The sequence below is a fragment of the Nitrincola alkalilacustris genome (genome assembly GCF_008973755.1).
In the GTDB taxonomy this organism is placed as follows: Bacteria; Pseudomonadota; Gammaproteobacteria; order Pseudomonadales; family Balneatricaceae; genus Nitrincola; species Nitrincola alkalilacustris.
Genome location: NZ_WBOM01000010.1, coordinates 1 through 57671, shown reverse-complemented (window position 1 = coordinate 57671; position 57671 = coordinate 1). Strand labels below are relative to the sequence as shown.

The following is a 57671-nucleotide window of genomic DNA, read 5'->3' as shown; positions in this document are numbered from 1 at the left end:
CCTGACACTGTTGTGCATGGTTCTTGGCCAGGGACGGGGGGATGGAGCTCATATCAATCAGGAGCGTGCCCGCTTCAAGCTGATCCAGCATGCCGCTCTGGTATATCAGGCTATCCACTATCTGGCCTGTTTCCAGCATTGTAATGATAACTTGAACACCTGCGACTGCATCCTCAGGATGATCAAAAACCAGACCGCCGTCAGCAGCAAGATTCTCGGCTTTGTGGCGTGTACGGTTCCACAAATGAACTGTAAAACCGGCCTTCAGCAGGTTCCTGGCCATCGGTGTACCCATCAGGCCGATGCCCAGAAATGCTACTATCGGTTTGGACATGTTGGTTCTCCTTAAGGGGTTCTCATAGACAGTTATCAGGTCTTGGCAGACCTGCAATACGTGCAGCACGTTTGGCCGGGCTTCCGGGGAACAGTTGCATCAGGTAGATGCTTTTCCCTTTATCAGGACCCAATGCCAGGCTTACTGCTTTGCAGAGGGGGCGCATGGCGGGAGAATGCTCATACACTTGATAGAACTGCCTCAATACATCCAGAACTTCATAATGCTCCGGGGTCAGTGTGATCGACTCCTGTGTCGCAATCGCTTGCGCCACGTCTAGTGTCCAGGCTGCGGCATCGACCAGATAGCCATCGCTGTCCAGCTCATGTAAAACGCCCTGAACCTCGATATATGGCATGCTCAAAACCAGCTCACAACTCTATCGTGTTGAGTGCACAGTCCAACAAAGCCATCATCATCCACCAGCTCAGTGCCGCTCAGTTGGTGAAGGCCACGGGCAAGTACATCAGCTTTGAGGGCTCGAATATGAGACACATCATTCAGCACACTGATATGACTGGGCAAAGCCCAGTAAACACCATCCTCTATCAGCAGAAGCGTGTCATCATTGGCCATGGTCGAGAGACATTCCTCCAGACAACTGGCATGTGAGGGGCCGCGGTTGAGTGTATGTAATGTAGGCATCAGATGGTAATCACTATGTCATGCTCCGCGATCAGAGCCGGGAGTTGTTCTGCATTGATCAGCTCAATAGGAATGCTGAGTTGATCAGTCGAGAGCCCGTGTTTCTGCAGTGCGGTTTCAGGGATAAGAATTCGATCGATATCATACATCGCCAATGAGGCCTGCAATGCATTGAGGTTTTTTTGTGAGACTTCATCAGGTCTATGGTCGCGGATCAGTTGCAGCACGGCATCACCCAGCAGCAGCAGGGTCACGGGTTGTTCGAATACCGAGCAGGTGAGGGCAATATCCAGCATCTCTCTGGCGGCAGAAGTGCCATAGGGGGCTGAGCGGCTGATCAGTAAAAAACGCTTATTAATGCTCATATCAGCCTCCAAAGGTGATGACGCGATCAGAGGCCAGGCTGGCTTCAACCAGTTGTCCGAGTCCTGACAGTTCAAAGGCTGAATGAAGGTTGTCGCCGCGGCGTTCGTAACGTTTTGCCTCGGTGGCATCCAGCACACCGCGACGGATTGCGGCAGCGATGCAAACTACGATATCCAAGTCATGCTCTTCGGCGAGCGCCTGCCATTGCTCAGGCAGGTTCTGCTCATCCCGTGGAGATGATACCAGTGCACTGCCGTTGTGTACCCCGTCGCGATAGAAAAAAATACGGTGGAGAGTATGCCCCTGACGAAGCAGGGCTTTGGCGAAGCGCAGGGCTGTTTCAGGTGCCTGATGCTGATAGGGTGACGCCTGAACGATAAGGGTGAAGATCATCAACTGAATCCCGTTAAAGCAAAAACCCCGCCATTCTTGCGAAGTGGCGGGGTTTTGTAAATAGACAGATCCTGATCAGTCGTTGCTGAAAACACCTACCAGGTGCAGCAGGTGGACGAACAGGTTGTAGATGCTCAGGTACAGGCTGGCAGTTGCCATGATGTAGTTGGTGTAATGCCCGTTGACAATGTTGCTGGTGTCATACAGAACAAAACCGGCCATCAGCAGAACTACAGCGGCAGAGAATGCCAGATGCAGACCGGCAATCTGAACTCCGAACATCGGCAACACAAAGAGCGCTACCATGGCGATCAGCAACACGATGGCACCGGCAGCCAGGAAGCCACCCATAAAGCTGAAATCTTTCTTGGAAGTCAGTACATAAGCAGACAGGCCGAGAAAGGTGAACGCCGTCATGCCCAGAGCAGTCATGACAACCTGACCACCATTGCTCATTGCCAGGTAATGGTTAAGCAGTGGCCCGAGTCCAAAGCCCAGCATACCTGTGAAAGCAAAGATCAGTGGCAGTGCAGCAGCAGTGTTCTGCTTCTTGTGCAGAATGAACAGCATCACGAAACTACCAATGATACTTCCCAGGTACACAAAGAACGATGGGTTGAGTGCCATCGAGATGCCAGCTGTTATAGCACTGAACACCATTGTCATGCCGAGCAGCGTATAGGTGTTGCGTATCATCTTGTTGGTTTGCAGTACCGCCAGATCCGAGCGGTGTGCTGTATGTTGTACGTTTTCCATGGTGCCCCTCATTCTTGTATATCGCAGAAGTTACTATCATCGTTATCTGGATGACGATTTCAAGCTATTTGAACCATTTGACAACGAAAAGTTTCTCCGTAGAATCTCTTTTTCTTGTGGAGGGATGGCTGAGTGGTTGAAAGCACCGGTCTTGAAAACCGACGAGTCGCGAGGCTCCCAGGGTTCGAATCCCTGTCCCTCCGCCACTTTTCACCCTGCCTCCGTTAATCTGGTCTGCCTTGTGACTCAATCCTGCGAACAGTATACGCTTGAAATCCTCCATCTGGATGATTATCTGATATTTGTTCATAAACCCGCTGGCTTGCTGGTTCATCCGAGTTGGATTACTCCGCCAGGTGAGGTCACTCTGGTTGGACTGTTGAAAACACAATTTCCTGAGGAAACGATTCATACTGTACACCGTCTGGACAGGGCTACATCCGGCGTCATGGTGTTCGCGCGCAACAAAGAGGTGGCACAGTCGCTGCAACAGATGTTTCGTGACAGGCTGGTATGCAAAACCTATCTTTGCGTCACTCGTGGCTGGACGGAGCCTCGGGGAGTCATAGATTACGCACTCAAGCCAGAGTATGACAAGTTCGCAGACCCGCTGGCCAATCCGGATAAGGCTCCCAAGGAGGCTGTGACGCATTTCCGTCAGTTGGCTTGTGTTGAGCTTCCGATAGCGGTGGGAAGGTATCCGGTTGCGCGCTATTCGCTGGTAGAGGTGAAGCCTTTAACAGGGCGCAAACATCAGATACGCCGTCATATGAAGCATATATTCCACCCACTTGTCGGTGACACCAAGCATGGAGAAGGGCGACACAACCGGCTGTTTCGTGAACACTTCGGCTGCAACCGACTTCTGCTGATGGCGATCCGGCTGGAGTTGGCGCACCCGGTAACCGGGCAGCACCTGTCAATCACTGCCCATCCAGGCCATGAGATCGATGCTTTGTTTGCGGAACTTGGCTGGCCAGAAGTGGTCGAGCGGGAATATGGCGAAAAACGGCAATAAATACGGCTAACAATTGCGTATTGCAGCCTACATGGTAGCATGTGCCGCTATATCCCATTAAATCGTTTCCGAAGCCAGATGACAGATAATCAATCACTCTCGACCCGCCTGAAAAACCTTGATCGTCGCCCCAGAATTGCACTGATCGGTGCCATGGATCAGGAAATTGATCTGTTGAAATCCTCACTTGAAAACTGCCAGGCATCGAACATTGCCGGTTATGACTTTTATCATGGTACGCTGCATGGCGCTGAAGTCGGGCTACTGAAGTCGGGTATCGGAAAGGTGAATGCAGCAATCGGTACAACTTTGCTGTTGAATAGTTTTAATCCTGATTGCGTCATCAATACCGGTTCTGCCGGTGGTCTTGATCCTGACCTGGCAGTGGGTGATGTCGTCATCTCCTCAGAAGTTCGCCATCACGATGTTGATGTCACCAGTTTTGGTTACGAAATGGGGCAGATGCCTGGTTTTCCGCCCGCATTTCTTCCTGATCCGTTACTGGTTGAAGTGGCAACAGACAGCATCAGAAACGTTGATGGTGTGCAGACGGTTCATGGCCTGATCGCCACAGGCGACAGCTTCATGAGCTGTGAAGAACGCGTTGCAGAGATACGTCGACACTTTCCTGAGCTTAAAGCGGTTGAGATGGAAGCGGCAGCGATCGCTCAGACCTGCTACCAGTTTGGTGTTCCATTCATCATCATTCGTGCACTGTCGGATATTGCCGGCAAGGAATCCAACCTGTCTTTCAAGTCTTTCCTGGAGATTGCGGCAACCCACTCTGCCAAAATGGTCTCAGACATGGTTGAAACACTGGTAAACAAAGCGTCTACCACATCGTAATTTTTATTATCAAGGGGTGTTCAGATGGCAAAGGTTGCATTCATAGGTCTTGGCACCATGGGTTATCCTATGGCTGGCCACCTGGCGCGGAAGGGGCATGAAGTATGTGTCTATAACCGTACCGCTGATAAGGCCGCACACTGGGTGGAAGAGTACAAGGGCGCCTCTGGCCGTACGCCTGGTGAAGCAGCCAAGGGTGCAGCGTTTGTATTTACCTGTGTTGGAAATGATGATGATCTGCGTCAGGTGGTACTGGGTGATGAGGGCGTTTTGAGCACCATGCAACCCGGCACGCTTTTGATTGATCACACGACTGCTTCAGCGGAAGTTGCCCGTGAGCTTTACGCGCTGACGGCCGAGAAAGGGGTCGGCTTTCTTGATGCGCCAGTTTCCGGTGGGCAGGCAGGTGCCAGTAATGGTGTGTTGAGTGTCATGATCGGCGGAGATCAGGAGCAGTTCGAAAAGGCAGAGCCTGTGATGCAGGCTTATGCACTTTCCCAGAAGCTGATTGGCGATGCCGGTGCCGGTCAGTTAGCGAAAATGGTCAATCAGATCTGTATCGCTGGCCTGCTGCAGGGGTTGTCTGAGGCGACACATTTTATCAAGCAGGCTGGGCTTGATGGCGAGAAGGTTTTCGATGTGATTCAACACGGTGCTGCCGGGTCCTGGCAGATGGTGAACCGTAACCGCACCATGCTCAAGGGCGAGTTCGATTTTGGATTTGCTGTTGACTGGATGCGTAAAGATCTCGGCATCGCCTTGAATGAAGCCAGATCCAATGGCGCACAGCTTCCTGTAACAGCACTGGTGGATCAGTTTTATGCGGACATTCAGGCTCAGGGCGGCGGTCGCTGGGATACATCGAGTCTGGTCAAACGCTTGTCAAAGGACTAACTTATAATCAGTTTTGAGCGTTTCTCGGTTTTTAAATGGTCGGAAATTCTATATAATGCGCGCCAAAAAACAGGCATGCATCAGTCTGAAACCGATTTTATTTTAAAAATCAAAGAAAGAGAGACGTTCTATGACTCCCATCGACAAATACAGCATGATTTCCTTCGCACCCAGCATCATGGTTATTCTGGGTGTTGTTGCCATCACTATTGGCGGCATCATCTTCCTGAAGAAGCAGATAGCCAAGGATGCAGAAGCTGCCGGCGAATAAGTTGGTATGAAAGATAAAAAACCACCTCCGGGTGGTTTTTTTATGTCCAAGGATGGGCAGTATGCTGGCAACGCAGGAGCAGTTGCCAGTTATGGCTGCTGTTCTGTGCGTTCCGATAAAGCCTGTTTTATTTTCTGGGCCAGCATCTGTTTTTTATATGGCTTGTTTAGCAGTTGAATGCCGGGCCTTAAGCTGCCGTCATGCAGCATGGTTTCTTCGGTGTAACCCGAGGTGAACAGTATGGGCATTTCCGGGTAGAGCTTTTGAGCCTCAACTGCCAACTGCCTGCCATCAAGCCCTCCCGGCATGACAATGTCGGTGAACAGGAGATCAAACCGGTCGCCCTGCATCAGTATACTCATGGCTTCTACGCCATTTGATGCGCTGACGACCTGGTAGCCCATGATTTTAAGCAGATTGCTCGCATGTGATCTGACCAGGTCATCATCCTCCACCAGCAATATTTTTTCACCACCTCCGGATGTGTTGCTCTGTACAGTTTCTGCTGCTGACTCAGAGCTCTCATGCTGAGCCCTTGGAAGATAAAGCTTGATACGACTTCCTTTCCCCGGTTCAGAGAAAAGCTGCACATGGCCACTTGATTGTCTGGTAAAGCCATACACCATGCTTAAACCCAGGCCACTGCCTTTGCCGGGGTCTTTGGTGGTAAAAAATGGTTCGAACGCCCGCTTGGCAATATCTGCCGACATGCCCCAGCCCGAATCAGATACAGTCAGTTGAATGTACTCACCAGGCATGACCTCTTCGTTCCACGCCGTCACCATCTCACTCAGCACTACATTGGCGAGCTCTATCGTTAATCGACCACCTTCCGGCATGGCATCACGGGCATTGATGCACAGATTCAAGACAGCACTTTCCAACTGGGGTGGGTCAATAAGAACGGCCCATAGATCCTGCTCGGATTTGATCTCTATATCGATATGCGTGCCCAGTGTCCGGCGGATGAGCCCCTCCATGCCTTCAATCAGTTGCCGGATGTCTGTCATTTCAGGAGTCAGTGCCTGCTGGCGGGCAAAGGCCAGCAAACGATGAGTCAGCTCAGCGCCTTTTTCAGCCGCCATTCTGGTCGTCTTGGCCAGTGAATAAAGGTCAGGGTGGCTGGTAAGCTTCTCTGACAGCAGTTCGGCATTGCCCAGGATGACAGTCAGCAGATTATTGAAGTCATGGGCTACACCGCCAGTCAGCTGTCCGATAGCCTTAAGTCGCTCCGACTGCGTCAGTTTGATTGCCATGTGTCGGTTTTCTAGCATTCTGCTGATATGAGCGCTGACTGCCTCCAGCATTTTTTTCTCTTCTCTCAGAAAGAGGGTATCTACAGGTTGGGTTGGATCGAGGCCTGTATAACCAATCTCTATGAATCCAACCTCTTTATTGTCATTAATAATTGGGGATTTGATAGAGGTCACTGGTTCTGACCAGTGTTTACAATGATATGAGACGCCATCCAGTGCTATTCGAGCAACGGCGAGGTCGCCATACTGCATGCTGGGCGGAAGAATATCGATCAGTTCAGCACAGATATCGGCCACAGGCCGATTGTGATCAGCGGTCAGGTTGAGCACCTGATACAGACATTTCAACTCTTTCAGTCTCTCTTGCAACTGCTTAGAGTGCGTCTGTATCATGACATGCCCCAGTCATCAGGCACGATAAAGCCACGTGATGAGGCACCGTCCTCTGTCAGTACAGCAGCCATGACAGGATGCTGCAACCCTTCGAGCTGGACATCAGATAACGCCTGCTGATGATGGCTGCAGGGAATCTCGATAGGAATGAGCCAGTCTTGCTTACTGATCAGTTGTATGTTGTTTACTCCGTAGTGCTCTTTCATGCATGCCAGCTCTGATTGCCTGACCCACCAGCCTCTGTCATGACAGGGGTTCACCAGTATTGGTATAGCAGGCAAAGCCTCCTGCCGCCAGTGGTAGAAGAGGGCACCCTTGATCCATACCGCCTGAGTGAACTGTTCTATTCCCAATGAGGAAAGGGTACTTATACCTTCTGCAGAGCGAGCGATCGGCAGTTGATGGTGCATCATATGCTGCCATTTAGCACCAAGTCTGTCGGCGCGTCCTGGCCCTATGAAGTGATCCATCTGATTGCCGAGGCCATCCAGCAAGTAAAATTTAACGGCAACCTCCAGATGTATCCAGCTATCTGGCATCTGGATCATGAAATCCAGTTCGCCCAGCGTGATATTATCTTTTTTTATCTGTATATTTCTTTTTATATCAGCAACATGCTTATTTAATCTAAAGTAAAGACTGGCTAACTCTTCAAACTGTTTCCCGATACGCCCCTGGCCGAGCACTCCTGTGCCGCTCTTGCCCGGAGCCTGTTCCTCAAATTTTTCCTGTGCATCGCTCAGATCAAGCGTAAGAACAGCAGGTAAGCTGAGTGGCACAGGCGGAAGGATAAGGTCCGGTGCCTGGATCAACCATTGCAGTTGTGCGTTGGCAAGTTCAATATCGGTCATGACAAGGTTCACTTCAGCGGCAAAACAGCCTAAAGTATGCCGCATCAACGCAAAGCCTGACAGAGGTATGATCATGGCGCTGAAAGGCCAGCAAAAAACTGCACAGAAAACAACAAGTGAACTGGATCGTCATCCCATGATGTCCGATTCCGACATTAACACGATTCTCGTCAATGGCGCGCAGATCGCTCTGAGCAAGCTCAAACGAGCAAAATCGTTCGATGCCCGTATCTACTATTACGCCGAAATCGGTGTGTATTTCGAGGTGGGCCTGTCCCGCGGTGCCGGAATCACAGATGATGCAAGAGACCAGCTGCGCTCGATTCATCAGGAGGCAACGCATCTGCACATGGATGCGAATAAAATTCTGAATGCCGTCAAAAGCTGATTATTGGCCATTTATACTGGTTGTCGTGTGAGTAAAACCGAAGAGAACAGTGCTGAAGAGAGCAAGCCGAAATTTGATAGTCAGGCCTTTCTGGCAACCCTGAACACACGCCCCGGTGTGTATCAGATGTATGACGAAGCAGGGCAGATACTTTACGTCGGCAAGGCGCGAAACCTTAAGAATCGGGTCAGCAGTTATTTTCGCGCCAGTGCTGTCGGTACCAAGACTCTGGCACTGGTTGCACGCATACAGCGAATAGAAGTTACCGTCACCAACAGTGAAACCGAAGCGCTGCTGCTGGAGCAGAGCCTGATCAAGCAGCAGCGTCCTCCGTACAATATTCTGTTGCGTGATGATAAATCCTATCCCTATATTTTCATTTCAGACAAAGATACCTATCCGGCTGTGCGTTTTCATCGTGGTGCCAAACGCGCCAAAGGGCGCTACTTCGGTCCCTTCCCAAGCAGTGGAGCCGTGCGGGAAAGTCTTAATCTGCTGCAGAAACTGTTTCGAACCCGGCAGTGTGAAGACAGCTTTTTCAGCAACCGCTCACGACCTTGCCTGCAGTATCAGATCAAACGCTGTACGGCGCCTTGCGTCGGGCTGATCGATCCAGAGCAGTATCAGCGTGATATCCGCCATACGCAGATGTTTCTTGAGGGGCGCAATAAAACCATCATGAGTGAGCTGGCTCAGCAGATGGATGAAGCGGCTTCTGCACTTGATTTCGAGCAGGCAGCAGAGCTGAGGGATCAGATCACCGCCCTGAGAAAAGTGCAGGAACAGCAGTATGTTGATGGTCAGGGTGGGGATGCGGACATTCTTGGATGTTCGATGGGTTCGGGTGCTGTCTGCGTACACGCATTATTTGTTCGTGGCGGGCGCATTATCGGCAGTAAGGTTTATCACCCCAAGGTCAGCGTTGAAGAGAGCGTTGATGAGATACTGTCGGCCTTTATTGCTCAGTTTTATCTGTCATCCGTGCGCGAAATACCTCAGGAGCTGATCACTACGGTTGAGCTTCAGGATGCAGACTGCCTTGAGCAGGCGCTGTCCGAGAAATCCACGCGTAAAGTATCGATCAAACATCGAGTGCGTGGTGATCGTGCTGGCTGGCTGAGGTTGGCGCAGACTAATGCCGAGCAGCAGCTATCGAGTCATCTGGCCAGTAAGCAGAATATCTATAATCGTTTTATCGCGCTGCAGGAGCTGCTGGAGCTTGATACACCCATCCAGCGCATGGAGTGCTTTGATATCAGTCATAGCTCGGGTGAAGCTACAGTGGCGTCCTGCGTTGTGTTTGATGGCAACGGCCCGTTGACCGCCGACTATCGCCATTTCAATATCGAAGATATAACCGGCGGCGATGATTATGCAGCAATGCATCAGGCACTGCACAGGCGCTATACGCGCTTGAAAAAGGGTGAGGGCAAGTTGCCTGATCTGCTGGTGATTGATGGGGGCAAGGGACAGGTGACACAAGCGATGGAAGTGCTTGAAGAGCTTCAGATCACCGAGGTGCTGGTTGTCGGGATCGCAAAAGGGCCGACACGCAAGGCAGGGTTCGAAGTCTTGGTAGCAGGCGACACAGGCAAGGAAACGGTTATCAAGTCTGATTCGCCCGCGCTGCATCTGCTGCAGCATATCCGTGATGAAGCACATCGCTTTGCGATCACGGGGCATCGGGCACGCAGGGGGAAAGCACGCAAGAAATCGCTACTCGAAGATATTCCCGGTGTTGGAGCCAAGCGCAGAAGGGAGTTGCTGAAATATTTCGGCAGCGCCAAGGAGATAGAGAACGCAAGTGTTGAAGAAATTGCAAAAGTCTCTACCATAAGTCGAACCCTTGCGCAGACTATCTACGCAACACTTCATCCCGATAGCTGATCCGCGGAGTCAGAAACATACATGATCCTGTCAATGAAACTACCTAACCTGCTGACACTGATGCGGATTGTGCTGATTCCCGTTTTTGTGCTGGTCTATTATCTGCCATACACCTATTCAGCCTTAGTGGCGGCAGCTATTTTCGGCATTGCAGCACTCACTGATTGGTTGGATGGTTATCTGGCACGTCGTCTTGATCAGTCATCACCTTTCGGCGCCTTTCTGGACCCGGTTGCCGATAAGCTGATGGTAGCCGCAGCATTGGTTATTCTGGTGGAAACCTTTGCCGACCCTTTGATCACCATACCCGCTGTGATCATAGTTGGTAGAGAGATTGTGATATCGGCCCTGCGTGAATGGATGTCTGAAATTGGCGAGCGCGCCAATGTGGCGGTATCCGCGATCGGTAAGGTCAAAACCACATTGCAGATGATATCGCTTCTGGCACTGATTGCAGCACCACCATGGAGCTCAATCTCATGGATCGGTATCTTTGCGCTTTACGGTGCAGCTCTGCTGACCCTCTGGTCTATGCTGCTGTATTTAAGGGCTTCCTGGCCTCATATGAGCAACGATATCTAAGTGGTTAATCTTTAAGCAATTTTATTTCGATTTTACTGTTGACACTGGCGCTGGGTTCTCTATAATACGCCCCACTGTTTGCAACGCGGGAATAGCTCAGTTGGTAGAGCACGACCTTGCCAAGGTCGGGGTCGCGAGTTCGAGTCTCGTTTCCCGCTCCAAACATAGATCAAGAGTTGAAAAAGGCTGGATGGCAGAGTGGTCATGCAGCGGACTGCAACTCCGTGTACGCCGGTTCGATTCCGACTCCAGCCTCCATTTAACACTTGATCGAAACACCTGCAACGCTTTCAAGGCTCTCAAGCCATATCAGAAAGCAGCACTCCCAGCCTGGGTGGTGAAATCGGTAGACACAGGAGACTTAAAATCTCCCGGGCGTTAGCCCGTGCCGGTTCGAGTCCGGCCCTAGGCACCACATCAAGTTTTATTTCAGCTTCTGCTTCAGTTTATCTGCAACTTCGGTAACAAAATGATTTCTACTCTCATCCTGAGAGTCAAAGCGTTTACTGAGTCGTGACCACTGCGGGTTACCATGCAGCTGTTTGATCCAGTCTTGGAACTCTTTCGGCAGATCCTCACCGCTCAGTGACTCAACCGAGAGTGCATCCGTAGCTGCATGACCGCGGCGCTGTAGCTTGTTCAGTAGATCCAGTTGTCGCAGCAACAATACACGCAGAGTTGGTTCAGAGGCACAAACTGAGCGATAGCCTTTGATTCTGGCGTTCAACTCATGCCTGTAGCGCTGGCCGGTTTGCAGCAGAGCGCCTGCCAGGGCGCCTGTAGCGGTTCCTGCCCCCAGCGACATGCCGGCGGTAAACAGATCGAAACCGGCGCCAAGCAGGGCTCCTTTGGCTGCTCCTGAGCCGACGGCGATGCCAAAGCGCTGTATATTGCTGTCGTCAAACAGATCAAGCTTCCACTCGCCCTGATCAATACTCAGTTCGGTACTGCTGATAGACGCCAATTGAAAACGGTATAGCTGCAACACGCTTTGCATGCAGCGGGTATCGGCATCACGTATTTTTTCTTGCAGAGCAGATTGCGCTGCGTCGATGGATGCCGTGTTATTGGCGCAGTCGATATATAAACCACCAGCATCCACCATCAGTTCAGAGATCATCAGACAGGCGCTTTCAACCAGCTCTGATCGCTGCTGTTCGTGCTGATCGATAATAGACTCCAGCAGCTCATAGCGATCGGATAGAATGGTCTGCATCTGTTTCAGCAGGCGCTTCTCGTCATCCGCCTTGAAGGCAACTGTATCGAAGACAACCTGGGTGTGGAAATTAAGTTGGGCGAGATGCTCTTTCCAGATTTTGGTTTGTGCCGATGCTGATGCTGTGAAGTTAAGGACCGGAATGACGGGCCTGGCCGCATAGGCAAGAATATCCAGCTCATTGATATACTTTCCCAGCACCGGTTCACGCACATCCACCACATAGAAAAACAGCTCATTGCTGAGTAGCTGTCTGATCACTTTGATCTCCTGATCAAAATCAGGGTACAGGTGTGCAATCTGGCAGATTGCCCGCAAAGACTCCAGGCGATCTATCCCCTCTGTTTTCTGCAACTCCTCAAGCGTTGTCAGCAATCCGATCGAGTCTTCAAAGCCGGGTGTATCAACAAAGTCGATAGCTGGCTTGCCATCAAGCAGCAGGCTTGCAGCCTCTACGTGGCGGGTTGTGCCGGCATGGTTAGATACTTCGCCAAAGGCTTCATCACGCAGCAAGGTGCGTAGCAACGATGTTTTTCCGGCATTGGTGTGACCAACAACCGCAACCTTGATAGGGTTGGTGAGTGTCATCTATTCTGATCCTTATCAATCACGAATATCTGGTGTGAGGGGATGTGGCAGCGAGCAGAGAGTTGAATCCAATCATCCAGTCGTTCAGGGTGATTGGCCATATCAGCGCTTGAGGCACTAAGACCAATCCATACCACTGTCTGGCTGGATGATTTCTGAATCTGCCTGAGAAAGCGCTCTATCCCCCGATCTGGCGTGCGCAGCAATGAAGTGGCAATTACCAGTGCGTGCCCTTCGTAGCTTTTCAACAGGTCGAACAGCTGTTGTTGTGTCTGGCGATCATTAACCAGATGAAGGACCTTGCCCTGTTTGATCGCTACGGGAGGCCAGTCTGATGAGTTGTCCAGCTCAAATCCGATCCAGTCGGCTGCTTCGGGCCCTTGAGCGGCAAGAGGGCCAACAAGGTCTGATGACGGAGAGGTTGGAGGAAGCGCATCAGGATCCAGAATGCCTGCCTGGCGGGATGGTGGATCAAGGTGTCTGATCAGTTGCTGGTAAAAAGGCTCGGAAAGATCCAGACGAAATGCTTCGCGGCGGGATCTGTAAAGGTGATAACTGACGCCTGCAAGTAAAAGGCGAGGGAGTAGCCCATATACGACGATGCAAAGGATCAGAAAAGTAGCCCACTGAGTGCGAACATCAGCCAACTGGCCTTCCGGTGCACCAAGGCGGCTCTGGGCAACGGTTGTTGCATTTGGCATATCTAGCCCAGTCAGCGAAGGTAGGTAGCTCAGCATGAGTGTCAGATGTGTAAAGGCATCAGCGTCGAGCAATGTTGTCTCCCAGACAAAATTTACCTGCCTGGCCAACAGGATCAAAAGGACACAGGCCAAACCGCCTAGCATGAAACCGGCCCAGCCAAGGTGGCTGATCAGGCTGAAAAGCCAGCGCCCATGTAATGGTTTATAAAGTGTCTTTAATATGTTGATTTGTAATGCTTTTTGATCATTTTTGGTGCCATAAATTGCTGCAACAAATTGCCTGATGATATAGCCAGGCAGAGATGTCAATGAGCTGCTGGATGAGGGGTTGTGATTAAATAGCATCATGGCAACCCAGATAATCAGCATGAGCAGATTCGGGCCAAGCAGCAGTAGAAGCAGCCAGAAAACATTAACGCCACTGATAGAGGGTTGTGCAAATGATTGCAGCGCGGCAAGGGTGCCCAGGGAAAACATCAATACCAAGAACAGTGTCGATAAAACAGATATTTTTCTGGTAGTTGAGTTGATAATCTCTTCCGAGGAGTCATCATGAAAGCGGTTGCAGGCTTTAATGATCCGTGCTTCTTTGGAGGATTTGGCTTCTGGTGATTCAGAAGGGGTGTCGATCAGCTTTGAATTTTCAGACGAAATGGCTGTAAAAATATCAATTAAGCCATTGTTATACCTGGCTTTTACCAGCTCAGCTATCTGACGATCTCGAAAAGTCACAAAGAGTTATCCTTGGCAGTCAGGGCTTGTTCAAAGAGCGATCGAGAAGAGCGTGCAACCCTCATCCATGAGGGTATTGATAGATGGATATCAAATCAGTTCAGCCCACAAGTCATACTCATCTGCATCAACAACGCGAGCGCGCACAATGGTGCCAGGCTGCAGGTGGGTCGCATTATCAATGAAGACCTGACCGTCGATCTCAGGAGCATCGGCCTTGCTTCTGCCGACAGCGCCTTCCTCAACTACTTCATCAATAATGACATCTATCTCTTTCCCGATACGCGCCTGCATTTTGGCAGCGCTGATACGCGCCTGTACGGCCATGAATCTGTCCCAGCGGTCCTGCTTCACATCATCGGGTACAGGCTCGTTGAGTTCATTCGCTGTGGCGCCGTCAACCGGGGAGTACTGGAAGCACCCGACTCGATCAAGCTGAGCCTCTTCCAGAAAATCAAGAAGCAGTTGGAAGTCCTCTTCCGTTTCGCCGGGGAAGCCAACAATAAACGTACTGCGAATCACCAGATCAGGACAGATCTCGCGCCATGCCTTGATGCGTTCGAGATTGTTTTCAGCTGCAGCAGGGCGCTTCATAGCCTTCAATACTCGAGGGCTGGCGTGCTGGAGTGGGATATCAAGATAGGGCAGAATCTTGCCAGCCGCCATCAGTGGAATCACCTTATCAACTGATGGGTAGGGGTAAACATAATGCAGGCGCACCCATACACCAAGATCACCAAGTGCTTCGCACAACTCAAGCATTCGAGTCTTGACCGGGCGCCCATTCCAAAAGCTTAATTTGTACTTGAGGTCTACGCCGTAAGCGCTTGTATCCTGAGATACAATCAAGAGTTCTTTAACGCCCGCTTTAACCAGGCGCTCTGCCTCATTCAGAACGTCGTCCGCTTCACGAGAAACAAGATCGCCACGCATGGAAGGGATGATGCAGAAAGTGCAGCGGTGATTACACCCTTCACTTATTTTTACATAGGCGTAGTGACGAGGTGTCAGCTTTATACCTTGAGGCGGAACCAGGCTGGTAAAGGGGTCGTGAGTCGCTTCGTAAGGCGCGTGCTCATGTACTGCAGAGACGACAGCCTCATAGGCCTGCGGACCTGTGACGGTTAATACCTGCGGGTGCAGTTCCAGAATTTCATCGGCATTAACGCCCATGCAGCCGGTGACAATAACGCGGCCATTTTCCTTGATCGCTTCACCAATTGCATCCAGCGACTCTGCCTTGGCGCTGTCGATAAAGCCACAGGTATTTACCACTACAACATCGGCACCGTCGTAAGAGGGGGATATCTCATAACCTTCAGTACGCAGCTGGGTCAGAATTCTTTCAGAATCCACCAGCGCTTTGGGACACCCCAGACTTACGAAGCCTACCCTTGGTGCGCTCATCTATTACAAACCTCATAAAATACGAAAACGCAATTTTACAGAAAAGTTCAGATCCGTGCGAGATGAGACGTGCCGCAGCTTCAATATAGGCAAAAATAGATCTATAATACATACCAAACAATATGTACTGTGTATTATTAATATGGCAAAACCAAATAGAACGCGTGAACTGGTCCATCAGGCGGCAGATCAGTTGTTGCAACAGGGTACGCGCCCCACGCAGCAGAATGTCAGAGACCTGATTGGTACTGGCAGCCTGACCACCATTAACAAAGCTCTGGGAGAGTGGTGGCAACAGCTGTCACAGCGCATGTCGCGCCAGGAGCAGCATCCTGAACTGCCTGAGCCCGTGTTGACGCTGGCTGCGCAGACATGGGACAGGGCGCTCGCTTATGCCGAAGACAGATTCAGGTCTGAACGTCAGGAGCTGGCGTCAAGGCAGCAGTCGCTTGAGGAGGCTCTCAGGCAGGCGGAGGCGGGTGGTGGTCAGGCAGCGCGAGGTCTCCAGGCGCAAAATGGGAGGTTGCTGGAAAAATGCGAAGTCCTCCATGATGAGAAGCGTGAGCTTGAGCGCCATAACATGCAGCTTGAGGAGCGTACATTTCGCCTGACGGCCGAGAATGAATCCCTGGCCAGGCAGGTGAAAATCGGGGGCGGAGCAGGGCAAGGTGGTAAGGCAGATCTGCTGATAGAGACGCAGGTCAAGGTCAGAATTCAGGAGGAGGAGATTGATCGACTTAAGCGCAAGAACGATGAGCTGCTGAATGAAAACGCACAGCTCAGAAAGCAACTGATGGCGCGATAAACCGTTTTATGCGATCCTCTTCATCAGATTAAGCCGAATTAAACAACACTTCACATAATCTATTTAAGATATTGATATATGGAAAGATACATTGGCGATGAGCTGTCCATCTCTGAAATAAGGGAGATGATAAGAGAGTGTCAGCAGGGCGATGTTCTGTGCTGTTATCAGGAAAGGATTTTCGAGTCAGGAAAGGCTGCGCTGGTGGCTGAGAAAGCCATTGGAATCACTGTTCAGCTTCTGGATTCCGATCAATATGTTATTCGACAAGCCTCAAGCCGCAAGCGAAGTGATCAGGCTACTGATAAGCAGTTCAGCGACCGTCAGTTGACGGTGATCAAGGCGCTTGAAAAAGTTTTAAGACACTGCAAGAAAGAGGGTATCCAACTTATTGGTTTCAGTGATGAATTGGTCGCCCAACCTTCAGGGCTTGATCCGCAAGAGCTCATGTCTGCCTATGCGCTTGAAGTGGATACGTCGGATGCCTACAAGGGAGCGGATAGTCTTCAAGGCAGGTGATTTCAGCCAGTTAAGTACTGATTATTTTGCTTCTTTGAGCTAGCATGTAGCTGAAATTACTTCGTACACACTGTCTTGTGGTGATTTAGTTGAAAAAAGAGATACGACTACTGCTGGTTGACGACCACTCCATCATCCGCGCCGGTTATCAGCAGATCCTGCAAAGAGATCCTGAGATCCAGGTTGTGGCAGAGGCTGAAAGCAGTCATTGTGCTCTTGAGGCATATCGTCGGCACAAGCCGGATGTCGTAATGCTGGACCTTGCTATTCCGCAGAAAAAGGACTCCCAGGACATTTCGACTGCGCATGGACTGGAAACCATCCGCAGGATCCTTCTAGCAGAGCCTGAGGCAAAAGTGCTGGTGCTGACTGCCATGAACACTGAGCCTTATCCATCGCAGGTGATGCAAACGGGTGCTTGTGGTTACTTGACCAAGCACTGTGCACCTGATGAGCTCCTGAAGGCATTACATGCGGTCTTTGATGGTCGTAAGTACCTGTCCAAATCAATTTCCGCCGAGATTGAGAGCAGCGTAGTTAATGAGCAGCTTGTCGGCAAGCTGAGCCATCGCGAGCTGGAAATATTCACCATGCTGGCTGAAAGCTACTCGGTTTCCGATATTGCCAATACCATTACCATCAGTCCGAAGACGGTGCATGCGCACAGGGCCAATATTCTGCGTAAGCTCTGCCTCAAGTCTAATGCAGAAATTGTCCGCCTTGCTATTCGCCAGGGCATCATTGAGTCTTGATAGACTCGGCGTACACGAAGTTGCAGCCCGCTGCATGAAGCCACCATGCGAAGGCTTCAAAAAATACACTTTCCAAAAAATCCTTCTACATAAGAGCGTCTTTGTCAGCCAGGCAAGGGCGCCGCTATTTCGCTAAGCAATCACCAGGAGCCATTCCGGCAGATCCAGTTCATCTGTACTGCTTGTATTTTGCTGCGTGGGAGTCTGGTATCGGGTTATGAAGTAGTTACTGGCTATTGCTGCAGTGCCTGTTTTATTTGAATATCTTACTTCGCATAATCTATATTATGTTAAATTAATTATTTAGATAACACTTCGATGATCCGTATCCGACTTACACTCCTATAAGATATGTGTTGTGTGATAAAACCGGCTTTTATTAGTTGTTTTTGTACTCCATAAAAGCAGCCTCCAGGTAGGCACACTTGTTTTTAACAAAATAATACAGTGTATGTATTGTGTATTATTTGAGGTATTATCGGATGCGCCCTATTAATCCTAATAAACTGCTTCATAGCAAATGGACTGCAGTAACACCCCGTAATCGTGAGAAACATTTTCTGGTGATTGATCTTGTCCGCAATGAACATGAGACTGTTGTTGAGTGTATTATCGAGGCGGTTATGTCCAAACGCGCCGTCACACTGCCCTGGCGGGAGCTGAAGAATGTTGAAGTCTGGCATCAAGGTTGGCATTAGCCAGATAGGTGATATCGCCCGCTTTATCAATTTCCTGTAAGATTGGCGGCTAATTCAAGCGTAATCTGGAATATCCATGTCATCCTTCAGCAGCCTCCAACTTTGCCCTGAGCTTCAATATACCCTGGAGTCACTGGGCTATGTTGAGCCGACAAGAATTCAGTCACTGGCAATTCCTCATGCTCTGGATGGCAAGGATCTGCTGGCAGAGGCTCAGACAGGTTCTGGAAAAACTGCGGCATTTGCCCTGCCATTGATCGAACAGCTCAGCCGGTCGCCTCTTGCATCGGGAGAGCGCCCTGTTCGTGGGCTCATCTTGACCCCTACTCGAGAACTGGCTATCCAGGTGGCAGACAATACACTGGCTTATGGGCGTGAATTGGGTATCAGAGTTGTTTCCATCTACGGCGGCGTCCGTTATGAAGATCAGATACGCAGGCTCAAGCGTGGTGCCGATATACTGGTGGCCACCCCTGGTCGTTTAATTGAAATGCTTCTGCATCAGACGGTTATGCTTGATAAGCTCGAAACGCTGGTACTTGATGAAGCCGATAGAATGCTTGATCTCGGTTTTATTGAGGATATCCGTAAGGTGATCTCTTTCATGCCGGATAAGCGTCAGACATTGCTTTTTTCTGCAACACTCGGTGGCTCAATTGCTACCCTTGCCAAGGAGTTGTTGCACAACCCTGTCAGGGTCAGTGCTACGCCATCGAATACCACTGTATCCAGCATTAAACAACGTGCTTATTATATTGATAATAAAGATAAATCAGACATTCTTTGCTACCTTGTTGATGGCTGCCATTGGTCGCAGACACTGGTTTTTACTCGCACAAAAAAGCGTACTGATGAGGTTGCAGCCTACCTGCAGCGCGAAGGCATCAGTGCTGCATCGCTGCATGGTGACCGCACGCAGCGAGAGCGTAATGCTGCATTACAAGCATTTGTACAAGGAGATGTTCGTGTACTGGTTGCTACCGATGTAGCAGCCAGGGGGCTGGATATCGAGTCCCTCCCGCAGGTGATTAACTACGACCTTCCCAATCAGCCAGAAGCTTATGTTCATCGTATTGGCCGTACCGGGCGGGCTGGCAAGTCGGGTCTTGCTATTTCATTTGTTGCCCCGGATGAGCGACGCTTCCTGGCTGACATTTGTTCTCTGATCGGTAAAGAGATCCCTCTTATGGGTGTGCCGACCATCGAAAAGGGAAAGCTTGTCGATGGTCCACTACTCTCTCAGATATGGACTAAGAAACCTTCAGGTTCAGGTGCCGAAAATCAGCGTTCTGACGGACAATCCCGCAAACCGACCAGGCAAAAGAAAGCTGGCAACCCAAAGCAGACACCAGTATCTAAGCGATCAGGCAGTGCGGCAGGAAGTAAAGCCACTTCTCCGGATGATAAAGCTAAGGCCGAAGGAAATAATGCGGGGCGACGTTCCATTTTTCAAAGATAGATCAGATCCAGGCCACTGCCAGCCTGTTCTTGCCAGTGCTTTTGGCTTCATACAGCTTTTCATCAGCCAGCCTGATCAATGTATCTGACTCTTCAATCTCAGCAGCGGCAGATGCCAGCCCTGCACTGATAGTCAGCTTGCCATATGGGCTGTCAGGGTTGGTGATATCAAGTGCTTCAACAGCTTCTATGGCGCGCATCGCGACATCCATCGCCTCTTTGCCCTCAGTGTCCGGCAGAATAATGGCAAGCTCTTCCCCACCATAGCGATAAATACGATCACTGGCACGAAGCGTTTTAGTCATGGCACTGACAACCTTTTTCAGCGCCTCGTCACCATCCGCGTGCCCAAAGGCATCATTATAGGATTTGAAGTAATCAATATCGCACATGACCAGGGAGAAGGGTCTGGCACCTCGCTTGAATTGAGCCAGGTGGCTGAGCAGATCACTGTCCAATGCTCTGCGATTATGTGCTCCGGTAAGTGGGTCCTCAAGCGCTTGCTGCATCCATTTCAGCTTATCCTTAATGCTTTGCATGAAAGCCCTCCTCTGCTTCTCATGCATCCACCAGAACCCTATGCCTATAACATAAAAAAGAATGGTGCCCCAGAGAAATACCCGCTGATGCCAGTCAATACTTTCGACCATGTCCATTGCCACAACGGAGCGTCGGTTCCATTGGCCTATCTCTATCACGGTCGCGCATTGAATAACAGGAAGCAGGTATGCTAAGGAAGTGGTTGAGTCTGGTGGATCTGGTTTGTTAAACAGGAGGTCAAAATCATCAAGTAATGCAAGGCTTGATTCCGTACACTCATACCGTTCACGGTAAAGCCCGATGTCCAGGAAGCCATAAGCTAGATCGAGGTTGGTTTTTACCTGTTTGAGAGTCTCCTCGGTGAGGGGCTCCTTACCGAGCGCTTCGAGGCTGTTCTGGATATAAGTGCGTGAACGTGTTGCCAACTGCTGGCCTGCCAGAGTGCCGGCATCACCAAAGTAGCGCTGCATTTCTGGATAAAACCATCTGACTTCATAGGTTACCCAGATCAATACAATGCTGAAACTCATGAAGCTTAGCCATAACCAACCGAGCCGGTTACGCAGAAAGTGCCATATCACTTCACCGCCTCAATGCTTTTGATCATCCATACCCAGTCATTGAAATGGCGGAGATTTTCCGGGTTGCGACCGGTATAGTCCTTCTCAAGCAGACGAACCGGGCCTTGCTGCCTCAACCCAAGCGGCCGCCCGTTCTCGTGGGTCATCAATACCCAGTTTGCTTTATCCCAACGGCTGAGAGTGCTTTTATAATCATCGTGCGCGGTCAACTCTATGGTATCGGGATAAGGGTCGAAGTGTTGTGAAATTAACTCATCCAGCATCAGGCCTCGTACCTGAATGGTTTCACGCCGGAAGGGCTCATACAGCTCAAATTCGACCACTGCCTGCTCTCTCAGGCTATCGACTGAGATCTCGGTAGTTACCCCATTTTGAATCAGATTGATGGTGTGAGTGTCGGACCAGGAATATATGCTTGGAAGTAGCAGGGCCAAGGCAAACATGAGTCGTAATGGAGTCATATACTGATTATTCCCTTCGATTGATTCAGCGCTTTGCGTATATCGTCAGATGCTAATGCTGCCATGTCTTTCTGCAGTCCACAAGCACTGCGCATGCCAAAGATGAGTTTATGAGTTCTGTTATAAGGGTCACCTGGATACTCCGCACCTGAAGAGACGCACTTAAGCACTCCAAGCCTGAAGTGTATTAGTCGAGCAGAGAAGCCTGTCGGTAGGCTGCATTAGTCACCAATGCTGCATTGCCGGGGTGCTCTGGCTGGAACTGGGCAATATTAAAGCTGCTTCTGGTAGAGTGCTTGATCAGATACTGTGCCTCGTCGGCTTGTCGCAGGAGTGTTCTCGGCTCCTCATTTATCATCCAGTCACCTGGTTTTTCTATCATGCAGGCCCCCATGCTGACAGTCAGGTACTGACTGGTAGGTGATGAGCAATGTTCAATGAACTGGCTGGCCAGAGCCACTTCAATATTCAGCATCAACTGTTCCAACTGTTCATAATCCAGACCAACCAGAATCAGGGCAAACTCCTCTCCACCATATCTGGCCACAAAGTCTGATGTCCTTTGCACCTGTGAACTGAGCATCTGGGCAACCTTGATCAGCGCATCATCCCCAGCCACATGCCCATAGCTGTCATTGAAGAGTTTGAAGTGATCGATATCAAGCATCACGACAGAGAGACTGCTGCCCGATCGCATCGACCGACGCCACTCAACTTCGAGCCTTTCCTGAAATGCACGTCTGTTTGCAATGTCGGTCAGGCCGTCAATATTGGATTTTTGAATCAGCTTTACTCTTTGTTTTTCAACAAGATGAACAAGACTATTGAATGAATCTCTTAACTGATTCAGCTCTGTGAACAACAAGCTTTGACGTATCTGTATGGGGCGCCCTATCTCCAGCATCTTGGCCACGACCAGATTCGCGCGCCTGATTGGGGTCAGTATCAGATAGGACGTAATCATCATCATCAGAAGAGGTAGAACGGCCAGAAATGATATGATCAGAATAGTCAGTAGATCCAATCGCTCCGGGATTTTGTCAAGCGTATGACGAATCTGAAGGACTCCAACCACTCGACCTTCCCTGCTCATCAGTGGGCGGTGGCGTTGCTGCTGAAGCCCTTCGAAAACACTCGTCCATTGAGTTTCCGGAACAGGCTCAATACTGACATCGCTCAACAACGACAGATCAACACGGGCGACTCTGGATATTCGCTCTAGAACCGTTCCATCAACTCGTCTGACCATGGTCAGATAGCCCGCCGCCGGGCCCTCTCTTGTTGAGGAGAGTACTGCTCGCGTCACAAATAGAAATGATGTGCCATTAAAGGTCGTAAAACCGGCATGACGATGCTCAGGATCATCAGGTACGAATGAAAAGTTTCCCAGCACTGAGTTAGTGAGCTCAATGAATGCAGGCTGCTGAATCAATATTGAACCATCAGTTCCATCCACCCAGGTGCTGCTGACAGGTTGGCGCTGAAGATCAGACAGGATCAGCATATCTATCTTTAATGCATCCAGCGCTTCCGGTATCAGGTTATCGTCGGCATATTCCGGTTTGTTTCCACGCAGGAAATCGGCTGTGTCGGTCCAGGTCGCCCAGTCGTCCACCTGAACATCCAGGCTGTCAAACTCGTTGGCAAAACCTGCGTGAATACTTTCCAATTCACGGTGCTGCAACTCCTCGGCCTGCTCAATGAATGCAGGATGCATCACCAGCACACGCACCGCGAGTACTATCAGAATCATCAGCAGACAAATCAGTGCTGTATTGATCAACACAAACGTACCAAGCGAGAGATTACGCTTAGTGCTTTTCATTCAAGGTGCCATACACGACTGAGTGGTAAATATATGCCATCAAGCCTGCGTCGACATCGAGACTGGCGCTTCCCTTCATATCGGTTCTTATTCCATATCATATATTAGCCACATTATTATTTTAGTTGAAGGATAATTAACCAGAAAGAGTAGCCTATTTTTTCTGTATGTCCATCAAGAAAATCATATTTTAAGTTATAGGATATGTTTTTCCTAATGCGCTATTGCAAATGATAATAAATACCATTACTATTAGATTTCATTGACAGGTCGAACAACTATCCTTTCTGGGTAGTCTGTTCATGGTGCTTGCACCGTTTAAGCCGCAGATCTCTGGCAGGGTCTGCGGCCTTTTTACATTCCCATCCAGTTATACAGTTACCTCTGATGCAACCACCACTCTGTTGCGACCAAGATGTTTTGCTTCATAAAGAGCAGAGTCAGCCCTGGCAAGTGGCGTATCAACATTAAGGTCTGATGTTAAGAGTATGGTTAGGCCGATACTGACAGTTATCCTCAAGTCTGTACCATCGGATAATGGCATGCTTGTCTGCTCCACTGTGGAGCGCAGGCGCTCGGCAAACTGGAGTGCACCCTCTGTTCCTGTGCCGGGCAGTGCAATTGCAAACTCCTCACCTCCCAGCCTTCCGATGAAATCCACTTCTCTGAGACTCTCCTGACATGCTCTGCTGAACACTCTCAGCACCTCGTCGCCCTGAGCGTGACCGAAGCGATCATTGATCGATTTGAAATGGTCGATATCCAGCATCAGCAGTGACACTGTGGCATCATAGCGTCGACTACGTAACAGCTCCTGGGTCAGTCGATCAAGAAAATAGCGACGATTGGTCAGGCCAGTCAGGGTATCGGTAGTTGCCAGCCTCCTCAGCTCGCTTTCTCTCTGTTTTCTGAGTGTTATATCACGATAAATCCAGAGCACCCCCAGATGTTTATCTCCTTCGCTCACTGGCAGGAAGTCACGCTCCATGGTGCGCCCATCAGCAAATATCACTTCATCATTAAACGAAGGCTGTTTATGCTCCAGTAGTGATTTCATCAGTAATTTCTGAGAGTCGGGATCATCAAATACGGTCATGCTTTCTGACATGAGCTTTCTGGCATCGGCACCGACCAGGGTTTTCATGTTCTTTTCAAACCTGAAAACTCGGCAATAGGCAGTATTGACCAGCACCACAGAGCGGCGCTCATCCTCTATCAGCAAAGCACCGGGAAAATCCTCAATAATAAGTTCCAGCCTCTTACGGGTAACTCGAAGTTTTTCCTCTGTTTCCTGCTGCTCGGTTACATCAACAAAGCTACCTACCAACTCTGTTGCTTCGCCCTGAGCATTTCGGACAATCTTGCAACGATCTTCCAGCCAGAGCCAGTTACCCAAAGCATGGCAGAATCTGTAGCGACGAACGACTCGGTCATCCTCCCATTGTGACCAGTCTGATTGAATCATGTCGCTGACGGCGTCCTCTGGGTGGATGTTATCCCCCCACCATCCTGGGTGGTCATACACCTCATGAACTTCATAGCCCAGCTTATGCTTCACATTCGGAGCAATATAGGTTACAGCATGAGTCTTCAGTGAGACGCTGTAGGTGACAGCTGGAGACGCTGCGAGCAATGAATCGAGCTGCGTATGTGTTTTCTCGAGCTCTTCAGTTGCCATATCGACACGGTACTGCAACCCCTTTCGCATCAGGTTGAGTAGCCAGATCACCAAAGTGGTGGCGATAAAAAAAGCAACCAGAAGCGCTAATAGCAGATGACGTTGATTATTCCTCCAGGTGCTTATCAACTCTGTTTTATCCTGCCACATGATGATGGTGCCGACTGGATCACGCCCCTGTTGCTGCTCTCCGAGGAAGTCCCGCATTGGAAATTGTGTGACTAGATAGGTTTTATCCTCCCATTCCAAAAGAGATGTATGCAAGGGTGAATCTGACTGATGAGGAATAATCAGCCCATTATCCAACCAGGTTATGAAGTCCGGACGTGAACTGGCTTCGATATAACAGGCACACTCCTGATTGGATGTGTATCCATCTGGATCTAGCTCAGCCCATGATACTGCATCTCGAGCGCTATGCCTGAGAGTCACGGCTATTCCTGCATCAAGATCTTGGTCCAGCCTTTCGATCATATCATTCAAAGAGGTTCCGGCTTCGAGTGTGCCGACATAGACCTTGTGGCCATCCGAGAACTCATAAAAAAAAGGCACTACACCACGCAGCCCCGAATAAAACCGTCCGATTTCAAATCCTGATTGTGCCACTTTTGTATCATCGGCCTCAGCCAGAATCGGTCTGACATCCTTGAGTTTATCGCCGTACTGGTCTGGCATATGTACGCGAAGAAATGAGGTGGAATCAGGTGGGAGGTGGAAGTGTAACTGTCTGAGGCCAAAGCTGTTCTGCATGGACAGCCAGCCATCAGAAACCTGCCTGAACAGTGCTTCTCTCAACCGTGCAGACTCATCAGCTCCAGGCCCTCCGCCTTCGGCTCTGACCATGTTGCGCGCAGCAAAGAAAAGCTCCTGTACCTGAGGGTCTGAAGTAAAGACGGTTGCAAGCACGACCATCTGCTGCCTGAGGTTGCTGATGGATATATCGTACGCACTCTTCAGTGACTGGGAGTCACGCTGCAGTGATGTATCGAGATCATTGCGATTGGTTTGCTGAAACAGGAAGAAAATGGCTACAAAAATGATTGCCAGTAATCCACTGACCTGCACGATGATCGGAAATAAGGGACGACTGTGCATCAAGGTACCATAACAGAATGAAAAACCACACGTTTTGTATATTGCCTGAAAAAGATGGGGCTATCCATCTATACAAAAGATAGACACTAAAGTGGAAAAGTATAGCGCCTCTGAAGATGGAGTCCCGGATCAGGCAGAAGTTCTGGCATAGAACCTGCTAATTACTCATGGAGGAGTCGTTTCCATGCGATGATCTGATCCATGCACCGTATTGGATCGATCAGTGTCCATCAGGGGTGATCGATGAGCGAAAATGAGGCACTGAATGCTTTATGGCTGATGATTGGCGCGATACTCGTTCTGATCATGCAGGGGGGCTTTCTCTGTCTTGAGTCAGGTCTGACCCGAAGCAAGAATGCCATCAATGTTGCATTGAAGAACGCCTTTGACCTGCTGGTCGCGGCTGTGCTCTTCTGGTTGTTCGGCTTTGGCATCATGTTTGGCGATCACCAGACAACATGGCTGGATACACAATGGTTTGCGGCTGATTTCACCCGTGATGAGAGTGTCTGGCATGCCAGCTTCTTTTTCTTTCAACTCACTTTCTGTGCAACAGCAGCAACGATCGTATCGGGCGCCATTGCTGAACGAACTCGCTTTATAACCTATATCCTTCTGACGATTCTGATCAGTCTGGCGCTCTACCCTGTTTTCGGTCATTGGGCATGGAGTGGTGTGTTGAATGCAGAGCCAGGATGGCTGGAAAGTCTGGGTTTTGTTGATTTTGCAGGAAGCACAGTGGTGCACAGTGTGGGTGGCTGGGTTGCTCTTGCAGCGGTGATTGTTGTAGGTCCGCGCCGGGGGCGCTTTGAAAAAGATAAAGTCAGGCATATTCCGGGCAGTAATCTGCCACTGTCGATGCTGGGTATGCTCTTCTTCATTATCGGCTGGATAGGATTCAACGGTGGCAGCACTCTGGGTTTCACCAAAGATATTCCTGGAATTGTTGTTAACACCCTGATCGCAGCAGCCAGTGGTGGCATTGTCGGTATGCTGCTTGGCCATGCCTCCATTGATCGTAACCAGACAACGCCACTGACAATCAATGGGACTCTGGCAGGTCTGGTGGCAATCACTGCGGGATGTCATGCTGTCAGCACCCCGTATGCTGCAGTTATTGGTGCGACTGGCGCAGTAGTCATGGTGATGGCGGAAAAATGGATGCTGCGGATGAAGCTCGATGATGCGATATCGGCTGTACCCGTACATCTCGCTGCGGGCATCTGGGGAACCCTGGCTGTTGCACTGCTGGGCGATCCTGAGCGGCTTGGCACAGGACTTTCACAGTTACAACAGTTCCAGGTTCAGTTGACAGGTATTGTGGCTTGTGCGCTGTATGTCTTTCCGTTGGCTTATCTGTTTCTTATGCTGGTGAAGCGATTCACTCCCCTGCGCGTAACGGAGCAGGCAGAAAAAGATGGCCTGAATGTGTCGGAGCATGGTGCCAGGACCGAGTTGAGCCAGTTACTGAATGCTATGCAGTTGCAGGAGCGTATGGGGGATATGAAGGCCAGAGTTCCGGTGGAACCCTTTACTGAAGTCGGGCAGATAGCAGCTCAGTATAATCGCGTAATGGCTACCCTTAACCGCATGGTGACACGAACACGGCTGATTGTCAGGGATATGCGTGATGGAGTGATCACTTTTTCAGAGTCAGGAATGATCACCAGTGCCAACCCCGGCATGGAGCTACTGTTCAAGCGTGCAAGTACAGATATAGTCGGTCAACCTGCCAGTTATCTTCTGCATGATGACTGTATCCGGCACTTCCCCGGCGTTTCACTGACTGAGCTGCTGCCCAGGCTTGCATCCAGCCATCATGAGGGGCCACATGAGTTGATGGCACGCGATGGCAAAGGCCAACCCTTCGCTATTGAGGTCACGACAGCCGCAAGCCCGACAGAAGATGGCGTTCAATACAGTGCCGTGATACGGGATATCAGTGAACGTAAGAAGATGGAGGTGCGTCTGCATCGCCAGTCTGAATTGGCACAGGTTACGCTTGAGGCGATCACGGAGGCTGTTATCACCTGTGATGACGATATGAAAGTGGTCTATCTGAATCCCATGGCATCACGTCTGACAGCCTGGGGGCAGCAGGAGGCTTTTGGAAGGCAGTTGGATGAGGTGGTTCAACTCTACATCGGGGCAGAAGAGTCAGTTTCTCTCTCATCCCTGTGCAACCTGGTTGCAACACCAACAGCTGCATCTGGTGATTATCGCCAGTTCAGTCTGGTCAATAAGCACGGTGAACGGGCCGAAGTTCAGTTGAACTTCGCTCCCCTGCATGATCATCTGGGGAAAAGAATCGGTTGGGTCATAGCGATTCAGGACATTACCCAACACAGCCACCTCCAGGCCCAGCTTACCTTTCAGGCTGTACATGACACCTTGACAGGTCTGGTTAATCGGCGTGAGTTCGAGCGCAGGCTCGATGCGCTGATCAGTGAAGCGCAGGCAAATCAGTCGGAGCACCTGATCTGCTATCTGGATCTGGATCAGTTCAAACTGGTCAATGATACCTGTGGTCATCGCGCTGGTGATGTGCTGCTGAAACAGCTTTCGGCACTGCTGAAGCCTGTGCTGCGACAGACTGATACCCTGGCTCGCCTTGGAGGGGACGAATTTGGAGCACTGCTCTCCTTCTGCCCTCTTGAACAAGGTATGGCACTTGCTGAGTCACTCAGAAAGGTGATTGCTGATTTCCGATTCTCCTGGGAGGGACAGGTGTTTTCGGTTGGCGTCAGTATCGGTATTGTGCGTATCAATGGACTGTGCGGCACACTTGATGAGGTGTTGAGCAATGCTGATACTGCCTGTTATACCGCAAAGGATCTTGGTCGTAATCGGGTGCATATCTATGAGCCGGATAATCGGGAGGTGATTGAACGACAGGGGCAGATTCAATGGGGAAGTCGAATACAGGATGCCATAGATCAGGACAGCTTTCGCCTCTTTTTCCAGACCATAAGACCGTTGGACAAGACCCGGGCCAACATCCCTCACTACGAAATTCTGATCCGACTGCTGGATGATCAGCAGCAGATCGTACCGCCCGGAGCATTTATTCCGGCAGCTGAACGTTTTGGTCTGATGCCACAGATTGATCGCTGGGTGATCCGTAATACACTGGCCTGGATGGGTGATCAGATCAAGCAACGCAGCGCCCCACTCTTCTGCTCGATCAACCTTTCCGGCACCTCAATCGGAAGAAAGGACGTGCTGGATTGCATACGCGAACAGATCAGAAAGCACAGTGTGCCTGCTGAGTATATCTGTTTTGAGATCACAGAGACTGCGGCCATGTCTGACCCTGCCCATGCTGGCAGTTTCATTCAGGAGCTGAAGCAACTGGGATGTCAATTTGCGCTTGATGATTTCGGTAGCGGCTTGTCATCCTTTGGTTATCTGAAGCTCTTACCGGTCGATTACCTGAAAATTGACGGAATATTCATCCGTGACCTTGCAGATAATGTGATAGATCAGGCAATGGTGGATTCCATCAATAGCATCGGTCATATCATGGGGCTGAAAACCATAGCCGAGTGCGTCGAGAATGAAGAAACGCTCAAGATACTGCAGGTATTGGGGGTCGACTATGTTCAGGGCTTTCATATCTCTCGACCTGCACCACTGGAAACACTCAGTAATGTGCGAGTGATGCCACGCTGAACCAGCGGCTCAGCGTGGCATTTCTGACTTGAACCCTACCTCTCCAGCGTGAACAGGATATCCGCACCGCTGCCAACACTGCTGCTCTGGGACTCTACCCTCCAGCGAGAGGTCAGCTGATAACTGAGCATCAACACATCCACTGATTCCAGAAGACCTATGCCATAGCGAATATAAAGTCTGGGTGTCAGGTATTTACCGATGAAGAATGCGGAATCACCGCCCGCATCAGTATCAAACCCCAGTTCATCAAGGCTCAGATTATCGCGCAACTGATCAGTGATCACATTGCCGCCCTGCATCCCCATCGCCATGGCAGCCTGCATCATTATCGACTGTTCCGAGGATGAGGTTGAGCCTGGGCCCCTGCCCAGAATGAGGTAGGACAGAATGCTGCTGTCCGGCATCGCTGGAACAGAGTAGAGGGTCAAATCCGGTTGGCGTAAAGTACCTTGCACTCTTGCCCCGGCTTCCACATCCTGAACATGGCGGCTGACCAGCATATCAAAACCTGGATTATCAATCGGCCCACCAGTAAAGACCAGGCCTCCACGCTGTATATTGAGGTCTTGGCCATAAAGGCGATATTGACCACTTTCCACCTGAATGCTGCCGGTGGCTCTGACGACATCAACCCCCTCATCAATCACATTCAGTCTCCCGATCAGGCGACCATTGAAGCCGAAGGCATCAACCTCGACAGAATCACCCAGAATCAACTGCAGGTTGGTTCTGATGGGCAGCCCTGTTGCCGGCTCATCCTCTTCGCTACCAACAATGAAGACATCGCTGGATGGAGAAACGGCACTTTGTGACAATTCGGGTGGAGAAATCCGTGCAAAGGGAATTGTCAGCGTTCCACCAAGGCGAATATCCTGCTCTGAAATCACCACTTCAAGCTCAGGTGAGATCAGCACATGGATATCGCGGGTGTGCATGGCGGTAAAACGCTCACCCTCCAGCACGATATTGCCTGTCAGTGCAGTAAGATCAAACTGGCCGCCAAGGTTAATGGTGCCATCACCGGATGTCAGTCGACCATCAAACAGTAGCAGATCCACTTGATCAACATTAGTCCGTACAGTCATTTCAACATCCGACAGAACGATCCCTTGAGCAGGCAGTTCGGCACTACCTTCGAGATAGCTGATTGCACCATTCACCCGAGGTGACGCCGCATCACCAGAGAGGATAAAGCGACCACTGATCAGGCCAGCGATATTCTGCACCTGCGGTACAAAGACAGAGATGATCTCAAGATCGCCCATTCGGATTTCCAACTCACCCGCCAGTGACTGAGTGGACGACAGCCCCGCTACTTCAAGCTGCGCCTTGATGCTGCCCTGAATATCATCGAGCAATGCAGACATGGACAGATTCAAGTTATCATCACGGACAACTGCGCGGGTTTCGGTCCGGCCCAGATTCAGGCTTCTCTGCTCAATGGTTGTGATGGTTCCGGGAGAGGTCGTTATAACGGCATCTACTCGGGGTTGGCCACGCACGACTGAGAATTCGGCATCCATCTCCAGTATCGAGTCGATAGTGGCACCATTCAGCCAGGGCTCAATCATCGACAAAGACAGAGATCTCAGATCAGCAACGCCTGATACAGCGCCCTCTTTGGTCATCTCTGCACGAGCACAAAGACGTCCTGATTGATTCGCTTGTTGCAGACAGGTCTGCCCTGCTGTAAAAGCTGGTGGCGTAACACTGACAGGGACCGGCTCAACCAACTCCCAAAGGCCTGCTTCAGTTCGGAACACAGTCAGCTGCTCCAGGCTACCCGTCCAACTGATATCATCCCAGCGTCCGGTGGCTGCCAGATTAAGATCCAGTGGCTTACCGGCGATGTTCAGCTCCAGACGGTGACTCAATGGCGTGCCCTGCCCCTTGAGCAGAATGCTGTCTATCACCTGACCAGCGGCATGGATCGAGAATAGCTCAACACTGATATCCGAGGCAGAATCGCCGGATAGATCTAGTTTTACTGCGCCATTGATCCGCTCAATTCTGGCCTGGTCTTCCAGTGTCAGATTCTCGCCCTCCAGCGAGGCGCTGATACGCGGCATCTCTCTACTGCCCGCCACGGCCCCAACGGCTGTGAGCGTTCCGGAAGACCCAGGCAGGGCCTGTGAAAGATCAGGAATTGACAATGACCAGTCCAGAGCTATCTGCTCCTCAATTGAGCCTGAAGCCTGCAACCTGGCCCCACCCATCGACAGGGATAAGGTGTCAATCTGCAGATCTTCACCTGCAAGACTCAACTCTCCTTCGCCTTGCAGAACCTGGTCACGCATTTCACCGCGGAACTCCTTGATGCTGGCGGTCAATTGAGGAATGCCATCCACCAGTTTACCGACGCTGGCCAGCTTGAGGTTGATATCGCCTTGCCACTCGGGCCAGTGTACGCCTGGATTAATATCCTGCAGCTCGACTTCGAGGTCCCATGCAGGCTGCGACAACCACTGGGCACTGCCTGCAACTGAAAGCTGCCCATCAAGAAGAGTGCCAGACAGACTGAACCTACGCAGTGCCTCCTGGTTGCCTGATCCGGAAAACTGCCACTCGCTTGCGGGAATCTGTTCGCCACTGACACGAGTGATCAGCGTCAGGTGATAGTCATCCAGCTCTCCCTTCAGCTCGAAGGCCCCTTCCGGGCTTGAGAAAAGCTCTGGTTCACCATCTTCTGGGAAAATGGGGTAATGCAGATTTTGCCAGTTGCCCGAGAGTGCCAGATCAGGCTCAGTCCAGTTGCTGATCTCACCCTGCAGGGTCAGCTGCATGGCAGCATCCGGCAGATCAAGGCTCAGCGCTCTGATCGCCAGCCACTGAGTGTCAAGATCCGCATTCAGATCCACGGCCAACTGTATGGTACCTGTCTCATCCAGATGTGTTCCCAACTCGGCCTGTGCCGTGAGCAGATCACCATCCAGCTTGCCCTTGAGCGTAAAATTACCTGCCTCGCTGATGAAAGGTTCGGTGCCCTCTTCGTCTGGTTGCAGCGGAAACTGCAACGAGGTCCAGCTCATCAGCAGATCAAAGTCAGGCTGAGTCCAATGCTGCACCGAGCCTGATAAACTGATGCTGCTACCCGTATCCGGCAACATCAGTCTCAGGGATTTCAGCAGCAACTGCTCATCAGCAAGGTTGATTGTCGCATCTACAGAGCTGTTCAGTTGCCCCGTCTCATGGAGCCACAGGGCAAGCTCAGTTTGCAGATCCAGCTCTCTGAGGTTACCGCTGCTTTCAAGACGTCCACTCAGAATCGACTGGGCGCGTGCCGGATCGATCAACGCCAGATCCAGCTTGAGCTGATCCAGTGATACAACCCAACTGATATCTTCAAGTGGCTGGTTCAGCTCAAGTACAAGATCCAGCTCGGCATCACCTCTGAGCTGATGTTGAAGCAGTATCTGTTGCATATCACCGGATAGTTGCCCACGACCATTGAGCGCAAGCTCTGTAAGCTGTTCAGGCAGTTCGAGTGCAAAAGGGATGTCTCTGGCATCAAATGCCCAGTCGAGATCGAAACTGAAGGGGTAAAGCTGTTGGGGACTCACCTGACCGGATAGCTGCAGATGGGTGCTGCCCTGCTTCAGCAGCAACTCGGCAAGACTCACTGAGCTTTCCTCGCTGCTGACTGATACCGAGAACTGCTCCAGTGGCAGCAGCAGTTGATCACCCTGCCAGATAGTCAGATCACGTATCGCAATATCGGTCAGCCTGAAGGCAAACGGAAGCTCTATGTCCGGAAGCTGGAAGGGCTCTGTGTCCTTAGCAACCTCTGACACATCCTCATCGGCGGCCGGAAGTCTTACATCAACCCGATCCAGGTGCAGACGATCCACGCACAGCTTTTGCTGTACCAGACATTGCGGATGCCAATCCAGATCAATCCGCCCGATACTGATCGAAGTTGCACCATCCAGATAACTTAACCCTGATATGCGTAAGGGACCTGCCAGCGCCCCCTCTGCTCTTTCATAAGTCAAGCTGCCCGGAGCAAAGCGATCTCCAATCTTGAGCAGCACTGGTAGCAGCCCCGGCATGAAAACAGCTCCGATCAGCAGAAAGACCAGCAGCAGTAGAAGAATCAGAGGAGAAAGAAAAATCAGCTTGCGTTTCACAGATCAGGTCCAAGTGTAAAATGAATTCTCCAGCCGCCATCCTCAATCGGGAAGGCCAGATCGAGCCTGATGGGGCCTACCATCGACTGCCAGCGAATACCTGCACCCACAGAGGTTTTCAACGGGTCACTGACATCATCTATGGCATTACCCGCATCCATGAATGCTGCCACGCGCCAGTTCTCGCGCACCAGATAATCCACTTCTGCACTGCCTACGACCAGATACTTGCCGCCGATCACATTTCCTGTGCTGCCACGCGGACCCAGAGATTGATATGAATATCCGCGTACACTTGCGTCCCCTCCGGCATAGAAACGATGCGAGGCTGGGAGGTTGGCAAAACTCTCTGTTACGGTCAGGCCTAAATCTGCACGAGTCAGCAGCCTTGTCTTCTCACCGAAGGAGTCAACGCGCTTGATACTGGCCAGCGTCTGGAGAAAACTGACATCAGACAGCAAAGCATCCGATGCACCTGAAACGGCAAATGACAAACGATAACCCTGGTTCGTGTTGAGACGATCATCTGCAACGGTACGGCTCCATTGCGCACGTGGTATCAACAGGCGTATCTCACGGGTGTCGCCATTAAAGCTGAATTTCTCCTGTTCAAGGTCCAGTGACAGCACCCGCTCCCAGTCGCCTACCTGCTTTTGCCACAGAGCACCGGTTGCAAGAATTTCTGAATTGACCGTATCTGAGTTTTCATCACTGTAGCGCGCCCTGATGCCATAGCGATCCGTCAGGGGATTGCCACCAGGAATCATATAACTGGTTGAGAGATCGTTGCGGATCTCGGATAGCCGCAGTCGTGTATCCAGTTTATGGCCTCGGGAGTTCACCCAGCGACGAGTCAGACCCAGCTGCATTCGCGCACCGGTATCGGTACCATAACCAAGACCTGCCTGATAGAGGCTGCGAGGGCGCGGGGTAAGCTTCACATCGATCGGAACCCGATCATCCACCATCTCATTAAGCAGAGGGCGAACCTCCACATCCGCAAAATAGTCACTGTCTACCAGAGCACCCTGCAGCCGCACCAGACGGTTGGTATTGATATAGTCTCCTTCGGCAAATTGGGGATAGCGCTTCAACAGGCGTTCGGAGATGGGTGATTCACTGAAGCGTATTTCGCCGATACGGGCACGGGCAGCTGTATCAACATGCAGTTCAACAACTGCGGTATTCAGTGATGGGTCAACCTCAATGCGCTGGCGAACAAATCGAGCACGATAATAGCCGCGATCTGCGGCAATTGATTGAAGGTCACTTTTAAGTTTTTCGTACTCAGTATGACGAAGCTGAGCACCTTCTCGAACCGGTTGACGGGACAGCAGTGCCATGAACTCCGGATCAGAGCCCCCGTCGCCCTGAATATCTATATCCGCTCGGCTGATCAATGTCGGTGGGCCTGGGTCAACCTCATAGCGGGCAACCCAATCATCATCCTGCTGGGTCAGGCTAACAAGAATGGAGGGGTTGTAGTAACCAAAAGGCTCCAGAGCTCTGCGGATTTCATCTTCTGCCAGGTTGTGCAGGAATCGCATGCGGCTTTCGCTGCTGATCGGCTGATCGGCCATCGACTGGATACTGAGATAAGCGCGAACGTTTGTCTGCTGCTCTTCGTCCAGACCCTGAATATCCAGGCGCAGAGTGTCCGAGGCTGCTGTATTGGCAACCAGCAGGACCAGTCCGCACAAACAGCTCTGAGCGGCGCGGCGTAACTTCATGAAAGGGATTATATCCATCTCCCCCAATAGCGTTTCGGTGTAAGCAAAAATTAATAGCTATAGGATCGCACAAAATGGTCTGGAGATACCAGATGCCATGGAGAAATCCTGATTTACTTGTTGCGGCTCGAAAAAACTGCCATAGCACATGTATACGCAGCTTTTGGGAAAACTGATCATCGTTGACAACTTAACGACTACAGCTTTCCTGCAGGCACTCTCGCCAAGGGTGTCGAGCGCTGGTTATACCAGGCATCGAAGACAAAGCATGCCAATGCCAGCCAGATAAATGCAAAGGTGATCAGTTTGTATACTTCAAACGGCTCGCCAAAGACCATGATTGCCATCAGGAACAGCATGCTGGGTGATATGTATTGGAAAAAACCCAGTACAGAAAGAGGCAAGCGGTTAGCAGCTGCAGCGAAGCACAGCAGTGGCAATGTGGTTACCAGCCCTGATGCGGCCAACCAGAGATTGATCTCAGTCGTATTCTGCACCAGATTGCTGGTTGGGCTGTTAGAGATGGTCAGATAGATAACAGCAAGGGGCACCAGAAGGAAGGTTTCGACACCTAGCCCGGTCAGCGAATCTACGCCCACTTTTTTGCGTACCATGCCATAAAAGGCGAAGGTGAAAGCAAGAACGAGCGCCACCCAAGGCAGTTCACCAAACAGAATTAACTGTATCAGCACGCCGATCACGGCCATGGAAACGGCAAGCACCTGCAGGCGACGCAGCTTTTCCTTGAAGAACAGCATACCCAGACCAACCGAAATCAGCGGATTGATAAAATAGCCCAGGCTGGCATCCAGCAGTTTGCCATTATTAATCGCCCAGATGAAAACCAGCCAGTTGAGGCCAATCAGTGCAGAGCTCAGCAGTAGAAACTTGACCGAACGCGGCTGTTTCAAGACATCTCGAGTTTGACGCCATTTACCCAGCGCGAGAATCAATAGTATGACCAGCACGCAGGACCAGACAACACGATGCGAAAGCACCTCCATCGGTGGCACAAATGAAACCTGATGGAAATAAAGAGGGGCAATACCCCACATGATATAAGCACCGAGCGCGAACCAGATGCCCTGCTTGTCCAGCTGCATAACTTTCTCAATTCAAGATAAAAGGGGTGGTGTTACATGACAGCAGAGATGGCCGGATGGCCGCCTGAGGTCAATAATGGCGTGTGACAGGAATGAGATGACTATAGGGCAGCGATATGGAATATGGAAGCGTAGCGGGCAGGTGAAATTGTCACCAATACAAAAAACCGCCTTGCAGGTCAGCAGGATAGAGGGGGCTGACTCCCCCTCTTAGACTTCATCTCTGGGCAGAGTAAAGAAAAAATCAGCTCTGGGTGATCAGCCCCTGTCCATCCATGATCTGCTCAATTTCTGAAAGGCTGGCTGGGTCGTCGATGGTTGATGGCACATTGTAGCTCTTACCATCGGCTATCTGACGCAGAATCTTGCGCAGGATTTTGCCAGAACGAGTCTTTGGCAGTCTTTGTACCACAATTGCACGATTGAAACAGGCAATCGGTCCAATCTCCTTCCTGACCATTGCTACCAACTCTTTTTCGAGACTGCTTTCATCCAGCTCGACACCATTTTTAAGCAGCACAAGACCAACTGGCACCTGCCCTTTCAATGCATCGCCCACGCCAATCACCGCGCACTCGGCCACAGCTGGATGAGAGGCGACTATCTCCTCCATCTCTCCGGTCGAGAGCCTGTGCCCCGCCACGTTGATCACATCGTCGGTCCTGCCCATGATGAACACATAGCCCTCTTCATCTATATAACCGCCGTCGCCGGTGATGTAATAACCGGGGCACTCACTCAGATAACCGCTTCTGAAGCGTTCAAAATCTCCCCATACGGTCGGCAGGCAACCCGGCGGTAAAGGTAGCTTGAGAGCGATCGAGCCCTGCTCACCCGTGGGCAGTTCAACACCGGCAGGATCAAGGATACAGATGTTATAGCCAGGTATCGGCAGCGTTGAGGAGCCGGGCTTGGTCTCCTTGCGCTCGATACCGGTCAGGTTGCCACAGATGGCCCAACCGGTCTCCGTTTGCCACCAGTGATCAATCACCGGCTTACCAGTTTTCTCAACTGTCCAGTGATAGGTCGGCGGGTCCAGCCGCTCACCGGCCATGAAGATGCACTCCAGTCGCGACAAGTCATATTTAGCCAGCTCAAGCGCCTCTGGATCCTCCTTCTTGATCGCCCGGAACGCGGTGGGCGCTGCAAATACGGCCTTAACACCATACTCGGCACAGACTCGCCAGAAGGCACCGGCATCAGGTGTGCGTACTGGCTTGCCTTCATAAACAATTGTCGTACAGCCAGCCAATAAGGGCGCGTAAACGATATAGGAGTGCCCAACGACCCAGCCGACATCCGATGCTGCCCAGAACACCTCACCTGGCTCGATGTTGTAGATCGCTTTCATGGAGTATTTCAGTGCAACTGCATGACCGCCATTATCACGTACTACGCCTTTGGGTTTGCCAGTGGTACCGGATGTGTAGAGTACATACAGTGGATCACTCCCTTTAACCGGCACGCAGTCGGCCGGCTCCGCTGACGCCATCGCCTCCTGCCAGTCCAGATCGCGCCCTGGCTGCAGTTCTGCAGTGACCTGCGGTCGCTGCAGAATAATGCAGGCATCAGGTTTATGTGCGGCCAGACTGATCGCTTCATCCAGCATCGGTTTGTAGGCAATCACCTTGCTGATCTCAATACCGCAGGAGGCGCTGACTATTACTTTTGGTTCTGCATCATCAATCCTGACAGCCAGCTCATGCGGTGCAAACCCACCAAACACGACTGAGTGGATGGCGCCCAGGCGGGCAACAGCAAGCATCGCAATCAGAGCCTCCGGCACCATCGGCATATAGATAACGACGCGATCCCCCTTGTCTACACCCTGCTGCTTCAATACACCAGCAAAGCGAGCAACCAGATCACGCAGCTCTGAATAGGTGTAGCGGCACTTGGAGTCAGTCACCGGTGAGTCATAGATGATGGCCGTCTGCTCACCACGCCCCTGCTCTACGTGGTAGTCCAGTGCCATGTAGGCCGTATTCATCTCACCGTCTGCAAACCAGCGATCAATACCGTTCTCATCTTTAGACAGTATCTGCTGTGGTGACTTGTACCAAGGCAGGTCAGCGGCTTTACTGGCCCAGAAGGTTTCCGGATGTTCAATGGATGCGGTGTATTCTGCTTTCCAGGACATGGGAGCGGGTCTCTCTTAAGTTGATGGACAGACGGTTTCTTATGATTGTTGACAGTTACCCCTTCAATCAGTGGATACTTTAAACAATGATGCGCTCAAATAAACTAAGACAAAAGGCTAAAAATCTATTGAATTATACCAATTGATGATCTGAATCATGTGAAATACAACTACCAAAAGGAGATCCATATTCATCAAAGTGTCGACAAAGTAGGTTAATCACTTAGTTGTTTCAGCCCGTAACACCCCCTCCGTCTTTAATCTTTTTCATGATCCCATGAGTTCTCCTCACCCTTATTCAGCATGATTGCTTTACAATAAGGGCTTTACAATAGCGGCCTTACTTTGTCAGCGACCAACAGCGGTATATTTCAGTGACCAGATCAGCACTCTTCAACAGCCTGCAGCACTCCCTTAACAATCGCATCCTGTTCCTTGATGGTGGCATGGGCACCATGATTCAGGAGCTCAAGCTTCAAGAGGAGGATTATCGCGGTGCGCGCTTCGCCGACTGGCCTAGTGACCTGAAGGGTAATAACGACCTGCTGGTACTGACTCAGCCAGAGCTGATTCGCCGCATTCACTGCCAGTATCTTGAGGCTGGTGCCGATATCATTGAGACCAACACCTTCAATGCTACGGTCATTGCGATGGCCGATTACGGCATGGAATCGTTGAGTTACGAGATCAATGTCGAGGCCGCACGGCTCGCGCGCGAAGCCTGCGATGAGATCACGGCAAAAACACCTACGCGTCCACGCTATGTGGCGGGTGTTCTGGGCCCGACTAACCGCACCGCCTCCATCTCCCCTGATGTAAATGACCCGGGCTTTCGAAATGTCAGCTTTGACGAACTGATAGAGGCCTATACCGAATCGATTGATGGCCTGATAAAGGGTGGTTCCGATATCATCCTGATCGAAACCATTTTTGATACCCTGAACGCCAAGGCCGCGATCTATGCTGTCGAAACCTATTTCGATGAGCATGAGGTTCGCTTGCCAGTGATGATCTCTGGGACCATCACTGACGCTTCCGGTCGAACTCTGTCGGGCCAGACCACAGAAGCTTTCTGGAACTCCGTATCACACGCCCGCCCGATCAGTATCGGCCTCAACTGCGCGCTGGGCCCTAAAGAGCTGCGCCAGTATGTTGAAGAACTGTCACGCATCGCCGACACCTATGTGTCAGTTCATCCGAATGCGGGCCTGCCGAATGCCTTCGGTGAATATGATGAGTCACCTGAAGAGATGGCCGCAGAGATCAAAGAGTGGGCCGAGTCGGGATTCGTCAATATTGTAGGCGGCTGCTGCGGTACCACCCCCGAACACATTCGCGTGATTCGCGAAGCGATAGAGCACGAAACACCACGCGAAATACCGGATATCAGTGTTGAGTGCCGCCTGGCAGGACTGGAGCCGATGAATATCGGTGCGGATACCCTCTTCATCAACGTTGGTGAGCGTACCAACGTCACAGGTTCTGCCCGTTTTCGTCGCCTGATCAAAGAGGGTGACTATGAAACTGCTCTGGATGTTGCCCGCCAACAGGTGGAGAGCGGCGCCCAGATCATTGATATCAACATGGATGAGGGGATGCTGGATGCCAAGGCAGCGATGATCCGCTTCCTCAACCTGATCGCCTCTGAGCCGGATATCTCCCGTGTTCCGATCATGATCGACTCCTCCAAATGGGACATTCTCGAAGAGGGTCTCAAGCGTATTCAGGGTAAGGGCGTCGTCAACTCCATCAGCCTGAAGGAAGGTGAAGCCAACTTCATCGAGCAGGCGCGCAAGATCCGTCGCTACGGAGCTGCTGTGGTTGTTATGGCGTTTGATGAGGATGGTCAGGCGGATACCTACAAGCGCAAGATAGAGATCTGTGAGCGCTCCTACCGAGTGCTGGTTGATAAGGTGGGTTTCCCGCCAGAAGATATCATCTTTGACCCCAACATCTTCGCCATCGCTACCGGTATCGATGAGCATAACAACTATGCGGTCGACTTCATCCAGGCCACACACTGGATCAAACAGCACCTCCCCTACGCCAAGATATCGGGCGGTGTGTCCAACGTTTCCTTCTCCTTCCGCGGGAATGACAAGGTACGTGAAGCGATTCACTGTGTATTCCTTTACCACGCCATCAAAAATGGCATGGACATGGGTATCGTCAATGCCGGTCAATTGGAGATCTACGATGAGCTGTCGCCGGAGTTGCGAGAGCACGTTGAGGATATCGTACTTAACCGCCGCGATGACGCAACAGAGCGAATGCTGGAACTGGCTGAGAAATACCGTGGTGATGGCGGCAGTACAATAGCGAACCATCAGGATCTGGAGTGGCGTACCTGGCCGGTGGAGAAGCGTCTTGAGCATGCACTGGTCAAGGGTATTGCCGACTTCATCGATGAAGATGTTGAAGAGTGTCGCCACCAGTTCACACAACCGATTCAGTTGATCGAAGGCCCGCTGATGGATGGCATGAGCGTGGTCGGTGACCTGTTCGGTGCCGGCAAGATGTTCCTGCCTCAGGTAGTGAAGTCTGCACGCGTGATGAAAAAAGCGGTGGCCTATCTGATGCCTTTCATCGAGGCAGCCAAAGCGGAAAATGCCAGCAGCTCAGCCGGCAAGGTGATCATGGCGACCGTCAAGGGTGATGTTCATGATATCGGCAAGAACATCGTCGGGGTCGTGCTGCAGTGTAACAACTTCGAGATCATTGATCTGGGCGTCATGGTGTCTAGCGAGACTATCTTGCGCACTGCGCGTGAAGAGAATGCCGACATCATCGGCCTGTCGGGCCTGATCACACCATCGCTGGATGAGATGGTGCATGTCGCAAAAGAGATGCAGCGTCAGGGCTTCACTATCCCGTTGATGATCGGTGGCGCGACAACCTCCAAAGCGCATACGGCCGTCAAGATTGAGGGCAACTACAAGAATAATCAGGTGGTGCATGTCACCAACGCCTCACGCTCTGTTGGTGTGGCATCCAACCTGCTTTCGGCAGATAGGCGAGATGCTTTTGTCAAAGAGATACAGGCGGACTATCAGGCCGTCCGTGAGCGCCACGCTGAGCGTCAGGGTGCTCAGCGCAGGGTTAACCTGGAGCAGGCGCGCGCCAACTGCTTCCCGATCGAATGGGACAGCTACACACCGCCGAAGCCGAAGAAGCTCGGGATCCATGTCTTCAACGACTATGATCTGAACAAGCTGCGTAACTATATCGACTGGACCCCCTTCTTCCAGTCCTGGGAGCTGGCAGGCAAGTTCCCACGCATTCTGAAAGATGAGATTGTCGGTGAAGAAGCCACCAAGCTCTATGCCGATGCGCTGAAAATGCTGGACGACATTATCATCAACAAACGCCTCAAGGCGCATGCAGTGATTGGTCTTTTCCCGGCCAATACTGTGCAGCACGATGATATTGAGCTGTATCATGATAATGATCGACACCAGTTGCTGATGCGCACTCATCACCTGAGACAGCAGACGCAGAAGATCGAAGGCAAGGCCAACATGTGTCTGGCAGATTTTGTTGCACCCAAGAGCTCAGGCAAGGATGACTGGATCGGCGCCTTCGCGGTTTCGACCGGGTTTGGCATTGATGAGATTGTTGCCGCTTATGAAGCCGATCACGATGACTACAACAGCATCATGATCAAGGCACTGGCTGATCGCCTGGCAGAAGCTTTTGCCGAGCATCTGCATGAACGGGTGCGCAAGGAGTTCTGGGGCTATGCCACAGATGAGACACTGGATAATGACGCGCTGATCAAAGAGAAGTATCAGGGTATCCGCCCTGCTCCCGGCTATCCAGCCTGCCCTGATCATACCGAGAAAGGACTGCTCTGGCAGCTGCTGGATATTGAGAACAATACGGGGATCAGCATCACCGACAGCTTCGCCATGCTGCCCACTGCGGCTGTCAGCGGCTGGTATTTCAGCCATCCCCAGTCACAGTATTTCGGAGTGGCGAAAATCAGCGAAGACCAGGTCGTCAGCTATGCCAAACGCAAGGGTATGACGCTTGAAGAAGCAGAGCGCTGGTTATCGCCAAATCTGGGCTATGAGCCTGAGCAGAACTGATCAACCAGACTCCGACTGATCGATACCTCACCTGAGCTGATCATATTTGTTCAGGTGAGGTCACTACCTAGCTAAATTTCATCATATATAAAAATTTTATACTGGAATTATTCAGCAACTTGTTCTTTATTACTTATGGGTTAGTTCCAAACTAGGAAAAACCCTTATTTTCATAGTGATAACAAGGACAAGAAACTATGCTGAACAGCCTCTCGAAACCTCTGGTAAAGATGGTCGAACGCTACCTGCCCGACCCTTATATATTCGTACTGATACTGACCCTGATCGTATTTCTGGCAGCTATGCTGGTAGAAAGCCGCTCACCCATTGATGTGATTCAGATGTGGGGTAATGGCTTCTGGGGGCTCCTGACCTTCTCCATGCAGATGCTGCTGGTGCTGATCACAGGCTTCATGCTGGCAAGCACGCCGACAGTTAAAAACATTCTGATACGTATTGCGCGCCTGGCCACGACACCGGGCAGCGCTATCCTGCTGGTAACGATGGTGTCGTTGATTGCCAGCTGGATCAACTGGGGCTTCGGTCTGGTGGTGGGTGCCCTGTTTGCCAAAGAACTGGCAAGGTTGATCAAAGTTGATTATCGGCTACTGGTCGCCAGTGCCTACTCAGGATTCATTGTCTGGCATGGCGGTCTGGCGGGCTCAATACCGCTCACGATTGCAACACCTGGCCATTTCACGGAATCGCAGATCGGAATTATCAGTACGAGTGATACGATCTTTGCTTTTTTCAATATCTGTATCGTGATCGCCCTGTTCATTGCCGTACCACTGGCAAATCGCATGATGCTGCCAAGCGAAAAGGACAGCATCTATGTTGATCCAGAACTGCTGAAAGAAGCGCCGCTGGATAGTGGTGAAATAACGCGCCCTGCGGACCATCTCGAAAACAGCCGTATTCTGGCATGGCTGATAGGCTTTGGTGGGTTGGCCTATCTGGTCCACTACTTTGTCAATAATGGGGGATTAAACCTTAATATTGTTAATTTCAGCTTCCTGTTTCTGGCGATCATTCTGCATCAAACACCACGTCGTCTGTTGATCTGCCTTAATGAAGCGATCAAAGGTGGTGCCGGAATCGTGATCCAGTTCCCCTTCTATGCAGGCATCATGGCGATCATGGTGCAGTCAGGCCTGGCCCAGACAATATCCAGTGGCTTTGTTGCTATCGCCAGCGCGGAAAGCCTGCCTTTCTGGAGCTTTATCAGCGCGGGAATCGTCAATATTTTTGTGCCTTCCGGTGGCGGCCAGTGGGCTGTGCAGGCCCCTGTCATGTTACCTGCCGCAGAGGCGCTGGGTGCTGATATTGCACGAGTAGCCATGGCGGTTGCCTGGGGTGATGCCTGGACCAACCTGCTGCAGCCTTTCTGGGCACTACCCGTGCTGGCAATTGCCGGCCTCAAGGCTAAAGATATTATGGGCTACTGCCTGGTGATCCTGCTCATCAGTGGCGTGATCATCAGCGCTGGTCTGACCTGGCTATAAAAAGCCAACAGCCGTGACACCCAGCCCGGCACTCAAAAAGAGCTGCCGGGTTGCTTCAGAAACTCAATCTCTTCTGCCGTGGATACCCTGCCCAGAATCTGGTTACGATGCGGATAGCGGTCGAAGCGATCAATGATCTCCTTATGTGCCAGCTCGAATTTGAGGTTGTTTTCCAACCCCGGCTCAGAAAACAGCTCTACCGCCTGCTCATGAATATGGCGTGACTCACTGTGCATGAATGGCATATAGAGAAATGATCGTTGCTCAGCAGTCAGCTCCTGGTTTAATCCTCGGCGGATCGCCTCCTGAGCCAAGGCGAGCGCCAGAGGGTCCTGAGCAAATGCGGCGGGTTTATCACGATAGACATTACGCGAGAACTGATCCAGAACCAGTATTTCGGCCAGCGCTCCTGCAGCAGATTCACGCCATGCAAACAGCTCAACTCTGCTTGCGGCCGTCAAAAAATATGAGAATCGACTTTTAATAAGTTCATCAACTGATTGATCCTTAACAAACCACTGCTCTGGAGTGAGCTCATCAAACCAGAAGGTCAGAACATCCTGATAGTGCATATTTTCCTCGCCATTCAAATTGTCTTGAACCTGAGATATTGCTTGAAGTGTTTCCTAGTATAGCCCGAAAACACTGCTCAACCTCTGGTGCAAAACTGCTTCCGCATCAGTACTCAGAGATTCCTCCCGCTCGAAAAGAACCGGGATCAGGATAGCTTCCCGACACAGGGCGATGGCGATAAAGTGCAGGTTTTCATCAGACCTGCCACTTGTCCTCAACCATTCACAACACCAGCTGACAAGGGATTCTTCATACGCATCCGTCAGCCGCTTTGCCTCATTAAGCTTATGACTCTCGCCCAGCGCTATGCGATAGATAGTCAACTGATCGTGTTGTGAGGCGATCAGTTTGAACGCGCCCATCAACCCACTTATCGGATCATCCTGACAGGTGCTGGCCAGTATTGACCTGGCTGCTTCGGCCTCCTGCAGGAGCTGTGTAGCAACCTCTTCAAAGAGCACCTGCTTGGTAGGGAAGTTGTTGTATACCGTCGGCTTTGAAACACCTGCTCGCTGCACCACCAACTCAATTGAGGTGCCCTGATAACCCCGCTCGGCGAACAGCTCACGCGCCACCGACAGAATCAGTTCTTTTTTGGAGGGTCTACCTCTGGCCATAAATCCCCATTGACGTCATGCTGATAATGTATTAAATTTACCAAACCGTTTAGTTAATAAATTGCTTGGCAGGGTCTGATGATGAGCGAAGAAGGTCGTTATGGTCAATACGGCGGGAGCTATATCCCGGAAATTCTCTATACCAGCCAGCAGCAGCTGCTCAAGAGCTATCGAGAAGCGATGCAGGATGAGCAGTTTCTGCAGTCGGTCAAGAAGGAGCTGCAGCAGTTTTCAGGCAGGCCGACGCCCCTGACACACTGCGCCAACCTAAGCCGTGAGCTGGGCGGTGCGCAGATCCACCTGAAGCGTGAGGACCTGAATCACAGCGGCGCTCACAAGATGAACAACGTCATAGCGCAAGGCCTGCTGGCAAAGCGTATGGGCAAAACACGCGTGATTGCTGAAACAGGTGCTGGTCAGCATGGCTTTGCCACGGCGCTGGTCGCTGCACGTCTAGGCCTTGAATGCACCGTCTATATGGGGGCAGAGGATATCGAGCGCCAGTACCCCAATGTCTTTTGGATGAAGCAACTCGGCGCAACCGTAGTACCCGTAACCACAGGGTCCGCCACTTTGAAGGATGCACTTGATGAAGCGCTGCGTGACTGGTCAGCCAATTACAGCGACACCTATTATCTGATAGGTACCAGTTGTGGTTGTGCGCCCTACCCAGAAATGGTCGCTGGTTTTCAATCCGTTATTGGGCTGGAGTGCAAGGAGCAGGCACTGGCTCAGTTCAATGCACAGCCTGATCGAATCTACGCCTGCGTTGGCGGTGGCAGTAACGCCTGCGGCATTTTCCTGCCCTATGTCGGCTCTGGCACAGAGTTGATCGGAGTAGAGGCCGGTGGTATTGGCGACGAGCCAGGCCAGCATGCCAAACGCTTCCATACTTCTCAGGCACGCTTTGGTATCGCTCAGGGCTTCTCCACCCGATTCCTGCAGGACGAGAGTGGCCAGCTGCTGCCTACGCACTCCATCTCGGCCGGATTGGATTATGTCGGTGTTTCACCGATTCTGGCTGATCTGGAGTCACGGGGTGAGATCCGCATGACCAGTGCGAACGATGCTGAGGTGATTGATGCATTTCGCAGGCTAACACTTCATGAAGGCGTTATACCGGCACTCGAGTCTTCTCATGCAGTGGCTGCGGCCTTGCGCGAAGCACCTGATATGCGCCCTGACCAGCATCTGGTGATCAACCTGTCTGGACGTGGTGACAAGGATATTTTCAATATCGCCAAGGCACTGGGTGACACGGCCTTCAACGACTTCCTTACTCACTATCTGAAACAGGATGCCTGATCATGAATGCTCTGACTGACTTTATTCACTCAAAACGCAAGACCGGCAAACGGTTACTGATGACCCATGTGGTCTTCGGCTACCCCAGCATTGAAAAGAGTCTTGAGATGATGCATTTGCTGCTCGATAGTGGTGTTGAACTGCTCGAGGTGCAGTTTCCGTTTTCGGATCCGGTTGCAGATGGCCCTGCGATCACCAGCGCCTGCCACCACGCGCTGGCTCACAAGCCAACGCTGCAACGCTGCATTGCCGAACTACAAGCATTGTCTGAGCAGTACCCAGACAGCCGCATTCTGCTGATGAGCTATCTGAATCCCTTATTGCAATTTGGGTTCGAGCGTCTGGCTGAACTGGGTAATGGTATTATCAGCGGGATTATCATTCCTGATCTTCCGGTAGAACATGATGCATTGCTTGCGCCACTGGCAAACAGCAGTATAACGCCGATCTGGTTACTGACTCCTGACACTCCCGACTCGCGTCTTGAACAGGTGGTGCGCAAGGCAGATGGCATGATCTATTGTGTGAGTCGCAAAGGAGTGACTGGTCAGCAGTCAAATGGGATGAGCGGTCTGGATAGCTATCTTTTGCGTGTGAAAGCTCTGACTGATCTGCCACTCGGTGTTGGTTTCGGTATTCAGGGTGCTGACGATATCAGAAGCCTGCCGGAGTCCGCAGCCATTGCCATTATAGGGTCCGGCTTGCTCAATGCATATAACAGTGGTGGCCTTGATAGACTGCAGAGCTTGTTGACCGAGTTGCAAAACGCCTGACAACCCCCTCTACGCGCTGCTATGATCAAGATTGAAAGCATCGCAGGGACAGGGCTTAGGTAGCACATGACGGGCAGTACATGAAAAGAGCACTCATTCTATCAGGCGGTGGTGCCAGGGCGGCCTATCAGGTTGGCGTGCTCAAGGCGTTGGCAGAAATACTACCGGCAGACGCCCCCTGCCCCTTCCCCATTATCTGCGGCACCTCGGCAGGTGCCATCAATGCGGTCTGGCTTGCAACACACACCGGCAGCTTTCGAGCTGCCGTATCCGATCTTGAAACCATCTGGTGTCAGTTAACACCTGAGCAGATATTCAGATCCGATAGCTGGTCCATTTTCAAGGGGATCTCCCGGCTGGGGTTTTCGCTTTTCAATCAGGGTATAGGACGTGACAAGCCGATAGCCCTGTTTGATAACTCTCCACTGTATGAGTTACTCAAGAGAACGATCCCTTTTCAGAATATCGAACCGGCGATTCAGGATAAGCGCCTTGATGCAGTCAGTATCACAGCCATGGGTTACAACTCAGGCGAGTCGGTAAGCTTTTTCCAGGGAAAACCGGAACTTAAGGGGTGGCAGCGCCATCGTCGTAATGGCTCGCCCTGCGAGCTGACGCTGGATCACCTGATGGCCTCCTCCGCACTGCCGACCATCTTTCCTGCTGTACATATCAATCGTGAATATTTCGGTGACGGCGCGATTCGTCAGACCTCACCTATCAGCTCGGCACTGCATCTGGGTGCTGATCAGGTATTCATTATCGGGGTCAGCGGCAATCGTAGCCCCAAACACTGGGGTAAACGCATAACAGTCAAACACTCTCCATCCATGGCACAGATCATGGGGCATATGTTCAGCAGTGCCTTTATCGACGCGCTTGAAGGAGATATCGAACATCTTGAGCGCATCAACAAGCTGGTACAGATGATCCCGGATACAGCCAGAGTGGCCGGTGGCATATCACTCAAGCCGATTGAAAGTCTGATTATTTCTCCATCCGAGCAACTGGATAAAATCGCTGGCAGAAAAATCCGCTATCTGCCAAAAGGCTTGCGCTTTGCGATGAGGGCGGTGGGTGCTACTGCAAGGGGTGGTGGTGCCGGTATTGCCAGTTACTTGTTGTTCACACCATCATTTTGCGAGGCACTTATTGCCCTGGGGTATCGTGATACAGTATGGGAGAAAGAGAAATTACAGCGTTTTTTCGGATTACCCAGGCGGCTCTGATCTGAGATCAGGGTCAAAGGTCAAAGTGTCATTCAGCCTGCAGGGGAGCAATGACCGCCTGAGTCAGGCGCATGAGATCCTGAGGTGAAAGCTCTATCTCCAGACCCCGCCTGCCCGCACTGACATAAATCGTATCAAACTGCAGAGCAGATGCATCCAGATAGGTGTTGAGCTTTTTCTTCTGGCCCAACGGGCTGACACCACCCAGCACATAACCGGATGAGCGCTCAACTGTTGCAGGCGGTGCCATGACAGTACGCTTGCACCCTGCAGCCTTGGCGAGGTGTTTCATATTGAGCTTATGATTGACAGGTATAATGGCGACCAGCAGCTTATGACTCTCAGTTTCAACAACCAGCGTTTTGAACACCTGCTCCTGACGGACACCGAGCTTTTCTGCAGCCTCAACGCCCCAGGATTCAGCGGCAGGGTCATGGATATATTCATGAACCCGATGCTGAATCGATGAGCCTTTGAGTGCTGTAATCGCCGGAGTCATGCTGATCCTGCTTTCAGCCTGCGGCTGCCAACTGGCCAAAAATTCTGAAGCCACCGATGTAGGTGCCGGCTGCAGAGCCCAGCGTGGCAAAGAAAAATACCAGCAAAGTCCGTGATACCCGGTTTCTCCACCATCCCCTGAAGGCCGTGACATCATGACGCAGATGTGAGAAATCTCCTACGGTCGGCTTTCGCACGAAAAGTTCAACCCCGGCCGCAACAAATCCGGCACCGATCGTGGGGTTCAGTGAGGTGAAAGGGGCCGCGAAAAAGCCGGCAATAATTGTCAGGGGATGGCCACCTGCCAACAGCACACCTATCGCGGTCAAAGTCCCATTGATCAGGAACCAGTCCATGACCATCTGCCAGCCCAGTTCCGAGTTACGGCTGAAACCAATGATAAAACCAAGCAGCACCAGGCCTATGATCGCAAGTGGAATGTATTTCGGCCAACGACTGCTCGGCGGAACCGAATCAAGCAGCGCGCGCTGGATTGAAGGGTCCTCAGGGAGGTGGCCCTCAAGACTTTCACTCATGCCTTGAAGATGGCCAGCACCGATCACGACCAGCACTTTTTTGTAGCGACTGTCGCCATTGTCTTCGGCCAGACGCAGTGCCATATAGTGATCGCGTTCAGTAATCAGTGCCTGATACAGATGCTCTGACTCTTCGGCAAACTCATTAAAGGTGGATTGCAAAACATCACCCTCTTTCAGCTTTTCTATCTCTTCGGCGCTGACCTTATCCTTGGTAACAAGACTGCCGATGATGCCGCCGATCAGTCCTGAGCGCTGCCACCAGGGAACACTGCGATAAACGCGCTTCAACGTGGTGCCGATATCACGATCAATCAGCAGCAACGGAATATCTGCCGCTTTAGCCTCCTCAATGGCAGCTTTCATCTCCTCGCCCGGTGCTATGCCGGACTCTTCAGCAACGCGCTGCTGATAGGCACCCAGAGCAAGGCTGGCTGCGACCATGCCAGCCTTACCCTGCCGGATGACCTGAAACAGGTCCATTTTTTCAAGGGCGTTTGGGTCAACAATAGACCTGTAGCGAGTCGGACAGAGCTCAATCGCCACTGCGTCAAACTCGCCGGAGCGAATCAGCCCACGTACTTCATCAGCACTGGCTTTGGATACATGGGCGGTGCCCAGAAGAGTGTATTCAGTATCATGCTTCTTCAGCACCTTACGTGGGCCGGCTGTAATCGCAGTAGTCATAAATCTGGCAGGTATTCCTGTCTGTTATTGGCGTAGCAACGGTATAAAGAGCTGGGATTATCCCTGAACAACCGGAAATAACCAAGTCATGCAGGGTAATCTCACGGATATTAGCCCTTCTACTCTTTCTTCAGCAGCAACCAGGTCCTGGCATAATCGCTGATATGGCGGTTATTGGCATGATAATGATCCCAGTCACGGTAGTAGCCACTGAGCCAGTCCAATTGATAAAGATTATCAGCAAAAGCTCCGCCTGTATCCGCCAGCACAGTCAAGCGATAGGTGGTTTGGCCCGACTCGGTGGTTTCAAGCAGTATCAGGCGCCCCAACCCCAACTGAAAGATATCTCCGGCTACGGTCACACGTGGTTTGACCGGAATCTTGTAGTCAGCATCACGACCATAGCCCAGAACACCCGGCACCTCCTTGAAATACCAGTAACGCTCCTGCTCCTCTGGTTTGCGGGTACGATCATAGGCAATACCGTTATTACGGTGCACATTAAAATATCGACGCTTACCGTTTTGCTCCAGCACAGCTGTTCCTTGCAGCAGAGCGCCTTCGAGGTCCGCACGGCTTAGCCAGATCAGTGGTGGCGCCAGTGCGGGCTCTGTTTCCAGCGCTCCGGCCAGAACCGCCTGCTTGCCCAGGCGGGCTCGTGTCAAACCAGGCAAACTGTCGGCCTCATCCAGCGTCAGATCAGTCTCATCATAAGGCAGACCGTACAGGGCATGGGGCTTGTCGGCAGTCTTGGTGTCGCTTCCCTCTGCCATCCGCACGTAATACTTGGTCAGCAGCAGCTTGTCCTGCGGGATGTTCTGCAACAGTGGTTTGCCTTCCGAAAGGCTTGCAGCTCTTGCTCGGTCCGGAGACCACTGAACCAGTTCAAAGGATTTCTGAATAAATGCCGGATCGGCAAGGCGTGATGCGCGACCGGCTTGTCGATCCTCTTGCACCACCTGACAGACGAATGCCAAAGTTGACTCGATACGCGCCTGCGGTACAGTGATCTGACTGAGCTTACCACCGTGGATGGCAGCGGGGTCATATGCGTGCCCCTGCTGCAGATAGCTTAATGTTTCTTTTGCTACACTGCACAGATCCTCGCTGTGCTCAGCCCAGTGGCCGGAAGCAAGTGACTTCGCAGGAGTAAATGAGGGCGCAGCAATTGCGGCTACAGGTAAAAGTGTTAAAAGGGCTGTGCACAAGCCCTTTCCTACAGATCCATATTCCAAATGCATAAATTATATTTCCATTACAAATTAACAACAGGCTACACTATAAGACAATACTCACTCAGCATCAGGTAATTATCTCACCTATACTTGAATGGACGCTTAACTCGGAAACGGAGATTCTATGAGACATACGCAGTTGCCAATTGACCAATCCTCACACCACTCCTGCAACTTGCGTAATAAGCTGATGCCTCATTTTTTCCACTCTCAGACGAAGCACACAGATCCATGGCGGACATCAAATCAACACGACCACTGACTCATATTCTCCTGACAAAAATCGTTTTCATGACGATCCTGTTTGCTGTCGCCATGGGGGCTGTCAAATCCTTTCAGACCTATAAGACAGAACTCAATCGCTTTAATCAGCTGGCTGAAGCCTTCAGCATGGCGCATGTTCCCTTGTTAATGAGTGAGTTGCTCAATCAGGATAAAGTAGCCATTGAAAAGCATCTCTGGCTTCTTGTTGTCAGGCCCGAGATAGCCGCTGTTATTGTTGATGCTTCATCTGGACAACAGTTCAGTGCTGGCTATATCACCGCACCTGACCAGATAGATCTGGATGTTGTTATTCCACATCCGCACATACCAGAGCAGCAAATCGGCACGCTGCGTGTGACCTATGATACGGAGTACCTGCACAACACGCTGGTAGCTAAAATCTCCCTTGAGCTATTGGAGCTGGCCCTGTTCACTGCTCTGATCTATCTGTTGATACGCTATATTATGGAGCGAAACCTTAATAAACCGCTACAGCAGATAGCGCAATATACTGCCACACTCTCGCCAAAGCGCCACCTGCACCCCTTGGTAATTACTCGCCCCAAACGTCGCTGGCGTGATGAGATCGACCAGGTGATCGAAGGCTTCAATACCTTGCGAAAAAGCCTGACTCGCTATGTTGATGAAAGAGACAGGGCGATGGCAGCACTGGCTGATGAAAAAGATCAGCTTGATCATCGGGTCACTCAACGAACAGAGGTGATCGCCCATATAAACGAATACCTTGATATGCTGTCACGTATCTCTGCCAGATTGATCGACCTGCCTCAGCCTGAGTTTCCAATAGGACTTCGAAAAGCACTTTATGAAGTGGCTCAGTATCATGGCGCAAATGCTTGTGCAATTGCCAACTGCAATACAGGAGAGGCCTGGTCCTGGCGGTTTATCTGGCGTGATGACAACGCGATCGTAGACTGGGTTGAAGGTCAACTGCTGCCCTCTCCCGGCAAGAGCAAGGGCTGGAGTATCAGCTATGACAAAAAACTTCCAAACACGCTCGTGTGTTGTTTCATTGGTGAGCGGGACAGTTTTCTGCTGGCTTTGCATGGAATGGATGAAAAAGCCAGAGACCAACAGGAAAGAAGACTGGCACAAATGACAGCAGAAGCCTTTTTCAAACTGACAGAGCGCTGGCTCAGCCTCAGCGAGCTTGAAAAGTGCAGAAAAGAGCTGCTGAGATTATCCAATACGGATTCATTGACGAATCTGGCCAACCGCCGCCATTTTGACCATGTCAGGCAGCTTGAGAATCGTCGTGCTCAGCGTAGCGGGCACCCCCTGTCTTTGCTGATGCTGGATGTCGACTTCTTCAAGGCTTATAACGACCACTATGGGCACGACAAGGGCGATAAGGTGTTAAAAAAGCTTGCCGCAGTGATGGATGAACAGTGCCAGCGAGCCGGTGAGCTGGTAGCCAGAATTGGCGGCGAGGAGTTTGCGATACTGTTGCCCGACCAGGGCGAACTCAGTGCACTGGCTGTTGCAGAACGTATCCGCAAGTCGATCCATGATCTGAATATTGAACATCGTTTCTCAACCCACTACCGAGTAACCCTGAGTATCGGAGTAGGCACACTCACACAACTCAACCAGCATACACCGCAGGATCAACTTGACAGCCTCATACTACGTGCCGACAGGGCACTTTATGCAGCCAAGAACAGTGGGCGTAACTGTGTAGTCAAGGAAACAGATCTGGTTCACACGGATACAACGGTAGAGCAGACCTAGGGGTTTGGTCGGGACTGAGCTGCCATTTTAATCTAGCTACCGCACACTCACCGTCACCTCAGCATATTGTGAAGCACTTTGAATTTTCGTCGATACTGTACTGGCGTCATACCCACCATCCGTGCAAACTTGCGCCCGAAAAAGCTGCTGTCCTGATAGCCGACGCTTTCAGCTATCTCCTCAACGGAAAGATCCGTTGCTTCAAGCATCTGCTTGGCTTCTTCAAGGCGCAGTGTCAGGACATAATCGATGGGTGTCATTCCCGTAGCCTGCTTGAAGCGACGCTTGAAAGAGCGTTCAGTAAGGCCCGAGAACTCCGCAGCTGAACTGACCGGAGAGGGTCTGTCATAGTTCTCAGCCAGCCAGACCTGCGAACGAGCGATGGCTGCATCCTCCGACTGGCGGGCGCTGCAAAGATAAGCATAGGGTAGCTGCCCGTTATCATGCCAGTCGATCAGATGGATCTTGGCAGTTCTAACGGCTTCCTCTGCTCCGGCAAAGCGTGCTATCAGGTAAAGACCAAGATCCATCCATGACGTGCCACCCCCTGCCATGATCAAACGCTGGTCTTCACCTGTTACCAGAAGCGCTCTGTTGGGATGCACCCGGACGGTAGGATAATGCTCTCTCAGCAGTCCACTGGTTGCCCAATGTGTTGTTGCATCCAACCCTTCAAGCAGGCCCGATTCTGCAAGGAGCAGTACCCCACTGCAGGCCGTGGCGATAATGCCTCCTCTCGCCCAATAGGCCTTCAGCCACTCTATCTCTTGAACATAGCGCCCCTTCATACCGAGCTTCAGATCGACAAAAAGCTCCAGAATGCAGACAACATCTGGCTGATAACTGGCATCTAGAGAACGATGAGGCTTGACCCAGCCATTGTTGATGACACTCAACTCCTTTCCATCCATCGAAGCGATTGTCACGGAAAAACATGGCTGCCCGATTACCCCTTTCGTCAACAGACTCCAATCACGCCCGGCAGAAGCGATCAGATCACACATACCGTAGACCGTTGATGCTGTGACATCAGGCGTTGCAAGGATAGCTATCTCAATCGTTTTATCGCTTTTTTCTGTCATGCAGGCTTTCCGCTGTGTTAAACGCTCGGGCAAGAATTGGCATATTTGACTGTTTTTTGGATTTTACCGCTTAAGTGAAAATGCCAGCAAGGTCTAAAGTATTGGCTCTTTCATTCAGATAATAAGAGGTGTCACACACATGAATCATGCTGTTGATCTTGGTATGGCTGACAAAAATATAATAGAGACAGAAGAGTTTGCCGGCCAACTGATGGAGATGCTCAATCACTCTGCCACTATGGTTATGATCTCGATAGGTCATCGCCTTGAGCTGTTTGACAAGATGGCGAGACTATCACCCATAAGCAGTCAGTTGCTGGCGGATACCTGCCACCTTAATGAGCGATATGTACGTGAATGGTTGGCTGCGTTGACCTGTGGTGGTGTCATCGACTATGACGCGGAGAATAAGCTTTACAGTTTGAGCCAGGCCAAGGCTGGCTGTCTGACACGCGCTGCAACGCCCGATAATCTGGCAGTGATGGCGCAGCTTATCCCAATGATGGGCACTGTACATGACCGGATAATAGAGTGTTTCAAATCCGGTGAGGGGCTTGCATATGGTGATTATCCCTGCTTCCACACTTTCATGGCGGAAGACAGCAGCCAGACTGTTGTGGCGGCGCTGTTTGATCACATCATACCCCTGATTCCCGGGCTGGGACTCAAACTCGAGTCAGGTATTGATGTCATGGATGCCGGGTGTGGTCGAGGACTGGCACTCCTGGAACTGGCTCAAGCTTATCCAAACAGCCGATTTGTAGGGTATGACCTGTGTGAAGAGGCTTTTGCACCGACTCAGCAAAAAGCAGCAATGCTTGGGATAACCAACTTGAGGTTTGAGGCGCTGGACCTGCAATACTTCGATAAGGAAGCATGTTTTGATCTGGTCACGACCTTTGATGCGGTGCACGACCAGTCCGACCCGGCGGGTCTGCTGGCAAGAATTGCAAAGGCTCTGAAACCTGGTGGGGTCTATCTGATGCAGGATATTGGCGGGTCAAGCTATCTGGAAAAAAATGTCGATCACCCAGTAGCACCCTTGCTATACAGCGTTTCCTGCATGCACTGTACACCCGTCTCTCTGGGTCAGGGAGGCCCAGGCCTCGGCACCATGTGGGGTGAGGAGTTGGCGATGGAGATGCTGCAGCAAGCGGGTTTCAGCAAACTCCAGGCACATCGACTGGATCATGACCCCTTCAATATCTATGTTGTGGCAGAGTGTGGCTGAAAGTACAGAGAATCAGTACCAGTCAGCTAACGCTCATTAAGCGGTGCCAGCCACTGCGCACCACCGAGCCTGCGTTGCTGCTCCAGATTCCAGTTAGCGCGATTGCGAAGATGATTAGCAGGATTTGCCGGATCATAGCGAAGCGGACTGGGCAGGGTCGAGGCCAGAAGAGCGGCTTGCATCGGGGTCAATTGTGCGGCCGGTCTGCCGAAATGGTGCAGGCTGGCCTCTTCAATTCCAAACACCCCCGGTCCCCACTCGGCAATATTGAGATACACCTCAAGAATGCGTTGTTTGCTCCAGGTCAGCTCTATCAGCAGCGTAAACCAGGCCTCAATCGCTTTTCTGATCCAACTGCGGCTGGTCCAGAGATAGAGGTTACGTGCCACCTGCTGACTGATCGTGCTGGCTCCACGCAGCTGCCCACGACGCTCACGCTCGCGTAGCGCCTGCTGAATCGCATTCATGTCAAAACCACGATGAAACGGAAACAGTTGATCTTCGGACGCCACAACGGCTAACGTCGCATGTGTCGGAATTTCATCCCAGCTGAGCCATGTCTGGCGTAATTTGAAATCCTCACTGCTGTTGTTGATCCAGCGATCAATCATCACCATGGTGATGGGAGGATTGATCCACTTGAGTGGAACGACCAGCAACAGACTGAGCAGAACCCATGCCAGCAGAGCCAGAAAAAGATAACGGAATGTCAGGCGAAGCAATCGACGCACGTACAGATCTCGGGATAACCATGGGATTCACAACAGCCGGTCAGAGGCTGTTGTGAGTGCCGTCACATAATGGTTTGTTTGAGGTTTGCTTGCAACCGCAAAAATAGACCTTGCCGGCTTTATCAGCCGTATAAACAACGGGGCGCAGATCTGTTGTCTTATGCGTGCCATCACATAAGGGTTGAGTCTGACTGCGACCACAGGCGCACCAGACGTAGCGCTTTCCCTCCTCCACCTCTGTGGCATAGGGGCCTTTCTGCGCAATGATGGGTTCTGTCATCTTGTATCTCCTGTTGTAAACTGTGTTAGCTGATTAGAGTCAGTTCTGAATGAGTTGGATAAGTCCTTCTATATCAAGATAGCAGATCACCTGACTTTCATTTCACATATGTAATAACCTGAATCCGTGACTTCGGATTCAATAAAGGTGCTCAAAAACCCTGCAACAGCAAGGCTTCCAGCGTTAAAATAGACATCACTGCCCATTCACCCAAACAGTGATGTTGATAGCATGCGTAAATTCAAGCTCGTACAGTCTAAAACCGAAGTGATCACACCTCATGGTGGGCTTGCCTTAATCGGCCACTGCCTCAACCAAATGACCTCTCTGCACAAGACAACACGTAGCGTTAGCAAGCGGCATGGTATCGCTAATATCGATCTTATGAAGTGGCTATAGTTTCCCGGACACACAACTGCAGGTAAGATCACCTGCCTACAAAAGGTGTGTGTCATGAGTCAGAAGAAAAGCAATTCCTATACAGCTGAGTTCAAAGAGTCGGCAGTCAAACTGGCGGTAGAGTCTGATCAACCCGTCACCCAGACGGCTAGGGAGCTGGGTATTAACGTCAATA

General features: G+C 51.3%; 48 protein-coding genes, 4 tRNA genes and 1 pseudogene (1 of these 53 running past the window's edge). 26 read left to right on the top strand and 27 right to left on the bottom strand.

What is annotated here, in order from left to right; genetic code table 11:
- The 6 genes from F7R27_RS16305 to F7R27_RS16280 all read right to left on the bottom strand — a co-directional run.
- Nucleotides 1–334, bottom strand: the start of a protein-coding gene (locus F7R27_RS16305; RefSeq protein ID WP_151705330.1) for an NAD(P)-dependent oxidoreductase. The gene continues 563 nt to the left of window position 1, outside the view; 334 of the gene's 897 nt are visible here — the first part of the coding sequence; it begins with the start codon at nt 332–334; the stop codon falls past the left edge of the window.
- 22 nt (nt 335–356) lie between these two features.
- Nucleotides 357–692: a TusE/DsrC/DsvC family sulfur relay protein gene (locus F7R27_RS16300; protein WP_151705329.1), complete on the bottom strand. Its 336-nt coding sequence runs from the start codon at nt 690–692 to the stop codon at nt 357–359.
- Between the two features lie 2 nt (nt 693–694).
- A complete protein-coding gene (gene tusB, locus F7R27_RS16295) occupies nt 695–979 on the bottom strand; it encodes a sulfurtransferase complex subunit TusB (RefSeq protein ID WP_151705328.1) in 285 nt (94 codons plus the stop codon).
- Nucleotides 979–1344 (bottom strand): sulfurtransferase complex subunit TusC, encoded by a 366-nt coding sequence (gene tusC, locus F7R27_RS16290; RefSeq protein ID WP_151705327.1) that lies wholly within the window; start codon nt 1342–1344, stop codon nt 979–981. Before tusC ends, tusB begins: the two co-directional genes overlap by 1 nt.
- A 1-nt stretch (nt 1345) precedes the next feature.
- Nucleotides 1346–1738 carry a sulfurtransferase complex subunit TusD gene (tusD, locus tag F7R27_RS16285; RefSeq protein WP_151705326.1) on the bottom strand — a complete coding sequence of 131 codons (393 nt, stop codon included), beginning with the start codon at nt 1736–1738 and terminating at the stop codon, nt 1346–1348.
- A 75-nt stretch (nt 1739–1813) separates the two neighbouring features.
- Nucleotides 1814–2494 carry a Bax inhibitor-1/YccA family protein gene (locus F7R27_RS16280; RefSeq protein WP_151705325.1) on the bottom strand — a complete coding sequence of 227 codons (681 nt, stop codon included), beginning with the start codon at nt 2492–2494 and terminating at the stop codon, nt 1814–1816.
- Nucleotides 2495–2612: 118 nt separating this feature from the next.
- Here F7R27_RS16280 and F7R27_RS16275 point away from each other — a divergent pair.
- The 5 genes from F7R27_RS16275 (at nt 2613) to F7R27_RS18660 (ending at nt 5523) form a co-directional block, all read left to right on the top strand.
- Nucleotides 2613–2700 (top strand) — tRNA-Ser (locus tag F7R27_RS16275).
- Between the two features lie 35 nt (nt 2701–2735).
- Nucleotides 2736–3512, top strand: a complete 777-nt coding sequence (locus F7R27_RS16270; protein ID WP_151705324.1) for a pseudouridine synthase — start codon at nt 2736–2738, stop codon at nt 3510–3512.
- A 78-nt stretch (nt 3513–3590) separates the two neighbouring features.
- Nucleotides 3591–4358, top strand: coding sequence for a 5'-methylthioadenosine/S-adenosylhomocysteine nucleosidase (gene mtnN / locus F7R27_RS16265; protein WP_151705323.1), 768 nt, complete (start codon nt 3591–3593; stop codon nt 4356–4358).
- 24 nt (nt 4359–4382) lie between these two features.
- Nucleotides 4383–5252, top strand: a complete 870-nt coding sequence (locus tag F7R27_RS16260; RefSeq protein ID WP_151705322.1) for an NAD(P)-dependent oxidoreductase — start codon at nt 4383–4385, stop codon at nt 5250–5252.
- A gap of 130 nt (nt 5253–5382) precedes the next feature.
- Complete coding sequence (locus F7R27_RS18660) at nt 5383–5523, top strand: hypothetical protein (RefSeq protein ID WP_168927541.1); 141 nt, start codon at nt 5383–5385, stop codon at nt 5521–5523.
- Between the two features lie 89 nt (nt 5524–5612).
- On the opposite strand, the gene F7R27_RS16255 is transcribed toward F7R27_RS18660, so the two are convergent.
- On the bottom strand, nt 5613–7172 hold the full coding sequence (locus tag F7R27_RS16255; protein ID WP_151705321.1) for an ATP-binding protein: 1560 nt from the start codon (nt 7170–7172) through the stop codon (nt 5613–5615).
- Nucleotides 7169–8023: a DUF1853 family protein gene (locus F7R27_RS16250; protein ID WP_168927540.1), complete on the bottom strand. Its 855-nt coding sequence runs from the start codon at nt 8021–8023 to the stop codon at nt 7169–7171. The genes F7R27_RS16255 and F7R27_RS16250 overlap by 4 nt, the downstream gene beginning before the upstream one ends.
- A 73-nt stretch (nt 8024–8096) precedes the next feature.
- Here F7R27_RS16250 and F7R27_RS16245 point away from each other — a divergent pair, with 73 nt between their 5' ends.
- The 6 genes from F7R27_RS16245 to F7R27_RS16220 all read left to right on the top strand — a co-directional run bounded on the left by F7R27_RS16245 (nt 8097) and on the right by F7R27_RS16220 (nt 11295).
- Nucleotides 8097–8411, top strand: a complete 315-nt coding sequence (locus F7R27_RS16245) for an excinuclease ABC subunit C (protein WP_151705319.1) — start codon at nt 8097–8099, stop codon at nt 8409–8411.
- 27 nt (nt 8412–8438) lie between these two features.
- Nucleotides 8439–10298 carry an excinuclease ABC subunit UvrC gene (gene uvrC / locus F7R27_RS16240; protein WP_151705318.1) on the top strand — a complete coding sequence of 620 codons (1860 nt, stop codon included), beginning with the start codon at nt 8439–8441 and terminating at the stop codon, nt 10296–10298.
- A gap of 33 nt (nt 10299–10331) precedes the next feature.
- Nucleotides 10332–10880 carry a CDP-diacylglycerol--glycerol-3-phosphate 3-phosphatidyltransferase gene (gene pgsA / locus F7R27_RS16235; protein WP_151705317.1) on the top strand — a complete coding sequence of 183 codons (549 nt, stop codon included), beginning with the start codon at nt 10332–10334 and terminating at the stop codon, nt 10878–10880.
- Nucleotides 10881–10965: 85 nt separating this feature from the next.
- Nucleotides 10966–11041, top strand: a tRNA-Gly gene (locus tag F7R27_RS16230).
- Nucleotides 11042–11064: 23 nt separating this feature from the next.
- Nucleotides 11065–11138, top strand: a tRNA-Cys gene (locus tag F7R27_RS16225).
- A gap of 70 nt (nt 11139–11208) precedes the next feature.
- Nucleotides 11209–11295, top strand: a tRNA-Leu gene (locus F7R27_RS16220).
- A 9-nt stretch (nt 11296–11304) separates the two neighbouring features.
- Here F7R27_RS16220 and F7R27_RS16215 read toward each other — a convergent pair.
- From F7R27_RS16215 to rimO, 3 genes are all read right to left on the bottom strand, one after another.
- Entirely contained in the window at nt 11305–12684 is a 1380-nt protein-coding gene (locus F7R27_RS16215; protein WP_151705316.1) for a GTPase/DUF3482 domain-containing protein, read from the bottom strand.
- Entirely contained in the window at nt 12681–14117 is a 1437-nt protein-coding gene (locus tag F7R27_RS16210) for a DUF2868 domain-containing protein (RefSeq protein ID WP_151705315.1), read from the bottom strand. The genes F7R27_RS16215 and F7R27_RS16210 overlap by 4 nt, the downstream gene beginning before the upstream one ends.
- 90 nt (nt 14118–14207) lie before the next feature.
- The gene (gene rimO, locus F7R27_RS16205) at nt 14208–15524 is read right to left on the bottom strand and encodes a 30S ribosomal protein S12 methylthiotransferase RimO (RefSeq protein WP_151705314.1); all 1317 of its coding nucleotides are present in this window, start codon (nt 15522–15524) and stop codon (nt 14208–14210) included.
- Between the two features lie 142 nt (nt 15525–15666).
- Here rimO and F7R27_RS16200 point away from each other — a divergent pair, with 142 nt between their 5' ends.
- The 5 genes from F7R27_RS16200 to F7R27_RS16180 all read left to right on the top strand — a co-directional run bounded on the left by F7R27_RS16200 (nt 15667) and on the right by F7R27_RS16180 (nt 19757).
- The gene (locus tag F7R27_RS16200) at nt 15667–16329 is read left to right on the top strand and encodes a DNA-binding protein (RefSeq protein WP_151705313.1); all 663 of its coding nucleotides are present in this window, start codon (nt 15667–15669) and stop codon (nt 16327–16329) included.
- A gap of 204 nt (nt 16330–16533) precedes the next feature.
- Nucleotides 16534–16848, top strand: a complete 315-nt coding sequence (locus F7R27_RS16195; protein WP_240776409.1) for a response regulator — start codon at nt 16534–16536, stop codon at nt 16846–16848.
- A gap of 89 nt (nt 16849–16937) precedes the next feature.
- Complete coding sequence (locus tag F7R27_RS16190) at nt 16938–17600, top strand: response regulator (protein WP_151705311.1); 663 nt, start codon at nt 16938–16940, stop codon at nt 17598–17600.
- A 482-nt stretch (nt 17601–18082) separates the two neighbouring features.
- On the top strand, nt 18083–18298 hold the full coding sequence (locus tag F7R27_RS16185; RefSeq protein WP_151705310.1) for a TIGR02450 family Trp-rich protein: 216 nt from the start codon (nt 18083–18085) through the stop codon (nt 18296–18298).
- A 76-nt stretch (nt 18299–18374) separates the two neighbouring features.
- On the top strand, nt 18375–19757 hold the full coding sequence (locus tag F7R27_RS16180) for a DEAD/DEAH box helicase (RefSeq protein ID WP_240776408.1): 1383 nt from the start codon (nt 18375–18377) through the stop codon (nt 19755–19757).
- Between the two features lies 1 nt (nt 19758).
- Here the strand turns inward: F7R27_RS16180 and F7R27_RS16175 are convergent, their stop codons facing one another.
- From F7R27_RS16175 to F7R27_RS16160, 4 genes are all read right to left on the bottom strand, one after another.
- A complete protein-coding gene (locus F7R27_RS16175) occupies nt 19759–20826 on the bottom strand; it encodes a GGDEF domain-containing protein (protein ID WP_151705308.1) in 1068 nt (355 codons plus the stop codon).
- Between the two features lie 47 nt (nt 20827–20873).
- Entirely contained in the window at nt 20874–21338 is a 465-nt protein-coding gene (locus tag F7R27_RS18845) for a hypothetical protein (protein ID WP_240776407.1), read from the bottom strand.
- A 187-nt stretch (nt 21339–21525) separates the two neighbouring features.
- Nucleotides 21526–23163 carry a diguanylate cyclase domain-containing protein gene (locus F7R27_RS16165; RefSeq protein ID WP_151705307.1) on the bottom strand — a complete coding sequence of 546 codons (1638 nt, stop codon included), beginning with the start codon at nt 23161–23163 and terminating at the stop codon, nt 21526–21528.
- 370 nt (nt 23164–23533) lie between these two features.
- Complete coding sequence (locus tag F7R27_RS16160; protein WP_151705306.1) at nt 23534–25936, bottom strand: sensor domain-containing diguanylate cyclase; 2403 nt, start codon at nt 25934–25936, stop codon at nt 23534–23536.
- Between the two features lie 243 nt (nt 25937–26179).
- On the opposite strand from F7R27_RS16160, the gene amt reads away from it, so the two are divergent.
- The gene (gene amt / locus F7R27_RS16155; RefSeq protein ID WP_151705305.1) at nt 26180–29608 is read left to right on the top strand and encodes an ammonium transporter; all 3429 of its coding nucleotides are present in this window, start codon (nt 26180–26182) and stop codon (nt 29606–29608) included.
- Nucleotides 29609–29643: 35 nt separating this feature from the next.
- Here the strand turns inward: amt and F7R27_RS16150 are convergent, their stop codons facing one another.
- The 4 genes from F7R27_RS16150 to F7R27_RS16135 form a co-directional block, all read right to left on the bottom strand.
- Complete coding sequence (locus tag F7R27_RS16150) at nt 29644–33738, bottom strand: translocation/assembly module TamB domain-containing protein (protein WP_151705304.1); 4095 nt, start codon at nt 33736–33738, stop codon at nt 29644–29646.
- Nucleotides 33735–35468: an autotransporter assembly complex protein TamA gene (locus F7R27_RS16145; RefSeq protein WP_151705303.1), complete on the bottom strand. Its 1734-nt coding sequence runs from the start codon at nt 35466–35468 to the stop codon at nt 33735–33737. The genes F7R27_RS16150 and F7R27_RS16145 overlap by 4 nt, the downstream gene beginning before the upstream one ends.
- Nucleotides 35469–35665: 197 nt before the next feature.
- Complete coding sequence (gene rarD, locus F7R27_RS16140; RefSeq protein WP_151705302.1) at nt 35666–36571, bottom strand: EamA family transporter RarD; 906 nt, start codon at nt 36569–36571, stop codon at nt 35666–35668.
- Nucleotides 36572–36815: 244 nt separating this feature from the next.
- Nucleotides 36816–38711 (bottom strand): propionyl-CoA synthetase, encoded by a 1896-nt coding sequence (locus tag F7R27_RS16135; protein WP_151705301.1) that lies wholly within the window; start codon nt 38709–38711, stop codon nt 36816–36818.
- Nucleotides 38712–39085: 374 nt separating this feature from the next.
- On the opposite strand from F7R27_RS16135, the gene metH reads away from it, so the two are divergent.
- The gene (metH, locus tag F7R27_RS16130) at nt 39086–42799 is read left to right on the top strand and encodes a methionine synthase (RefSeq protein WP_151705300.1); all 3714 of its coding nucleotides are present in this window, start codon (nt 39086–39088) and stop codon (nt 42797–42799) included.
- Between the two features lie 197 nt (nt 42800–42996).
- Nucleotides 42997–44304 carry a short-chain fatty acid transporter gene (locus F7R27_RS16125; RefSeq protein ID WP_151705299.1) on the top strand — a complete coding sequence of 436 codons (1308 nt, stop codon included), beginning with the start codon at nt 42997–42999 and terminating at the stop codon, nt 44302–44304.
- A gap of 32 nt (nt 44305–44336) precedes the next feature.
- On the opposite strand, the gene F7R27_RS16120 is transcribed toward F7R27_RS16125, so the two are convergent.
- Together F7R27_RS16120 and F7R27_RS16115 are read right to left on the bottom strand one after the other, a co-directional pair.
- A complete protein-coding gene (locus F7R27_RS16120; protein WP_151705298.1) occupies nt 44337–44876 on the bottom strand; it encodes a DUF924 family protein in 540 nt (179 codons plus the stop codon).
- A gap of 54 nt (nt 44877–44930) precedes the next feature.
- Nucleotides 44931–45494 (bottom strand): TetR/AcrR family transcriptional regulator, encoded by a 564-nt coding sequence (locus F7R27_RS16115; protein ID WP_151705297.1) that lies wholly within the window; start codon nt 45492–45494, stop codon nt 44931–44933.
- Between the two features lie 78 nt (nt 45495–45572).
- On the opposite strand from F7R27_RS16115, the gene trpB reads away from it, so the two are divergent.
- The 3 genes from trpB to F7R27_RS16100 all read left to right on the top strand — a co-directional run bounded on the left by trpB (nt 45573) and on the right by F7R27_RS16100 (nt 48801).
- Nucleotides 45573–46799: a tryptophan synthase subunit beta gene (gene trpB / locus F7R27_RS16110; RefSeq protein WP_151705296.1), complete on the top strand. Its 1227-nt coding sequence runs from the start codon at nt 45573–45575 to the stop codon at nt 46797–46799.
- 2 nt (nt 46800–46801) lie between these two features.
- Nucleotides 46802–47572, top strand: a complete 771-nt coding sequence (gene trpA / locus F7R27_RS16105) for a tryptophan synthase subunit alpha (protein WP_151705295.1) — start codon at nt 46802–46804, stop codon at nt 47570–47572.
- Nucleotides 47573–47652: 80 nt separating this feature from the next.
- Nucleotides 47653–48801: a patatin-like phospholipase family protein gene (locus tag F7R27_RS16100; protein ID WP_151705294.1), complete on the top strand. Its 1149-nt coding sequence runs from the start codon at nt 47653–47655 to the stop codon at nt 48799–48801.
- 28 nt (nt 48802–48829) lie between these two features.
- Here F7R27_RS16100 and ybaK read toward each other — a convergent pair whose 3' ends face one another.
- From ybaK to F7R27_RS16085, 3 genes are all read right to left on the bottom strand, one after another.
- Complete coding sequence (ybaK, locus tag F7R27_RS16095) at nt 48830–49300, bottom strand: Cys-tRNA(Pro) deacylase (RefSeq protein ID WP_151705293.1); 471 nt, start codon at nt 49298–49300, stop codon at nt 48830–48832.
- A gap of 13 nt (nt 49301–49313) precedes the next feature.
- Nucleotides 49314–50522, bottom strand: a complete 1209-nt coding sequence (locus F7R27_RS16090; RefSeq protein ID WP_151705292.1) for a TraB/GumN family protein — start codon at nt 50520–50522, stop codon at nt 49314–49316.
- Between the two features lie 119 nt (nt 50523–50641).
- On the bottom strand, nt 50642–51763 hold the full coding sequence (locus F7R27_RS16085) for a hypothetical protein (protein WP_151705291.1): 1122 nt from the start codon (nt 51761–51763) through the stop codon (nt 50642–50644).
- 225 nt (nt 51764–51988) lie between these two features.
- Between F7R27_RS16085 and F7R27_RS16080 the strand changes: the two genes are divergently transcribed.
- Nucleotides 51989–53773: a sensor domain-containing diguanylate cyclase gene (locus F7R27_RS16080; RefSeq protein ID WP_151705290.1), complete on the top strand. Its 1785-nt coding sequence runs from the start codon at nt 51989–51991 to the stop codon at nt 53771–53773.
- A gap of 53 nt (nt 53774–53826) precedes the next feature.
- Here the strand turns inward: F7R27_RS16080 and F7R27_RS16075 are convergent, their stop codons facing one another.
- Nucleotides 53827–54855: a GlxA family transcriptional regulator gene (locus F7R27_RS16075; RefSeq protein WP_151705289.1), complete on the bottom strand. Its 1029-nt coding sequence runs from the start codon at nt 54853–54855 to the stop codon at nt 53827–53829.
- Nucleotides 54856–54994: 139 nt separating this feature from the next.
- Here F7R27_RS16075 and F7R27_RS16070 point away from each other — a divergent pair, with 139 nt between their 5' ends.
- Nucleotides 54995–56086 (top strand): class I SAM-dependent methyltransferase, encoded by a 1092-nt coding sequence (locus tag F7R27_RS16070; RefSeq protein ID WP_240776406.1) that lies wholly within the window; start codon nt 54995–54997, stop codon nt 56084–56086.
- A 26-nt stretch (nt 56087–56112) separates the two neighbouring features.
- On the opposite strand, the gene mtgA is transcribed toward F7R27_RS16070, so the two are convergent.
- Nucleotides 56113–56817, bottom strand: coding sequence for a monofunctional biosynthetic peptidoglycan transglycosylase (gene mtgA / locus F7R27_RS16065; protein WP_151705288.1), 705 nt, complete (start codon nt 56815–56817; stop codon nt 56113–56115).
- Between the two features lie 40 nt (nt 56818–56857).
- A complete protein-coding gene (locus F7R27_RS16060; protein WP_151705287.1) occupies nt 56858–57097 on the bottom strand; it encodes a CDGSH iron-sulfur domain-containing protein in 240 nt (79 codons plus the stop codon).
- A 231-nt stretch (nt 57098–57328) separates the two neighbouring features.
- Here F7R27_RS16060 and F7R27_RS16055 point away from each other — a divergent pair.
- Together F7R27_RS16055 and F7R27_RS19015 are read left to right on the top strand one after the other, a co-directional pair.
- Nucleotides 57329–57487 (top strand): annotated as a pseudogene (locus tag F7R27_RS16055) (IS1380 family transposase); the annotation flags it as partial.
- A 63-nt stretch (nt 57488–57550) separates the two neighbouring features.
- A partial coding sequence (locus F7R27_RS19015; protein ID WP_151705286.1) for a transposase occupies nt 57551–57671 on the top strand: 121 nt, incomplete at its 3' end.

Coding starts and splice junctions, on each gene's coding strand:
- F7R27_RS16300 (WP_151705329.1), bottom strand. CDS start 692: ATGCCATATATCGAGGTTCAGGGCGTTTTACATGAGCTGGACAGCGAT.
- tusB (WP_151705328.1), bottom strand. CDS start 979: ATGCCTACATTACATACACTCAACCGCGGCCCCTCACATGCCAGTTGT.
- tusC (WP_151705327.1), bottom strand. CDS start 1,344: ATGAGCATTAATAAGCGTTTTTTACTGATCAGCCGCTCAGCCCCCTAT.
- tusD (WP_151705326.1), bottom strand. CDS start 1,738: ATGATCTTCACCCTTATCGTTCAGGCGTCACCCTATCAGCATCAGGCA.
- F7R27_RS16280 (WP_151705325.1), bottom strand. CDS start 2,494: ATGGAAAACGTACAACATACAGCACACCGCTCGGATCTGGCGGTACTG.
- mtnN (WP_151705323.1), top strand. CDS start 3,591: ATGACAGATAATCAATCACTCTCGACCCGCCTGAAAAACCTTGATCGT.
- F7R27_RS16260 (WP_151705322.1), top strand. CDS start 4,383: ATGGCAAAGGTTGCATTCATAGGTCTTGGCACCATGGGTTATCCTATG.
- F7R27_RS18660 (WP_168927541.1), top strand. CDS start 5,383: ATGACTCCCATCGACAAATACAGCATGATTTCCTTCGCACCCAGCATC.
- F7R27_RS16255 (WP_151705321.1), bottom strand. CDS start 7,172: ATGATACAGACGCACTCTAAGCAGTTGCAAGAGAGACTGAAAGAGTTG.
- F7R27_RS16250 (WP_168927540.1), bottom strand. CDS start 8,023: ATGACCGATATTGAACTTGCCAACGCACAACTGCAATGGTTGATCCAG.
- F7R27_RS16245 (WP_151705319.1), top strand. CDS start 8,097: ATGGCGCTGAAAGGCCAGCAAAAAACTGCACAGAAAACAACAAGTGAA.
- pgsA (WP_151705317.1), top strand. CDS start 10,332: ATGAAACTACCTAACCTGCTGACACTGATGCGGATTGTGCTGATTCCC.
- F7R27_RS16215 (WP_151705316.1), bottom strand. CDS start 12,684: ATGACACTCACCAACCCTATCAAGGTTGCGGTTGTTGGTCACACCAAT.
- rimO (WP_151705314.1), bottom strand. CDS start 15,524: ATGAGCGCACCAAGGGTAGGCTTCGTAAGTCTGGGGTGTCCCAAAGCG.
- F7R27_RS16200 (WP_151705313.1), top strand. CDS start 15,667: ATGGCAAAACCAAATAGAACGCGTGAACTGGTCCATCAGGCGGCAGAT.
- F7R27_RS16185 (WP_151705310.1), top strand. CDS start 18,083: ATGCGCCCTATTAATCCTAATAAACTGCTTCATAGCAAATGGACTGCA.
- F7R27_RS16180 (WP_240776408.1), top strand. CDS start 18,375: ATGTCATCCTTCAGCAGCCTCCAACTTTGCCCTGAGCTTCAATATACC.
- F7R27_RS16175 (WP_151705308.1), bottom strand. CDS start 20,826: ATGAGTTTCAGCATTGTATTGATCTGGGTAACCTATGAAGTCAGATGG.
- F7R27_RS18845 (WP_240776407.1), bottom strand. CDS start 21,338: ATGACTCCATTACGACTCATGTTTGCCTTGGCCCTGCTACTTCCAAGC.
- F7R27_RS16165 (WP_151705307.1), bottom strand. CDS start 23,163: ATGAAAAGCACTAAGCGTAATCTCTCGCTTGGTACGTTTGTGTTGATC.
- F7R27_RS16160 (WP_151705306.1), bottom strand. CDS start 25,936: ATGCACAGTCGTCCCTTATTTCCGATCATCGTGCAGGTCAGTGGATTA.
- amt (WP_151705305.1), top strand. CDS start 26,180: ATGAGCGAAAATGAGGCACTGAATGCTTTATGGCTGATGATTGGCGCG.
- F7R27_RS16145 (WP_151705303.1), bottom strand. CDS start 35,468: ATGAAGTTACGCCGCGCCGCTCAGAGCTGTTTGTGCGGACTGGTCCTG.
- rarD (WP_151705302.1), bottom strand. CDS start 36,571: ATGCAGCTGGACAAGCAGGGCATCTGGTTCGCGCTCGGTGCTTATATC.
- F7R27_RS16135 (WP_151705301.1), bottom strand. CDS start 38,711: ATGTCCTGGAAAGCAGAATACACCGCATCCATTGAACATCCGGAAACC.
- F7R27_RS16125 (WP_151705299.1), top strand. CDS start 42,997: ATGCTGAACAGCCTCTCGAAACCTCTGGTAAAGATGGTCGAACGCTAC.
- F7R27_RS16120 (WP_151705298.1), bottom strand. CDS start 44,876: ATGCACTATCAGGATGTTCTGACCTTCTGGTTTGATGAGCTCACTCCA.
- F7R27_RS16115 (WP_151705297.1), bottom strand. CDS start 45,494: ATGGCCAGAGGTAGACCCTCCAAAAAAGAACTGATTCTGTCGGTGGCG.
- trpB (WP_151705296.1), top strand. CDS start 45,573: ATGATGAGCGAAGAAGGTCGTTATGGTCAATACGGCGGGAGCTATATC.
- trpA (WP_151705295.1), top strand. CDS start 46,802: ATGAATGCTCTGACTGACTTTATTCACTCAAAACGCAAGACCGGCAAA.
- F7R27_RS16100 (WP_151705294.1), top strand. CDS start 47,653: ATGAAAAGAGCACTCATTCTATCAGGCGGTGGTGCCAGGGCGGCCTAT.
- ybaK (WP_151705293.1), bottom strand. CDS start 49,300: ATGACTCCGGCGATTACAGCACTCAAAGGCTCATCGATTCAGCATCGG.
- F7R27_RS16090 (WP_151705292.1), bottom strand. CDS start 50,522: ATGACTACTGCGATTACAGCCGGCCCACGTAAGGTGCTGAAGAAGCAT.
- F7R27_RS16085 (WP_151705291.1), bottom strand. CDS start 51,763: ATGCATTTGGAATATGGATCTGTAGGAAAGGGCTTGTGCACAGCCCTT.
- F7R27_RS16080 (WP_151705290.1), top strand. CDS start 51,989: ATGGCGGACATCAAATCAACACGACCACTGACTCATATTCTCCTGACA.
- F7R27_RS16075 (WP_151705289.1), bottom strand. CDS start 54,855: ATGACAGAAAAAAGCGATAAAACGATTGAGATAGCTATCCTTGCAACG.
- F7R27_RS16070 (WP_240776406.1), top strand. CDS start 54,995: ATGAATCATGCTGTTGATCTTGGTATGGCTGACAAAAATATAATAGAG.
- F7R27_RS16060 (WP_151705287.1), bottom strand. CDS start 57,097: ATGACAGAACCCATCATTGCGCAGAAAGGCCCCTATGCCACAGAGGTG.